The organism is Plantibacter sp. Leaf1, from assembly GCF_001421315.1.
GTDB lineage: Bacteria > Actinomycetota > Actinomycetes > Actinomycetales > Microbacteriaceae > Plantibacter.
Window position 1 is genome coordinate 1,871,779 of record NZ_LMJX01000002.1, and the last position, 48,043, is coordinate 1,919,821.

53 protein-coding genes (1 of these 53 cut by a window edge) are annotated in these 48,043 nt (G+C 70.5%); 24 read left to right on the forward strand and 29 right to left on the reverse strand.

Annotation, left to right across the window (positions count from 1 at the left end; all coding sequences use genetic code 11):
• Both ASE44_RS11050 and ASE44_RS11055 read left to right on the forward strand, forming a co-directional pair.
• Positions 1–199: the final stretch of a hypothetical protein gene (locus tag ASE44_RS11050; RefSeq protein WP_056779731.1), read on the forward strand. 1,100 nt of this gene lie to the left of the window's left edge; only the last 199 of its 1,299 coding nucleotides appear in the window; its start codon lies off the left edge, out of view; it ends in the stop codon at positions 197–199.
• Positions 196–930: a hypothetical protein gene (locus ASE44_RS11055; RefSeq protein ID WP_056779733.1), complete on the forward strand. Its 735-nt coding sequence runs from the start codon at positions 196–198 to the stop codon at positions 928–930. The genes ASE44_RS11050 and ASE44_RS11055 overlap by 4 nt, the downstream gene beginning before the upstream one ends.
• A gap of 43 nt (positions 931–973) precedes the next feature.
• Here the strand turns inward: ASE44_RS11055 and ASE44_RS11060 are convergent, their stop codons facing one another.
• Positions 974–1,585: a hypothetical protein gene (locus tag ASE44_RS11060; RefSeq protein WP_056779737.1), complete on the reverse strand. Its 612-nt coding sequence runs from the start codon at positions 1,583–1,585 to the stop codon at positions 974–976.
• Positions 1,586–1,631: 46 nt separating this feature from the next.
• Between ASE44_RS11060 and ASE44_RS11065 the strand changes: the two genes are divergently transcribed.
• On the forward strand, positions 1,632–1,928 hold the full coding sequence (locus tag ASE44_RS11065; protein WP_056009472.1) for a hypothetical protein: 297 nt from the start codon (positions 1,632–1,634) through the stop codon (positions 1,926–1,928).
• 10 nt (positions 1,929–1,938) lie between these two features.
• The gene (locus ASE44_RS11070; RefSeq protein ID WP_056779741.1) at positions 1,939–2,454 is read left to right on the forward strand and encodes a hypothetical protein; all 516 of its coding nucleotides are present in this window, start codon (positions 1,939–1,941) and stop codon (positions 2,452–2,454) included.
• Between the two features lie 19 nt (positions 2,455–2,473).
• On the opposite strand, the gene ASE44_RS11075 is transcribed toward ASE44_RS11070, so the two are convergent.
• From ASE44_RS11075 to ASE44_RS11085, 3 genes are all read right to left on the reverse strand, one after another.
• Entirely contained in the window at positions 2,474–3,082 is a 609-nt protein-coding gene (locus ASE44_RS11075) for a TetR/AcrR family transcriptional regulator (RefSeq protein ID WP_056009476.1), read from the reverse strand.
• Positions 3,083–3,147: 65 nt separating this feature from the next.
• Entirely contained in the window at positions 3,148–3,378 is a 231-nt protein-coding gene (locus ASE44_RS11080) for a YbdD/YjiX family protein (protein WP_056009478.1), read from the reverse strand.
• Positions 3,378–5,699 carry a carbon starvation CstA family protein gene (locus ASE44_RS11085; RefSeq protein WP_082455968.1) on the reverse strand — a complete coding sequence of 774 codons (2,322 nt, stop codon included), beginning with the start codon at positions 5,697–5,699 and terminating at the stop codon, positions 3,378–3,380. Before ASE44_RS11085 ends, ASE44_RS11080 begins: the two co-directional genes overlap by 1 nt.
• A gap of 238 nt (positions 5,700–5,937) precedes the next feature.
• On the opposite strand from ASE44_RS11085, the gene ASE44_RS11090 reads away from it, so the two are divergent.
• Entirely contained in the window at positions 5,938–6,474 is a 537-nt protein-coding gene (locus ASE44_RS11090) for a hypothetical protein (RefSeq protein ID WP_056779743.1), read from the forward strand.
• Between the two features lie 34 nt (positions 6,475–6,508).
• Here the strand turns inward: ASE44_RS11090 and ASE44_RS11095 are convergent, their stop codons facing one another.
• Genes ASE44_RS11095 through ASE44_RS18545 form a run of 3 tightly spaced genes read right to left on the reverse strand, consistent with a single transcriptional unit; the run spans position 6,509 to position 9,086 of the window.
• Entirely contained in the window at positions 6,509–7,735 is a 1,227-nt protein-coding gene (locus ASE44_RS11095; protein ID WP_157579897.1) for a glycosyltransferase family 1 protein, read from the reverse strand.
• On the reverse strand, positions 7,732–8,937 hold the full coding sequence (gene rffA / locus ASE44_RS11100) for a dTDP-4-amino-4,6-dideoxygalactose transaminase (RefSeq protein ID WP_157579899.1): 1,206 nt from the start codon (positions 8,935–8,937) through the stop codon (positions 7,732–7,734). The genes ASE44_RS11095 and rffA overlap by 4 nt, the downstream gene beginning before the upstream one ends.
• A complete protein-coding gene (locus ASE44_RS18545; RefSeq protein WP_157579901.1) occupies positions 8,937–9,086 on the reverse strand; it encodes a hypothetical protein in 150 nt (49 codons plus the stop codon). Before ASE44_RS18545 ends, rffA begins: the two co-directional genes overlap by 1 nt.
• Positions 9,087–9,310: 224 nt before the next feature.
• Between ASE44_RS18545 and ASE44_RS11105 the strand changes: the two genes are divergently transcribed.
• A complete protein-coding gene (locus tag ASE44_RS11105) occupies positions 9,311–9,967 on the forward strand; it encodes a response regulator transcription factor (RefSeq protein ID WP_056779749.1) in 657 nt (218 codons plus the stop codon).
• On the forward strand, positions 9,964–11,046 hold the full coding sequence (locus tag ASE44_RS11110) for a sensor histidine kinase (RefSeq protein ID WP_056009488.1): 1,083 nt from the start codon (positions 9,964–9,966) through the stop codon (positions 11,044–11,046). Before ASE44_RS11105 ends, ASE44_RS11110 begins: the two co-directional genes overlap by 4 nt.
• Here the strand turns inward: ASE44_RS11110 and ASE44_RS11115 are convergent.
• Entirely contained in the window at positions 11,043–11,618 is a 576-nt protein-coding gene (locus tag ASE44_RS11115; protein WP_056009490.1) for a GNAT family N-acetyltransferase, read from the reverse strand. The genes ASE44_RS11110 and ASE44_RS11115 overlap by 4 nt on opposite strands.
• Complete coding sequence (locus ASE44_RS11120; protein ID WP_056009492.1) at positions 11,615–11,947, reverse strand: NIPSNAP family protein; 333 nt, start codon at positions 11,945–11,947, stop codon at positions 11,615–11,617. The genes ASE44_RS11115 and ASE44_RS11120 overlap by 4 nt, the downstream gene beginning before the upstream one ends.
• Positions 11,948–12,054: 107 nt before the next feature.
• Here ASE44_RS11120 and ASE44_RS11125 point away from each other — a divergent pair, with 107 nt between their 5' ends.
• Positions 12,055–12,714 carry a HEAT repeat domain-containing protein gene (locus tag ASE44_RS11125; RefSeq protein ID WP_056011671.1) on the forward strand — a complete coding sequence of 220 codons (660 nt, stop codon included), beginning with the start codon at positions 12,055–12,057 and terminating at the stop codon, positions 12,712–12,714.
• Positions 12,715–12,738: 24 nt separating this feature from the next.
• On the opposite strand, the gene hisD is transcribed toward ASE44_RS11125, so the two are convergent.
• The 3 genes from hisD to ASE44_RS11140 all read right to left on the reverse strand — a co-directional run bounded on the left by hisD (position 12,739) and on the right by ASE44_RS11140 (position 15,996).
• On the reverse strand, positions 12,739–14,055 hold the full coding sequence (hisD, locus tag ASE44_RS11130) for a histidinol dehydrogenase (RefSeq protein WP_056009494.1): 1,317 nt from the start codon (positions 14,053–14,055) through the stop codon (positions 12,739–12,741).
• Between the two features lie 114 nt (positions 14,056–14,169).
• A complete protein-coding gene (locus ASE44_RS11135) occupies positions 14,170–15,102 on the reverse strand; it encodes a LysR family transcriptional regulator (protein WP_056009496.1) in 933 nt (310 codons plus the stop codon).
• Positions 15,103–15,111: 9 nt separating this feature from the next.
• The gene (locus tag ASE44_RS11140) at positions 15,112–15,996 is read right to left on the reverse strand and encodes a nitrilase-related carbon-nitrogen hydrolase (RefSeq protein ID WP_056779752.1); all 885 of its coding nucleotides are present in this window, start codon (positions 15,994–15,996) and stop codon (positions 15,112–15,114) included.
• Between the two features lie 185 nt (positions 15,997–16,181).
• Here ASE44_RS11140 and ASE44_RS11145 point away from each other — a divergent pair, with 185 nt between their 5' ends.
• The 3 genes from ASE44_RS11145 to ASE44_RS11155 are packed head-to-tail and all read left to right on the forward strand — an operon-like array spanning position 16,182 to position 21,540.
• Positions 16,182–17,675, forward strand: coding sequence for a cytosine permease (locus tag ASE44_RS11145; RefSeq protein ID WP_082455969.1), 1,494 nt, complete (start codon positions 16,182–16,184; stop codon positions 17,673–17,675).
• A 51-nt stretch (positions 17,676–17,726) separates the two neighbouring features.
• Complete coding sequence (locus tag ASE44_RS11150) at positions 17,727–20,618, forward strand: hypothetical protein (RefSeq protein WP_056779754.1); 2,892 nt, start codon at positions 17,727–17,729, stop codon at positions 20,616–20,618.
• A 37-nt stretch (positions 20,619–20,655) separates the two neighbouring features.
• Entirely contained in the window at positions 20,656–21,540 is an 885-nt protein-coding gene (locus ASE44_RS11155; RefSeq protein WP_056779757.1) for a PhzF family phenazine biosynthesis protein, read from the forward strand.
• Here the strand turns inward: ASE44_RS11155 and ASE44_RS11160 are convergent.
• From ASE44_RS11160 to ASE44_RS11175, 4 genes are all read right to left on the reverse strand, one after another.
• Positions 21,506–22,291, reverse strand: coding sequence for an ABC transporter ATP-binding protein (locus ASE44_RS11160; RefSeq protein ID WP_056779760.1), 786 nt, complete (start codon positions 22,289–22,291; stop codon positions 21,506–21,508). The two genes, ASE44_RS11155 and ASE44_RS11160, sit on opposite strands and share 35 nt — an antisense overlap.
• Entirely contained in the window at positions 22,288–23,364 is a 1,077-nt protein-coding gene (locus tag ASE44_RS11165; RefSeq protein WP_056779762.1) for an iron ABC transporter permease, read from the reverse strand. Before ASE44_RS11165 ends, ASE44_RS11160 begins: the two co-directional genes overlap by 4 nt.
• Before the next feature lie 11 nt (positions 23,365–23,375).
• A complete protein-coding gene (locus tag ASE44_RS11170) occupies positions 23,376–24,419 on the reverse strand; it encodes an ABC transporter substrate-binding protein (protein ID WP_056779765.1) in 1,044 nt (347 codons plus the stop codon).
• Between the two features lie 71 nt (positions 24,420–24,490).
• Complete coding sequence (locus ASE44_RS11175; RefSeq protein WP_056779767.1) at positions 24,491–25,366, reverse strand: helix-turn-helix transcriptional regulator; 876 nt, start codon at positions 25,364–25,366, stop codon at positions 24,491–24,493.
• An 86-nt stretch (positions 25,367–25,452) separates the two neighbouring features.
• On the opposite strand from ASE44_RS11175, the gene ASE44_RS11180 reads away from it, so the two are divergent.
• Positions 25,453–26,328 carry an aldo/keto reductase gene (locus ASE44_RS11180; RefSeq protein WP_056779770.1) on the forward strand — a complete coding sequence of 292 codons (876 nt, stop codon included), beginning with the start codon at positions 25,453–25,455 and terminating at the stop codon, positions 26,326–26,328.
• Between the two features lie 12 nt (positions 26,329–26,340).
• Here ASE44_RS11180 and ASE44_RS11185 read toward each other — a convergent pair whose 3' ends face one another.
• The 5 genes from ASE44_RS11185 to ASE44_RS11205 all read right to left on the reverse strand — a co-directional run bounded on the left by ASE44_RS11185 (position 26,341) and on the right by ASE44_RS11205 (position 31,154).
• Positions 26,341–27,003, reverse strand: coding sequence for a response regulator transcription factor (locus ASE44_RS11185; RefSeq protein ID WP_056779773.1), 663 nt, complete (start codon positions 27,001–27,003; stop codon positions 26,341–26,343).
• Positions 27,000–28,271, reverse strand: coding sequence for a sensor histidine kinase (locus tag ASE44_RS11190; RefSeq protein ID WP_056779777.1), 1,272 nt, complete (start codon positions 28,269–28,271; stop codon positions 27,000–27,002). Before ASE44_RS11190 ends, ASE44_RS11185 begins: the two co-directional genes overlap by 4 nt.
• A gap of 68 nt (positions 28,272–28,339) precedes the next feature.
• A complete protein-coding gene (locus tag ASE44_RS11195; RefSeq protein WP_056779779.1) occupies positions 28,340–29,566 on the reverse strand; it encodes a serine hydrolase in 1,227 nt (408 codons plus the stop codon).
• A 14-nt stretch (positions 29,567–29,580) separates the two neighbouring features.
• A complete protein-coding gene (locus ASE44_RS11200; protein ID WP_056779782.1) occupies positions 29,581–30,405 on the reverse strand; it encodes a hypothetical protein in 825 nt (274 codons plus the stop codon).
• The gene (locus tag ASE44_RS11205) at positions 30,405–31,154 is read right to left on the reverse strand and encodes an ABC transporter ATP-binding protein (RefSeq protein ID WP_056781115.1); all 750 of its coding nucleotides are present in this window, start codon (positions 31,152–31,154) and stop codon (positions 30,405–30,407) included. Before ASE44_RS11205 ends, ASE44_RS11200 begins: the two co-directional genes overlap by 1 nt.
• A 99-nt stretch (positions 31,155–31,253) precedes the next feature.
• Here ASE44_RS11205 and ASE44_RS11210 point away from each other — a divergent pair, with 99 nt between their 5' ends.
• Together ASE44_RS11210 and ASE44_RS11215 are read left to right on the forward strand one after the other, a co-directional pair.
• Positions 31,254–31,778: a hypothetical protein gene (locus ASE44_RS11210; RefSeq protein WP_056779784.1), complete on the forward strand. Its 525-nt coding sequence runs from the start codon at positions 31,254–31,256 to the stop codon at positions 31,776–31,778.
• A gap of 101 nt (positions 31,779–31,879) precedes the next feature.
• Positions 31,880–32,611: an HAD family hydrolase gene (locus ASE44_RS11215; RefSeq protein ID WP_082455971.1), complete on the forward strand. Its 732-nt coding sequence runs from the start codon at positions 31,880–31,882 to the stop codon at positions 32,609–32,611.
• A gap of 24 nt (positions 32,612–32,635) precedes the next feature.
• On the opposite strand, the gene ASE44_RS11220 is transcribed toward ASE44_RS11215, so the two are convergent.
• Entirely contained in the window at positions 32,636–33,076 is a 441-nt protein-coding gene (locus ASE44_RS11220) for a BLUF domain-containing protein (RefSeq protein WP_235522587.1), read from the reverse strand.
• A gap of 108 nt (positions 33,077–33,184) precedes the next feature.
• Positions 33,185–34,456, reverse strand: a complete 1,272-nt coding sequence (locus ASE44_RS11225; RefSeq protein WP_056779786.1) for an HNH endonuclease signature motif containing protein — start codon at positions 34,454–34,456, stop codon at positions 33,185–33,187.
• Between the two features lie 191 nt (positions 34,457–34,647).
• Here ASE44_RS11225 and ASE44_RS11230 point away from each other — a divergent pair, with 191 nt between their 5' ends.
• Positions 34,648–34,833, forward strand: a complete 186-nt coding sequence (locus ASE44_RS11230) for a hypothetical protein (protein ID WP_056779788.1) — start codon at positions 34,648–34,650, stop codon at positions 34,831–34,833.
• A gap of 181 nt (positions 34,834–35,014) precedes the next feature.
• On the opposite strand, the gene ASE44_RS11235 is transcribed toward ASE44_RS11230, so the two are convergent.
• On the reverse strand, positions 35,015–36,325 hold the full coding sequence (locus ASE44_RS11235) for an ABC transporter permease (protein ID WP_056779791.1): 1,311 nt from the start codon (positions 36,323–36,325) through the stop codon (positions 35,015–35,017).
• Positions 36,322–37,029 carry an ABC transporter ATP-binding protein gene (locus tag ASE44_RS11240; RefSeq protein ID WP_056779793.1) on the reverse strand — a complete coding sequence of 236 codons (708 nt, stop codon included), beginning with the start codon at positions 37,027–37,029 and terminating at the stop codon, positions 36,322–36,324. The genes ASE44_RS11235 and ASE44_RS11240 overlap by 4 nt, the downstream gene beginning before the upstream one ends.
• A gap of 166 nt (positions 37,030–37,195) precedes the next feature.
• On the opposite strand from ASE44_RS11240, the gene ASE44_RS11245 reads away from it, so the two are divergent.
• The 3 genes from ASE44_RS11245 (at position 37,196) to ASE44_RS11255 (ending at position 40,641) form a co-directional block, all read left to right on the forward strand.
• Positions 37,196–38,431, forward strand: a complete 1,236-nt coding sequence (locus ASE44_RS11245; protein WP_056779796.1) for a sensor histidine kinase — start codon at positions 37,196–37,198, stop codon at positions 38,429–38,431.
• Positions 38,428–39,105 (forward strand): response regulator transcription factor, encoded by a 678-nt coding sequence (locus tag ASE44_RS11250; RefSeq protein WP_056779798.1) that lies wholly within the window; start codon positions 38,428–38,430, stop codon positions 39,103–39,105. Before ASE44_RS11245 ends, ASE44_RS11250 begins: the two co-directional genes overlap by 4 nt.
• A gap of 96 nt (positions 39,106–39,201) precedes the next feature.
• Positions 39,202–40,641 (forward strand): sugar porter family MFS transporter, encoded by a 1,440-nt coding sequence (locus tag ASE44_RS11255; RefSeq protein ID WP_056779801.1) that lies wholly within the window; start codon positions 39,202–39,204, stop codon positions 40,639–40,641.
• Here the strand turns inward: ASE44_RS11255 and ASE44_RS11260 are convergent.
• Complete coding sequence (locus tag ASE44_RS11260; RefSeq protein ID WP_056779808.1) at positions 40,628–41,194, reverse strand: manganese efflux pump MntP family protein; 567 nt, start codon at positions 41,192–41,194, stop codon at positions 40,628–40,630. The genes ASE44_RS11255 and ASE44_RS11260 overlap by 14 nt on opposite strands.
• A 215-nt stretch (positions 41,195–41,409) precedes the next feature.
• On the opposite strand from ASE44_RS11260, the gene ASE44_RS11265 reads away from it, so the two are divergent.
• From ASE44_RS11265 to ASE44_RS11280, 4 genes are read left to right on the forward strand one after another with little or no spacing between them, the layout of a single operon-like run.
• On the forward strand, positions 41,410–41,745 hold the full coding sequence (locus tag ASE44_RS11265) for a helix-turn-helix transcriptional regulator (RefSeq protein WP_056009546.1): 336 nt from the start codon (positions 41,410–41,412) through the stop codon (positions 41,743–41,745).
• Positions 41,742–42,434 carry a cation transporter gene (locus ASE44_RS11270; protein WP_056781119.1) on the forward strand — a complete coding sequence of 231 codons (693 nt, stop codon included), beginning with the start codon at positions 41,742–41,744 and terminating at the stop codon, positions 42,432–42,434. Before ASE44_RS11265 ends, ASE44_RS11270 begins: the two co-directional genes overlap by 4 nt.
• 40 nt (positions 42,435–42,474) lie before the next feature.
• Entirely contained in the window at positions 42,475–43,227 is a 753-nt protein-coding gene (locus tag ASE44_RS11275) for an enhanced serine sensitivity protein SseB C-terminal domain-containing protein (protein WP_056779811.1), read from the forward strand.
• Positions 43,228–43,265: 38 nt separating this feature from the next.
• Entirely contained in the window at positions 43,266–44,240 is a 975-nt protein-coding gene (locus tag ASE44_RS11280; RefSeq protein WP_157579905.1) for a hypothetical protein, read from the forward strand.
• 26 nt (positions 44,241–44,266) lie between these two features.
• On the opposite strand, the gene ASE44_RS11285 is transcribed toward ASE44_RS11280, so the two are convergent.
• Both ASE44_RS11285 and ASE44_RS11290 read right to left on the reverse strand, forming a co-directional pair.
• Positions 44,267–44,596, reverse strand: coding sequence for a hypothetical protein (locus ASE44_RS11285; RefSeq protein WP_056009552.1), 330 nt, complete (start codon positions 44,594–44,596; stop codon positions 44,267–44,269).
• Positions 44,597–44,701: 105 nt separating this feature from the next.
• Entirely contained in the window at positions 44,702–45,124 is a 423-nt protein-coding gene (locus ASE44_RS11290) for an Hsp20/alpha crystallin family protein (protein ID WP_056009554.1), read from the reverse strand.
• A gap of 159 nt (positions 45,125–45,283) precedes the next feature.
• Between ASE44_RS11290 and ASE44_RS11295 the strand changes: the two genes are divergently transcribed.
• Entirely contained in the window at positions 45,284–45,568 is a 285-nt protein-coding gene (locus tag ASE44_RS11295; RefSeq protein WP_056009556.1) for a MerR family transcriptional regulator, read from the forward strand.
• A 46-nt stretch (positions 45,569–45,614) separates the two neighbouring features.
• Positions 45,615–47,126, forward strand: a complete 1,512-nt coding sequence (locus ASE44_RS11300) for a serine hydrolase (protein ID WP_056779820.1) — start codon at positions 45,615–45,617, stop codon at positions 47,124–47,126.
• Between the two features lie 425 nt (positions 47,127–47,551).
• Here ASE44_RS11300 and ASE44_RS11305 read toward each other — a convergent pair.
• A partial coding sequence (locus tag ASE44_RS11305) for an HNH endonuclease signature motif containing protein (RefSeq protein WP_162235749.1) occupies positions 47,552–48,043 on the reverse strand: 492 nt, incomplete at its 5' end.

Consider the following 48,043-nt stretch of genomic DNA (forward strand, 5'->3'; position numbering starts at 1 on the left):
CACCGACGATGCGGACGCCTACCTCTTCGAGGGTGCCGGTGGCCGCTTGTACCGACGCGGCGCAGGCAGCGACGACGAGGAGATCGCGTCCAGCCTGACGGACTGGCTGTGGGACCGCGTCGCCGCGTTCGGTGGAGCCGATGCCCGCCCGGGACGCTCCGCGGTCGTGACGGGCCGACCGCCGACGGACGAGTCGTGAAGCGGGAGGAGTTGACGGCGCTCGGCGTCGCGGCTGCCGACCGGGGGAACGCGCTGTTCCTCGACGAGGGCGACACGATCGCGCCGCAGTCGGTGGTCTTCGCCCCGATGGACGGTGGGTGGACGGTCTACACGACCGACCATACGTCGAGCCCCGTCGAGACCACCCGGCGATGGTTCACGACCGAGGAGGCGGCGTTCGACGACATGTACGAGCAGCTCCGCGAGCAGTCGACGCAGCGGATCCAGCCGAGCATCGTCGAGAGCTTTCGACGCATCGGGGTGCTCGGCACGGTGACCGCCGTCATGTGGCTCGTCACGGGAGCAGGGTGGCTGTGGATGTCGCCGTTCACCTTCTCCCGGGCGGAGACACGAGGCACCGGCAACTCGGGCGACCTGGGCGAATTCATCTTCCCCGCTGAGACGGGCCTCCCGGTCGTCGCGGCCTGCTACAGCCTCGCGTTCATCAACGTCCTCCTCCAGTGGGGCATCGGGCGTCGCGACCACGGCGCCGTCCGCACCCGCGCCGTGCAGATCGCCGGTGGAACCGCCTTCTTCGCGGCGGTCGCCCTCGTGTGCATGGCGATCCGCGCCGCCGAAGTCGATGATCTGTCGTTCTGGTTCCCGCCGATCCTCGCTGTGGTGGCCGGCATCGTGGTGTCGCTCGCACTCTTCGCCGCTCGCACCGCCGACGCCGAACGAGATGCGGCACCGAACGAGATGCGGCACTGAACGGCTCGACTCGACCGGACCAGCCGCGCGGAGCCGCCGCCGGTCAGGGCACCTGAGCCAGGTCGGCCGCCGGCCACGACCAGACGACGTCCACCGCCGACTGCTCCTTCACCGCGGTCCGGCGACGGGACGCCTCGCGCTTGGTCGCGGGCTCGGACGGCCCATTCCAGATCCAGTCCTTCGGCACCAGGTGGAAGGCGAGCGTCGCCTGGCCGCGGGCCTCGTCGACCACGAGGACGAGCGCCGCGCCGCGATCGCGGACACGCCACACCACGACGCCCCGGGGTGTGGTCGTGAGCGCGCCCACCTCGGCGAGGCGTCGTCCATACGGATCCTCCTCGGGGTCGAGCGTGGTCTCCCCGTGGATGAAGTCGCCGCCGTGGACGTGGATGCAGTCGCGTTGGAGGGCGGCGCAGACCTCGCGCAGCCGCTCGAGCGCTGATCGGTCCGTCGCGCTGATCGTGGCGACGGCCAGGGGAAAGATCACGAGCGCACCCCGGTCGATCGCCGGCACACCGAGCAGCGGCCAGAGCGAGGGGTGCGTCGCCGCCTGCCGAGGCGGGAGAGCCGAGATCGTGTCGAGGATCCGGAGACCGTCAGCGAGCAGTTCGAGCCCCGGCGCTTCGGCGATCGGTTCGTTGATCGATTCGGTCATCCGCCCAGGCTACCGAGCCGTCGGCGGTGTTCCGTAGGCTTGAGGGGTGAAGCTCATCGCCACCCTCCGCGACCGCGCGACCATCACCACCGAAGCCGCCGCACCCGATGTCGCGGGTCTGCGCGCGGCCGTCCTCGCCGCCACCCCGCCCGGCCACACGCTCGCCGCGTTGCACGGTGGCGGACGGGTGAACGGCGACCTCGTCGGCACCGCCGTCTACCGGCCTGTCGCCACACGGACGATCGAGGCCGAGGGTCGCGACTACCCGACCGCGCGGAAGGCGCTCGAAGCGCTCGTCCCGGAGGAGCAGGTCGTGCTCTCGGTCCACGCCGTGGACCAGTGAGGGCACCTGCATGAGCGGACACGCGTTCGCCATCGGGTCGATGGTGCGCTTCCAGGAGATCGTCTCGCCGCTCCCGCCGGCCGACACCCAGGCGGCCATGCTGTCGGCACTGCAGGCGGACGGCTTCGCCGTGGCACCCGAGTCGTTCGCGGCCGACGCCTGGAGCATCCGGTACGCCGTCATCGGCGACGACCGCGCATCGAGCCTGAGCTCCTACGCCTTGGAGCTCGTCCCGCTCCTGTCGCTCGTCGGTGTGCGTCGGCCCTATGCCCGCTGCGCGGCGCCCGTCGCGGTCCGGGCGACGGAGCACGGTTCCGTCCTCCACACGACGACGGTCTGGGGGTTCCGCGGCGACGGCGGGACGGTCGGCCTCGTCGCGCAACGGGTCGCCGCCGCCGCCGAGCGGGCTGCGCAGCTGGTGGGCGGGACGCGCAACGCCTCCGTCTCGATGATCGACCGGACCGTCCCGATCGACGGCAAGCGGTTCGAACGGCTCACCGGTTGGAAAAGCCGGGGGCGCTCCTAGGCCGCCGGATCACACCGGATCAAGCTGGATCAGGCAGGATCACACGGACCTGCGCGGCGATCTCCTCCACGATCTCGTCGACCGTCCGGGCCGCGTTCACCGTCGCCGCCATGCTCACGAACATGATCGCGGAGACGACGTGGGCGAGGGTGCCCGCGACCTCGGTGGCGATACCGCCGCGGTCGACGAGGACGTCGGCGATGAGCGCCTCGGTCTGCTGGGTGAGGTCGAGCGCCACGCGGTGGTGCGGTTCCTCGGGGTCGCCGAACACGATCTCCCGGAGGTAGGTGCGGCCGTTGTCGATCTGCTTGCGGTTGCACTCGACGACCGGGCGGATGACGGCGAGGACCCCGTCCGTCATCGTCCCGGCGGCCGCGGCAGCCTCGCGTCCCTCGGCGAGCGCGTCGGCGTACGTCGAGTTCTGCACGAGCAGCAGCAGCTCGCCCTTCGTCTTCGCGTAGAGGAACAGCGTCCCGGTGCCGATGTCCGCGCGGTCGGCGATCTCCTGCGTCGTCACGTCGTCGACGCCGCGCTCGGCGAACAGCTCGCCCGCCGCCGCCGTGATGCGAGCGAGCTTGTCGAGCTTGTTGCGTTCGCGTCGGCCGAGCGTGCGGTCGTCGATGCTCATGGGGGGTTCCTTCGGCATGGGGCGTGGTGGAGGTCCGGCCCCATTCTCCCAGGCGGTGCTGGAGCTCAGCAGCACCGTGAACCGGGCGTTCGGTCCTGCTCCGCGAAGCGCTCCCGCCAGAAGGTGCGCTCGTCGGGGACCGGGGTGTCCGGGTGCACGCGTCGGTGGTGCTCGACATAGGTCGCGTAGGCGGTGTCGCCCATGAGCGAGGTGACGAACCACCGCACCGACGCCCAGCCCCGCCGGACCGCGAGCCCCACGGCTCCCGGTCCGGTCGCCGACCCGGTGCCGGACATCAGTGCCCCGACCGTGCTGGACGCTTGTCGGCGTCCACCGTCGACCACTCGCGCTCGAGAGCCTTCTCCGCTTTCGTCGCGACGATCCCCGCCGGCGCGAAGCGACGCGACGGGAGCGCCGGGTCCTCCGAGCTCGGCCCTCCGCCCGTGCGGAACGACCGCACGGTGTGGAGGATCGCGAAGAAGATGACGATGATCGCGAGGGTCACGAACAGGATCGACAGCACGCCCTGCACGGTGGTGTTCCGCACGACCGCCTCCATCGCCGCCCGCGTCGGCGCGTTCCCGAAGCTGTCCTCGCCGGCGGCGAGCGCCTCGCGGAACGCCGCGTTCTGCGCCCAGTAGCCGACGGCGGGGACGGGCGAGAAGATCTTGAACATCGACGCGGTGATCGTCACGACCGCGGTGAAGGCCAACGGCACGGCGACGATCCACAGCCACCGGAAGTTCCCGCGTTTCGCGACGATCGCCATGCAGACCGCGAGCGCGATCGCGGCGAGCAGCTGGTTCGCGATGCCGAACAACGGGAACAGGGTGTTGATGCCGCCGAGCGGGTCGGTGACGCCCATGATGAGGATCGCTCCCCACGCCGCGACCATCACGGCCGTGCAGATCCAGGCGCCGAGTCGCCAGTCGGGGTCGCGGAACTTCGGGATGATGTTGCCGAAGGTGTCCTGGAGCATGAAGCGGGCCACACGCGTGCCGGCGTCGACGGCGGTGAGGATGAAGAGGGCCTCGAACATGATCGCGAAGTGGTACCAGAACGACATGAGTGCGGTGCCGCCGATGAGCTGCTGCATGATGTGCGCGAGGCCGAGGGCGAGCGTCGGTGCACCGCCGGTGCGGGACACGATCGACTCCTCCCCCACGTTCGCTGCGGTCTGCGTGAGCACGTCGGGGGTGAGGTTCACCCCGGCGAGCCCGAGCGAGTTCACGAAGGCGACCGCGCCCTCGACGGTGCCACCGGTCGCCGCCGCGGAGGAGTTCATCGCGAAGTAGATGCCGCGGTCGATGGACAGGGCGGCGACGAGGGCCATGATCGCGACGAACGACTCCATGAGCATGCCGCCGTAGCCGATGAACCGGGTCTGGCGTTCCTTCTCGACGAGCTTCGGCGTGGTGCCGGACGCGATGAGCGCGTGGAAGCCGGAGAGGGCGCCGCACGCGATCGTGACGAAGAGGAACGGGAAGAGCGAGCCGCTGACCACCGGGCCGGCGTCACCACCGGCGAACTCGCTGAACGCGGGCACCGTGATCTCCGGCCGCACGAGGACGATCGCCCCGGCGAGCATCACGATCGTGCCGATCTTCATGAACGTGGAGAGGTAGTCGCGCGGTGCGAGCAGCAGCCACACCGGCAGGATCGCGGCGACGAAGCCGTAGACGATGATGCCGACGGCGATGACCGTGCGGTCGAGGGTGAACGCCGCGGCGCCCCACTCGGTCTCCGCGACCCAGCCGCCCGCGACGATCGCGAACATGAGGAGGACGAAGCCGATGATGGAGATCTCGGTGATCTTGCCCGGCCGGATGAACCGCAGGTACACACCCATGAACAGCGCGATCGGGATCGTCATCGACACGCTGAAGACGCCCCAGGGGCTCTCGCCGAGGGCGTTGACGACGACGAGGGCGAGGATCGCGACGATGATGACCATGATCGCGAGCGTCGCGATGATCGCGGCCGTCCCACCGATCACGCCGAGCTCGTCGCGCGCCATCTGGCCGAGGGAGCGGCCGCCGCGGCGCATCGAGAAGAAGAGGACGAGGTAGTCCTGCACGGCTCCGGCGAGGATCACGCCGATGATGATCCAGATGGTGCCGGGCAGGTAACCCATCTGCGCGGCGAGCACGGGGCCGACGAGGGGGCCGGCACCGGCGATCGCGGCGAAGTGGTGCCCGTAGAGGACGCGGCGGTCGGTGGGGACGAAGTCCTTGCCGTTGGCGAGGTACTCGGCCGGCGTCGCCCGCCGGTCGTCGGGGCGGAGCAGTTTCCGTTCGATGAGCTTCGAGTAGAAGCGGTAGGCGATGAGGTAGGTGCAGACCGCCGCGAAGACGAACCAGATCGCGTTGACCGTCTCGCCGCGGACGAGTGCCAGCATCGTCCACGCGAACCCGCCGAGGAGGGCGATGGCGACCCAGAGGACCACCTTGGCGGGGGTCCAGCGCGGGGCGTGCTCGGCCTCGTCGACCGCGGTGGGTGGGAGCTCCGGATCCTGGACGAGGACGGGTTCCGCCTCACCCCCACCGGCGGGCTGCTGTGCTCCGCGCCGGTTCGATCCTGCGCGTGCTCGGTCCTGTCGTCCGGCGTCGTTGCCCATGACGATTCCTCCCTCAACGGTGGTGTTCGTGCGTCGAGGGTAACAGCGACCCGCCGGTGGGCGCTCGACCGGATCCGGCCTCACCGGGCTGGAACGGGACTCGCGCGATCAAGCACTTGCAGGGTTGGTTCCGGGGTGGTTTCCAGCCGCCGGACGCCTTGCGCCCAGGGTTCGGCGCAAGACTGATCCGGTCTTTGCTGTTCCGATCGACCACCCGCCCCTTGACCACCGGATCCCCATGACCCTGACGTTCCCCGTTCCGTCGTCCGACGACAGCGTGCAACGACGTGGGTTGCGCGAGGCGCTCTCCGATGCCGTGGTGCAGGACTTCATCGACGACCTCCCGGTCCCGACCCGGCCGTCCGACCTCGCGACCCGGCTGCTGTACCCGCGCTGGCAGGTGTACTCGGACATCCACGAGGGCAAGCTCATCGCCGAGCGGGTGCGGCGCAACACCCGCCTGTTGAAGGTCGACGTGGAGCGCAACCGTGCATGGATCGCGCACGGACTCGCCACCCGACGGGCGCGGGCCGGCTCCGGCGTCGACACACCCGAGCAGGAGACGCCCGTCTCCGTCGTCATCGTGGATCCAGAGGCCTTGGCGCAGCTGCACGCGATCACGGCGAGTGGTCTGAGCATCCGCGAGGCGGTCGAGCACGCGCTGCGGTCGATGAGCACCCCACCGGAGGCCGAGGACGGGCGGCGGGTCACCCCGCCGGTTGCGGAGATGCTCCCCGACCTCGACGCCCGCCGTCGGCAGGCACGGGTGGGCTGACGCCGCGCCGAGCCTCAGCCGAGCGCGCCGCGCGTCAGATGGACGAGCGCATCGCCCGCTCGAACTGCTCGACGAACTGCGCGCCGGGGTCGGACCAGTCGGCGGCCGTGATCGACGCCGAGATCCGCTTGGCGTGCTCGATCGCGTCGGGCCGCTCGACGATGTCGACGAGTCGCCTGGCGATCGCAGCGGGCGACAGCGGCACGTATTCGATGTGCTGACTGTCGAGGACGCCGGTCGTGTTCGGGCTGTCGTTGACGACGGGCACCACCCCGGAGGACATGATCTCCAGCGGGAGCAGCGACATGTCGGTGAGCGACAGCACGAGGCCTGCGGCGCAGCGGTTGTACACGGCGTTCAGCTCGGAGATGTCCATGGCCGAGCGGTTCACGAACGGGAACCCCGTCTCGTAGCCCGACATGTCCCAGCCGACGAGGTTGATCGTGATGTCCGGGCGCAGCCGGTGGAACTCGGTCAGCGCGAGCTCGCCGATCTCCCAGCCGCGCCGAGGCGTCGGCGGACGGGCGTAGAAGAGGATCTCGGTGCGGGGTGCGTCGTTCACGTGCGAGTAGTGCTGCTTGTCGACCGAGTAGTCGAAGTGGTCGCAGCTCATGCCGTACTCGTCGGCGACCTTCCTGGCCAACCACGGTCCGGCCGAGAACCCGTGGAACCCGAAGCGGTAGGTGTTCTCAGCGAGGACGTACTCACTGCTGGCCGGGTAGAACCACGGTTCGAAGTCCTGCACGAAGGAGAACCGCTTCGCCGGCCCCTGGTAGCGGAACGCGGGGTACGCCGTCTGCCAGTCGGAGGACACGACGACGTCGGCCCCCGGCGCGATGCCGGTGACGGGGTCGTACCGGACGATGTCGGCCTGCAGCTCCGGGTAGGCGCTGCTCGCCGCCATCATCGCGCGGATCCCGGCGATGTCGACGGCGGGCTGCGCGGACGCCTGGTACAGGTAGATCGTGAGGCGGTGACCGGCGCGTTCGAGGAACTCCATGAAGCGGAACGCGTTCTGATGCCCGCCGGAGGTGCGGCTCGGCGGTGAGATCAACCACGCCACGTCGTAGGGGCGCCGGGGGAACTCGGCGACGTTGAAGTGCCGCGGCACCGTCCAGTCGGCGGCGATCGCGTCGCTCGGGTAGAGGTCGGTCGGCTTCCGACGCATCGGGTTGAATCGTCCGTCGGCGAAGTGCGCGGCACGCCAGAGCGTCGACCGGACACCCTCGCCACGGATGGCGCGGAGCCCCTGCTCGATCATGCCCATATGGAATCCTGTCCCGTCGATGCCGTCGTCGCCGCCGTGAGGTCGGGTGTCGCCCCGAACGCGCGGACCGCGGCGACGACCCGGTCCACCTCGGCATCGGTCATCGCCGGCCACAGCGGCAGCCGGACGAGGCGTTCGGCGAACCGGACCGCGTGCTGCGGTTCCGACACCACCCGACCGTATCGCCGACCGGCCGCACTCGAATGGAGCGGCACGTAGTGGAAGGCGGCACCGATGCCGTGCGCCTGCAGGTGGCGGAGGAACTCCTGTTGCACCTCGGCGTCCGGGAGCAGCAGGAAGAAGAGGTGTGCGGCGTGCACGCCGCCGGGCGGGTCCATGAGCGTCGCGCCACGATCGTGCGCCCACTCGGCGAGCTCGGCCGCGTACCGGTCCCAGATCCGGTGCCGGTGCGCCTGGATGACGTCGAAGTCGCGGAGTTGGGTGTCGAGCACCGCGGCGTTCAGTTCGCTCGGCAGGTAGCTGGAGCCGAGGTCCGCCCAGCTGTACTTGTCGACCTGACCTCGGAGGAACTGGGCGCGGTCGGTTCCCTTCTCGCGCATGATCTCGGCGCGGAGCAGCACGGACTCGTCGTTGATGAGCAACGCACCGCCCTCGCCGCAGTGCACGTTCTTCGTGTCGTGGAAGCTCTGCGCGGCCATCGTCCCGACCGTGCCGAGCCGGACACCAGCGCCGCTGACGCCGAGGCCGTGCGCGTTGTCCTCGAGCAGGTGCAGTCCGTGTTCGGCGGCGAGACCGAGGAAGGCCGGTACATCCACGGGGACGCCGCCGTAGTGCATGACCGAGATCGCCCGCGTGCGGGGTCCGATGGCGTCGGCGACGTGCTGCGGGTCGAGGTTGCCCGTCGTCGGGTCACTGTCGACGAAGACCGGCGTCGCCCCGGCGAGGACGACCGCGTTCGCCGCCGAGGGGAACGTGAAGCTCGGGAGGATCACCTCGTCACCCGGCCCGACGCCGATCAGCCGGGTCATCATCTCGAGCGCGTGGGTCCCCGAGGTGGTGAGGAGGACGTGCTGGGCGCCCGTGAGGTGCCGGAGTCGGTCGGAGGCCGATGCCGTGAACCGGCCGTCGCCGTGGACGTGGTCCGAGGCGAGCACCTGCTCGAGCTGTTCGAGTTCACCGGCGGCACGGTAGGGCTTCGACAGCGGGATGCGCGGCGAGATCCCGACCTCCGCCATCATCGGCCACCCAGCAGCAGCGCGACGATGAAGACCGCTGCGACGATCACGACCGCGACGATGACGATGGTGGCGATGATCCCGATGCCGACCGTCGGTGAGTCCTCGACGGTCGCGCGACGCTCACCGTCCCGTCGTCTTGCGCTCACGTGTCGTTCCTCATGCTGATCCCCCCGGATGTCGATCGGGCGGTTCGCACCGACCCACCGGGCACGTTGGAGCCCGCCCGGGTGCTCCAGTATCGGTCGCGCGTCGATCGGCCCACATCCTGCTGCGGGCTACTCCACCCCCGCCACCTGGCGGGTTCCGAAGCCGGACCGTCACCGCTCCATCCCGTGGGCTCGTAGGGTGAGAGTCGAGCTGAGGAGACCCCGTGATCAGAGTGGCCGTCGTCGACGACGAGGCGTTGGTGCGATCCGGGTTCGAACTCATCCTCGGCGCGGTCGAGGACATCGAGGTCGTCGCCTCGGTCGACGGGGTCGCGGCCGTCGACGCCATCCGCGCGAGTGGTCCCGACGTCGTCCTCCTCGACGTCCGGATGCCCGGCCGGAACGGGCTCGACATCCTCGACGAACTGCAGACCTGGGACGACCCGCCCGTCGTCGCGATCCTGACCACCTTCGACTCCGATGACTACATCGCGCGCGCCCTCCGCAGTGGCGCCGCGGGGTTCCTCGTGAAGGACACCGACCCGGAGCAGCTCCCCATGCTGCTCCGCTCGCTGTCGGCAGGCGGCATCGTGCTCTCGCCGCAGGTGTCCCGGACCCTCGTCGGCGGCTTCGCCAGGGGCGCCGACCGCGAGGCGGCCAGGCGACTGTCCGGCTTGACCGGCCGCGAGCAGGACGTGCTGGCGGCGCTGCGGACGGGCGCGTCGAATACGGAGATCGGCGAGGCGCTGCATCTCAGCCGGGCGACGGTGAAGGACCACGTGAGTGCGATCCTCGGCAAGCTCGACGTCACCACCCGGCTCGAGGCGGCGATCATCGCGGAGCGCGCCGGTGTCCGCGTCGACGAGACGGATCACGCATGACCCGCCGATCCCGGCTCTGGTCGGTCCTCATCGAACTCGCCATCATCGCGGCGGCCGTCGTCGAGAGCCTCGCGACGCTCGAATGGGCGTCGCCCTGGGAGTCGGGGCTGGCGATCGCAGCGGCGGTCGGACTGATCTTCCGGCGACGGTGGCCGTGGATCGCGCTCCTCTTCGCCGTGCCGGCGTTCACCCTCAACCTCGCGACCCTCGCCGGCCTCGCCTCGCTGTTCTCCGTCGCGGTCCGGGAGCGCCGACGCTGGCGGCTCGTCGCGACGGGCATCGTCGTCTTCGTCCTCGCGGCCGTGCCGTGGTGGGGGTGGAACTCCGCCAACTACACGATCCTGTCCATCGTCTACGCCGGCCTGTACGCGGCGGCGCCGATCGCTTTGGGCCTGCTCGTGCGCACCAGACGGGAGCTGTTCGACCGGATCCGCGATCTCGAGCAGGTCCGCCGGACCGAGCGCGCGCGCATCGCCTCCGACGTCCTCGTCGAGGAGCGCACGCGCATCGCGAGGGAGATGCACGACGTGGTCTCCCACCAGGTCAGCCTCATCGCCGTCCAGGCTGGGGCGATCCAGGTGCAGACCGAGGAGCCGGGGACGAAGCGGATGGCGGTCACGATCCGTTCGCTCGCCTCGCGCACCCTCGACGAGCTCCGCGACATGGTCACCCTGCTCCGCGCGGAGACGGGGCATGCACCGTTGGCGCCGCAACCGACGGTCGAGGACCTCAGCCGGCTGATCGCCGACAGTGGGATCGACGTCACCACGGGGATCGAGCTGCCGGACGGGCTTCCGGCGCCGCTGCAGCGGGCGATCTACCGGACGGTGCAGGAGGGCCTCACGAACGCCCGCAAGCATGCCCCGGGAGCGCCCGTCGAGCTCCGGGCCAGTGCCTCACCCGACGAGGTCACCGTCGTCATCCGGAACGCTCGTCCGGCGCGGTCGGCGGGGACCACGTGGTCGTCGGCGGGCCACGGGCTCGTCGGCCTCACCGAGCGGGCGGAACTCCTCAACGGGACGCTCCTCACCGAGGACGCGCCCACCTCCTTCACGCTGACGTTCCGCGCTCCGTACTAGCGGGTGCTCGAGCGGTCGTCGGTGGAGAGCACCGACATCAGGATCGAGTCGACCCATTCGCCGTCCCAGCGGAGGGTGTGGCGCTGACGCCCCTCGACGACGAACCCAGCCTTGACGTAGGACCGCTCCGCGCGCGGATTGAACGAGTACACGTCGAGGACCACCCGGTGCAGCCCGAGGACGTCGAACGCGTGGTCGAGCACCGCCGTCGTCGCCTCCGTCCCGAAGCCCTGCCCGGTCCGGCCGGGAGCCAGCGCGATCCGGAAGTTCATCGAGGCGTTGTCCTCGTCGAGCTCGTTGAGCACCACTTCACCGAGGTACTCGCCCGAATCGATCGCTGTGATAGCCCAGTCGGCCCGGTCGTCCCGCGCGCCGACGGTCGCAAGGTGCCGCTCGATCGCCTCGCGCGGGATGGGTTCAGGCGTCCCGGTGAGACGCAGGGTCTCCGGGTCGGCCAGGCCGCGAAGGGTCGGCTCGAGGTGGACCGGGGCGAGCGGGACCAACCGGAGCCTCGGGGTCGTGAGGGTGTCGAGCTTCGCGAGCTTCGAGGTGTCCACCGTCGGAACGGTCATGCCTGCGACTCCTCGTCGCGCTCGTCGCCGAACAGCGGCCGCTGGAACCGGCGCTCGAACCGCAGGATGCAGCCGGTGCCCCGCACGAGCTCGTAGGCCTCGATGCACTCGGGGTCCGTCTCGGCCGCGATGCGGTACTGCTCGTACGCGGCGAGCGACGGGAAGGTGAACAGCGCGAACGCCTCGTCGTTGTCGCCCTCCGCGGGGAGGAAGTAGCCGTGGTGATCACCACCGAGCCGGTTGACGAGACGGATCCAACGCCGCCCATACTCGGTGAAGGTGTCGAGCTGCTCAGGGTCGATCCGGTAGCGCAGGTGGATGGTGATCATGGATCCCAGTCTGGCGGTTCCCCGACGACCGTCGTCATACGGGGCTTCCTGGACCGCCCGACACCTACGCTGGAACGGTCCCCAGCACGCCACGGAAGGTGATCGAGATGAGTTCCGAGTACGACGACGCGGCCGCGAACGGGCTCGCCCGCGCCCTGCGTGTGCCGGCCTCCTCGGACCGGCTCCAAGCCGCGCTCGCAGCCGGCACCACGCCGAAGCCTGCCTACATCGAGGTGCTCGTCGACCGGTGCGCCGTCGAACCCGACTTCTTCGTGCGCGACATGCTCACCTGGGCCCTCGTGCGGCACGACCCCGAGGTGACCGTGCCCCGCCTCGTCGAAGAACTCGGCTCGGTGTTCCCACAGGCCCGCAGCCAGGCGCTCCACACCCTGTCGAAGACCGGCGACCCGCGCACCTGGTCGGCGATCACCCTCGCACTCCTGGAGGACGACGAGGATCAGGTCGCCCGAGCCGCATGGCGCACCGCCGCAGGTGTCGTCCCCGAGCGCGAGGCGCCGGCGCTCGCCGAGTTGCTTGCGCGGCAGTTCGGACGCGGCGACCGTGACGTGCGACTCAGCCTGACCCGTGCGTTCCTCTCCATCGGCGAGCTCGCGGTGGACGCCGTCGAACAGGTGACGGATGCCGAGCAGTCCGAGCGCGAGGCACGGGTGCACGCCCGCGCGACCGCCCGGATGCTGCGCGACCCGGAACTCGACTTCGACGAGGCGATCCAGGAAGCCCAGCACGCCCTCCGCCAAGGACGCTGACGGCGCGGATCCGCCGCGCCGACCTCAGCGCAGCCGGGCGGTGCGCAGGGTCGCCGTCGCACTGTGCGCGGCCATGCCCTCCGAGTCGGAGATGACCTGCACCGCATCGGCCAGCTCGGGCGTCGCCGACTCCGCGATCCGCTGGTAGGTGAGCGGCTTCAGGAACCGCGACACCGACAGCCCGGCACTGTGCTTGGCACCGCCGGCCGTCGGGAGGACGTGGTTGGTCCCCGCCATGCCCTTGTCCGAGTACGCGACGGTGCTCCACGCGCCGAGGAAGATCGAGCCGTAGTTGAGCAACCGCTCGTGGTACCAGGCGTCGTCGGCCGTGATGACCTCGAGGTGCTCGGGGGCGAGGTCGTCCATGAGCGCTGCTGCGGTCTCCCGGTCCGCAGCCACCGTCACGGAACCGTAGTCGCGCCAAGCCGGCCCGCAGATCGACTCGGTCGAGAGCGTCGGCAGCTGCCGTTCGACCTCGGCGACGACCGCCCGGCCCAGCTCCTCCGATGTCGTCACGAGCGCGGCCGGCGAATTCGGCCCGTGCTCGGCCTGCCCGAGGAGGTCGGCGGCCACGAGGATCGGGTCGGCGGTCTCGTCCGCGAGGACGGCGACCTCGGACGGACCGGCGAGGAGATCGATCGCGACCGTGCCGAACAGCTGCCGCTTCGCCTCGGCCACGAAGGCATTGCCCGCGCCGACGAGCATGTCGATCGGCAGCTCGCCGAGCAGCCCGTAGGCCATCGCGGCGAGCGCCTGCACCCCGCCGAGGACGAAGACGCGGTCGACACCGGAGACGTGCGCGGCGTAGACGACGGCGTCGTTCGCGCCGCCGTCCGGCTGCGGTGGCGTGCAGGCGATGACCGTCGGCACCCCGGCCTGCTTGGCGACGCCGACCGTCATGAACGCGCTGGCGGTGAGGGGGAAGCGGCCGGCCGGGAGGTAGGCGCCGACGCGGGAGACGGGCACGTACTTCACGCCCGTGACGAGTCCGGGGACGAGCTCGGTCTCGAAGTCCTGCAGGTGCGCCCGCTGCTCCTGGGCGAAGGCGCGGGTGCGCTCGCCGCCGAGGTCGATGGCGGCTCGGAGGTCGGCGGGGAGGCGGTCGCCGCTGGTCGCGATCTGCTCGCGCGTCAGCTCGACGTCGCCGCCCTCGTACCGGTCGAGACGCTTGGCAGCGTCGAGCACGGCGTCCATGCCGCGACGCTCGATGTCGAGCAGCATGGCCGAGACGGTCTCGATGACGGCCGGGTCGCGCTGCGCCGGTGGAGCGTCGACGAGCGGTGTCTTGAGGTGGTGGAAGGAGCCGGCGAGGGACTGGAGCACGGGAGGACTGAAACGCATGCTGCGAGCGTACGAACGCGGTGCGCGGGCGACAACGGGGGACGTGCCTGCGCGAGCCATCGGGTCATCCGATACGCCGACGCGGGCTGGTGATCAGCGGCCAGCGGTCTGCGATCAGCGCCTCGGTGTCGTCGCGATCACCTGGTCGGGCTCCGCCGCCGCGAGCAGGGTGTGCTCTGCGAGTTCGGCGATCCGTGCGGTGGCCGGCGACAGGTAGGCGCCCTCGCGCTGCACGAGCGCGATCGTGTCGTAGAGCGGTTCGGCGAAGGGCGTGAGGGTCAACTCCTCCGGGAACCCGCCGGTGCGGGCGACCGTGCCGGACACGATGGTGTCCGCAGCGCCGGTCGCCGCGAGGCTCAGGGCGGTCTCCACGTGCTCGACCTCGACGGCGGGCTCGATCGACCGGCCTTGGAGACGAGCGCGCTCCAGCAGTTGGAGGCGCGTGGGGTCCCGCCACCCGGCGTAGGCGTCGTAGAGCACGAGCTTGGCGTCCGCGAACTCGTCGATCCCGACCGGTCCCGCGACAGGATCCCTGGTGGTGGAGGCGTAGAAGACCTCGTCGCGGAAGAGCGGCCGGATGGCGAGGCCCGTCACAGGCACCGGGAGGACCACGAGCCCGGCCTCGATCTCGCCGCTCGAGACGGAGTCCGCGACGAGCGCGGAGTTCAGTCCCACGAGTCGCACGCGCACGTTGGGGTACCGCTGGTGGAAGCGCTGAACGAGGTCGGAGAGCTCGTAGTAGGCGGCGTTGCGGAGGACACCGAAGGTGCATACGCCGCCGTCGAGCGAGGTGATCGCGGACAGCGCGTCGAGTCCGCCGTCGATGGCGGCGACCGCTCGCCTGGCGTGCTCGCGGAGCTCCTCGGCGGCGGCCGTCGGGACGAGCCGACGCGCACCGCGGGCGAACAGCTGGAGGCCGATCTCGCGCTCGAGGCGGCTCACGAGTTCGGACACGGAGGCCTGGCTGCTGTCGAGTTCGGCGGCCGCGGCGGTGAACGACCCGCTCTCGTAGGCGGCGAGGAAGGCGCGGAGTTGCGCGAGGGTCATGCGGTCAGCCTAGCGATGGCGGTCGGAGGAGCCCTGGGCGGTGACCGCCCCGTACAGCTCCGGCCGCCGGTCCGCGAGCACGTCGTTGCGCGGACCGATCCGGGTCGCGTCCCGGTCGATCCGGACGGTCGCGTCCACTCGTCCCTGCGCGTCCTTGGCGCCGACGGGCCAGCCGTCGGCCGGGATGATCGTGGTGCCCTCGGTCCACGGCTTGCCGGCCTCGGTACCGGAGCGGTCGCAGCAGACGATCGGGATCGCGGATGCGCGCGCCGCCGCCATCGCCTGCACGACTTCGGGCGCGCGTTCGCCGTCTGGCCGATCGACCAGGGGCCAGTTCGTCGGGACGACGAGGAGGTCCGCTCCCCGGAGGGCCAGACCGCGCGGCACCTCGGGGAACTCGAGGTCGTAGCAGACGAGGACGCCGAGCCGGCCGATCGGCGTCTCGACCACCGGCTGCGCCTCGCGGCCGGCCACGAAGACGATCTGCTCCTCGTCCCACAGGTGCACCTTCCGGTAGACCCCGAGGGTGCCCGAGGCGCCGAGGACCAGGGCACTGTTGTGGATCGTCTCGCCGTCCCGTTCGCAGAAGCCGACGACCACCACGGTGTCCTCGGGGAGCAGCGACGCCCAGTCGCCGAACACGGGCGCGTCGACCGGGAGTGCGACCGCCCGGGCCGCTTCGGGGCCGTCGAGGTAGTACCCGCTCGTCGCGAGTTCGGGCAGCACGAGGAGCTGCACCCCGTCCGCGACGGCGTCCCGGATGGCCGCCTCGATGGTGCGGAGGTTGCCGGCGAGGTCGCCGAGTACGGGGGCGAGCTCCTGGGCGCGGACCCGGACACTCCGCGCGTCGGGGTCGGTGTGGTCGATGGCGCCCGTCGGGTCGGTGCTGGTCATCCAGCGATCATACGAAGCCGCCGCCGACGGGACCATCGTGTTCCCCGATGGCTGGGATCGGGGCATGGCCGATTGTGCCCGTCCGTGGGCGGCGGATACCGTCGTCGGCACGAGCGAGTCACCGACCCGAGGCAGACCCCGCTGCCCGTCGCACTCCTCGACCGCCCGAGCCCCGGAGGCCAGCCATGGCGACACCCGCCGCATCCTCGTCCACGCCCGGCCCAGCCGCCGGAGCAGGTGACGCCCAGCCGTCCCTCGTCGAGTCCCGCTCCATCGACTGGGTCCCGCTCGACGAGCGCCATGGTCGCCCGCGTTCCTTGTTCTCGCTCTGGTTCATGTCGAACGCGCAGGTCACGACCTTGGCGACCGGCATGCTCGGTGCGGCGCTCGGAGCGAACCTCGCGACATCCCTCCTCGCGATCGTGCTCGGCGTGGCCGTCGGGACGGTGTTCACGGCCTTCCACTCGGCGCAGGGCCCACAACTCGGCCTCCCGCAGATGATCCAGTCGCGCGCCCAGTTCGGCTACCGCGGCGTCGTCCTCATCTGCGCGATCGTCGTCTTCAGCCTCGTCGGCTTCAACATGTTCAACCAGATGCTCGGCGCGGACGTCCTCACCATGACGACCGGTGTCGACGCCGGCGCGGGCTGGTACGTGCTCATCAGTGGCGTCGCGGTCCTCCTCGCGATCTTCGGCTACTCCTGGATCCACCGCACGCAGTCCTGGCTCACCGCGCTCTTCCTCGTCACCTTCGGACTGTTCACCGTCGTCGTCCCCTTCGTCGTGCCACTCCCGGCCGACGCACTGTCCTTCGCGGAATTCAACTGGGTCGCGTTCCTCGTGCAGTTCGGCGGTGCAGCGGCCTACGCACTCGGCTGGGCCCCGTACGTCTCCGACTACTCGCGCTACCTCCCGCCGCAGACCAACCCCGGCCGCGCCCTCGCGTACACCTACGGCGGCGTCTTCGTCGGTGCCGTCTGGCTGATGGGCCTCGGCGCGTTCGTCGCCAGCGCGTTCCAGGGCGCCGATCCGCTCGAAGGGGTGCGCGATGCGGCCGACGCGATCCTGCCCGGCTCCGGGACCTGGTTGCTCGTCGCCGCACTGCCCGGGCTGATCAGCGTCATCACCGTCAACATCTACGCCGCCTCGATCGAGACGATCACGATCATCGACTCCATCCGGCCGGTGCGGCCGACGCGCGCCCTGCGGGTCGTCACCTGTCTCGCCATCGCCGCGCTCGCGGTGATCGGCTCCCTGCTCAGCACCGGCGAGTTCCTCGCGAACTTCAGCAGCTTCCTCGTCGTCCTGCTCTACGTCCTCGTGCCGTGGACCTCGATCAACCTCGTCGACTACTACCTCGTGCGCAAGGGCCACTACGTGGTCCGCGACATCTTCACCCCGAACGGTGTCTACGGCGCCTGGGGCTGGCGGGGTCTCGTCGCCTACGCGATCGGGATCGTCGCGATGATCCCGTTCGTCGTGACGGTGTGGTTCACCGGTCCGATCGCGCAGGCGCTCGGCGGGGCCGACCTCGCCCTGTTCATCGGCCTCGCCGCGTCCGCGGTCTCGTATGTGCTCCTCTCCCGGTCGCTCGACCTCCGCGGCGAGCGTGCGGCCGCCGAGCGCGACGTCACCGAGACGGGCCACCAGGCCGTCGCGTTCAGCACCCGGCGCCGCTGACCCGCAGGCGGGTACGCGCCCGCTCCGCGGCACCCGATTACACTCGACGACGTGATCGGATCGGACGGAACGGGCGAGCCCGGCACACCTGAGAGCACCGACGCACCTGACGGCACCGACACCCGCATCGCGGACCCGGCCCCGAAGCACACGCCACTGTGGACCGTCCTGTCCGCCTGGCTGCTGCGCGTCGAACGCTGGCTGCAGTCCCGCGGCGGCTCCCGACTGCGGGGCGTGCTGTGGCAGCTCTGGGGGCTCGTCGCGATCGGCGGGATCCTGCTCCTCGTCGGCCCGGTCATCAACCCGCCGCTGACCCTCGACGACCTCACCGATGAGGCGTCCGACGTCACGGACAGCTGGATCGCCCGCTCCTTCTCCGCCGACTACCACGTCACCACCGACGAGGACGGTCGGCTCGTCACCGTCGTCGAGGAACGCATCGACGCCTTCTTCCCGAAGGATCTCGAGGACTCCACCATCGAACGGGTGCTCGCCACCGAGTACGAGGGGCACGCCCTCGACCCGTCCGGCATCACGGTGACGCTCGACGGCGTGGAGCAGGACGTGACCCGGGAGCGGGCGGCGGTCTTCCTGCGACTGGTCGTGAAACCCGGCGAGCGGCTCACGGGCGACCATGACCTCGTCATCCGGTACCGGCTCTCCGATCTCGCCTACGTCACCCAGGACACCGCCAGCGGGCAGCCCGTCGACCTGCTCCGGTGGGACGTCTTCGGACCCGACCTGCAGCAGGCCGTCGCGAAACTCGACGTGCGGGTGACCATCCCGCAGGAGCTCGACGACCGGCTCGTCCGGCAGCCGCGCGGCTCCTTCGCCTGGACCCTCGTGGGTGCCGGGCAGTGGCTCACCCCCGAGCCCGACGCGGCACCGGGCGAGGTCGCCTACAGCTTCACGGTCGACGACACGGCCCCGCCCCACTCGCAGGCGCGGTTCACGATGCCGTTCGAGGCGGGATCGATCACGATGCCCCCGCAGTCCTGGATCTTCTGGCTGCAGACCTTCGGTCCGGTCCTCCCGATGCTCGTCCTCGCCGCGACGCTCCTCCTGTCGTTCGCCGCCCGGGCCGTCGCCTGGGGCGACGCCCGCGGACGCCCGTGGTACGTCGCCCAGTCGGAACCGCCTGCCGGCATCTCGCCGCGCACCGCCGCACACCTCCTCCGGTCGCCCGCGACGATGGAACTCGCCGAACGCTTGAAAGACGCGGCGATCAGTGGAACCAAGCAGCAGGCCAAGCGACAGGCGCGCCTCATCGCCGCGGCGGGTGCCGCCAAGCGGGCCGGTCGTCTGGGCGACCGCCCCCGCGCCCTGCGCCGGTACCTCACCGGGCCGGAACGCGCCGGCCAGGTGCGCGAGGGCCTGCGGCGGGTGCCGAAGGGCTTCGTCCGCGACTGGTTCATCGCCGCACCGATCGCGCTGACCCTCCTCCAGTGGGGCATCGTCCGGCAGCTGTCGCATCAGACCGTGCTCGCGGTGGTGTGGTGGCCGCTCGCGTTCGTCGCGCTCTCGACCGTCTTCGCCGTCATCGTCCTCGCGATCGCGCTGACGGCCAGGCCGTTGACCCGCAAGGGTGCGCTCGTGAAGCAGCACCTGCTCGGCATCCGGGTGTTCGCGGAGCGGACGCAGCTGCTCGACCGCGCCAGCCTCCGCGACCGGCTCCTGCCCTACGCCGTGCTCGGCGCGCCGCCCCGCGCGACCGGCCGACGGGTGGCCGCGCTCATCGCCCCGGAGATCACGATGCCGGCCGCCGCGGCCGCTCGTGCCTCGCGTGCCGAGGGATCGCGGACCGGCTTCCTCACCGCGCCGCGCATCGCCGTCCGCGTGCTCGCCCTGCTCCTCGTGGCCGGTGCGATCGTCGCGGTGAACATCCTCCCCGCCCCCTCGACGGAGTCCGAGACACCCCGTTCGTACACCGGCGACATCGCCGGATCGACCCTCACGCGGCTCGCCTCGGCCGAGTTCGACGCGGTCCTGGAGCAGACCGATCGCGACGGCGCCTGGCTGCGCACGACCGAACGGCTCGGCGTCGACTTCTCCGATGAGGGCGCCGTGCCCGGACAGGTGGTCCGTGAATGGCCGGCCGTCGTCGACGGCCAGGACCTGGGGCTCTCTGTGGACTCCGTGACGATCGACGGCGAGGATGCACCCTTCACGACGGAACGGGAGGACGGTCGACTGCTGCTCCGCACGACGTTCGGCGAGGTGCTCACCGGTCTGCACGACGTCGTCATCCGGACGACCGCCACGAGGCCCGCGGTCGCTGCGTCCATCGACGGCCGCGACGTCGACCGGATCCACTGGGTCGCCCTCCTCGACGGCTGGTCGAGCAGTACCGGGTTCGACGAGGACGACCCGCCGGAACCGTTCCGGTTCAGCTTCACCGCCGACGACGCGTTCCTCGACGATGCCGTCAGCGCCGGCTGGACGCCGCCCGAGGCCGCGGCCTGGCGACCCGCGGCGGCCGAAGACGGATCCGGGCAGGAGACGGCGACGCTCGACCTCGTGCCTGACGACGGCCGGTGGCCGCTCGACGCCCGCTACGACGACCTCGGCGTGGCCCTCGACCTCCCCGCCGGCACGGTCGCCGGGACCGACGCCGGCGCTGCGGCCTGGGCCCGGACGGCGGCGCTGGCACCCGGGCTCCTCACCCTCCTCTTCGCCGGTGTCTCGATCCTCGGCTGCGTGATCGGCGCGATCGGTACCGTCCGAGGGCGTGGTCGGGTGCGGGAGCCGGGGCTGCTCCGTGACGCGGTGCGGTGGCTGACCCCGGCGGCGCTCGTCGCCGCGATGGTGCTCGGCATCCGTGAGCTGGACGCCATCGACGGTGACGACCCCTTCGGCGGCCTCCTGCTCGGCGCCCTCGTCGCCGACGTCGTGGCGATCCTCGCCTGGTACTTCCTCGCCCTGAGGGGAGGGAAGCGCGCCTGACCGACGAGCGTCGCAGGCCGCGGGATAGCATCGTCGGATGTCGACCACCGCACCTCCCGAGATCCTGCGCCTCACGGCCTTCGCCGCCGAACCGGGTGGTGGGAATCCTGCCGGAATCGTCCTCGACGCCTCTACGCTGTCGGACGCCGAGATGCAGGAGATCGCCACCGAGGTCGCGTACCCCGAGACGGCGTTCGTCGTCGACCCGGCAATCGACGACGACGACCGCCACGTGCGGCTGCGCTACTTCTCCCCCGGTGCAGAAGTGCCGTTCTGCGGCCACGCCACCATCGCGACGGCCGTCGTGCTCGCTGAGCGCCGTGGTGTCGGTCGGTTCACGCTGGAGACGAACGTCGGACCCCTCGTCGTCGAGACGACGAACGACCCCGAGACCCACTCGATCACCGCGTCCTTCACGAGCGTGGAGCCGACCGTGCGTGACCTCGACCCGGAGGTCGCCGACCGGCTGCTGTCGATCCTCGGGCTCGAGCGGTCGGACCTCGACGAGCGGTGGCCGCTCCGCGAGTCGTTCGCTGGGAATCGGCATCCGGTCGTCACGGTCCGCGAGCAGGACGTCTTCGACGACTTCACCTTCGACCCGGCCACGCTGCGCCGGCTGATGGACGAGCAGGGGTGGGCCGGAACCGCGACGGTCGTGCACAGCCACGGCTTCGACGACGCGGGGCACCTGCACGTGGAGGCCCGAAACCTCTTCCCCGTCGGCGACATCACCGAGGACCCGGCGACCGGGTCCGCAGCGGCCTCCCTCGGCGGCTACCTGCGTGCGCTCGGTCTCCTCACCCCTTCGGCTCGGATCCTCGTCCGGCAGGGCCACCATGTCGGCGCACCCAGTCTCCTGACCGTCGACGTCCCCGCCACCGGCGGCATCACCGTGTCCGGGACGGCGAGCCCGATCGAGTGAAGGTGACCACCGGATAGCCGCGCTCCGCGTCCAGCGTCACCTCGGCCGCGACGCCGTAGACGTCGGCGATGAGGTCCGCCGTGAGCACCTCGCTCGGTGCGCCGGCGGCGACCACCCGACCGGCCCGCAGCACGACCACGGTGTCGCAATACATCGCGGCCAGGTTGAGGTCGTGGATGGCGATCACGGTGGTCAGCGGGAGCGCGCAGACGAGGTCGAGGAGCTCCAGCTGGTGTCGGATGTCGAGGTGGTTCGTCGGTTCGTCGAGGAGCAGCTCGCGTGGTTCCTGGGCGAGGGCCCGGGCGATCTGCGCGCGTTGACGCTCGCCGCCGGAGAGGGTGTGCCAGAGGCGCCCGGCCTGATCGAGCAGGCCGACATGCGCGAGCGCACGCTCCACGGCGGCGTCGTCGGCCGCGGTGTCGCCGCCGAGTCCCGAGCGGTGCGGGATCCGTCCGAGCCGGGCGATGTCGCGCACCGTGATGTCGACGTCGGTCTCGGCGTGCTGGGTCACCGAGGCCACCGAACGCGCGATGCGCCGCCGCCCGACCGAGGCGAGGTCGACGCCGTCGAGCGTCACGAATCCGGCCGTCGGTTTCACGAGGCCGTGGAGCACCCGCAGGAGGGACGACTTGCCCGAGCCGTTCGGCCCGAGGAGGCCGACGGTCTGTCCCGGCTCGGGGTGCAGGGTGACGCCGTCGACGACGAGCGCACCGCCGCGGTTCCAGGTCACGTTCTCCGCGTGCAGCGTCATCCGCGCTTCCTCCTCCGCGCCAGCAGCGCGATGAACACGGGCACCCCGACGAGTGCCGTCCCCACGCCCACCGGCAGCGGTGTCGGCGAGAACGCGACCCGCGAGCCGGCGTCCACCCACACCATGAAGATGGCGCCGATGATCGCCGTCGCCGGGATGAGCCGACCGTGCCGCGGCCCGACGAGCAGGCGGGCGGCGTGCGGGAGCACGAGGCCGACGAAGCCGATCGCCCCGGCGACGCTCACGAGGGTCGCCGTGATGAGTGCCGTCGCGACGAGGAGGACCGCCCGCGTCCGCCCCACGTGGATTCCGAGGGACGCCGCGACGTCCTCGCCGAACGCGAAGGCGTCGAGCGCGTGGGCGTACCGCAGGCACAGCAGGGAGCCGGCGACGACGACGATCGCGCACAGGATCACGTCGTCCCAGCGCACGCCCTCGAGCGAGCCGAGCAGCCAGAACATCACGCCGCGGGTCTCGTCGGAGTCGGCGAACGCGAAGATGACGAGGGACGTCAGTGCCGAGAACAGCTGGGTGCTGGCCACTCCGGCGAGCACGACCCGATCGGTGCCGCCGCCCGACAGCCGGGCCAGCAGGAGCACGAGTCCGAAGGCGACGAGCGCGCCGATGAACGCGCCGCCGGACAGGCCGATCGATGCCCCGCCGAGTCCGAGGATCCCGATCGCGACCGCACCGGTCGACGCACCGGAGGAGATGCCGAGGATGAACGGGTCGGCGAGAGGGTTCCGGAGCAGCGACTGCATGATGACGCCGCAGAGCCCGAGTCCGGCTCCGCATGCGGCGGCGACGAACGCCCTGGGCAGGCGTTCCTCCCAGACGATCGCGTCCTTCGACAGCTTCACCGGGATGTCGGTGATCCCCAGGTGGTTGGTGACGATGTCGCGCACGTTGACGAGCAGGATGTCGGCCGGGCCGAGGGTGATGGCCGTTCCCACCGAGATGAGGAGCAGCAGCACGCCGGCGAGGACGAGGAGTCCGGCGATCACCGCCCGGCGGGCTCGGGGCGCGGGACGCCGGGCGGTGTCGACGCGCGTCGCTGTATCCGGTTTCGTCACCGTGTGGGGGTTCAGAGCTCGTCCTCGTGCTCGACCCACCACGCCTTGATCTTCTCGAGGCCGTCGACGAAGCGGATGGACGGGTTCAGCTCGGCACCGTGGAGGGCGATGTACCGCTGGTTGCGGACCGCGTCCATCGTCTTCGTGAGCGGGTCGGACTCGAGGAACGCGATCTTGTCGTCGAGGCGGTCGCCGGGGAACCGGTCGCGTTGTAGGTCGCCGAGGACGAGCACCTTGGGGTCGCGGTCGACGAGGTCCTCCCAGGTGGTCGCCGGCCAGTCGTCGGTGGCTTCGGTGAAGACGTTCTCGAGGCCCGTGGTCGAGGCGAGGAGCGCGGCTGAGCCGAGTCCGCCACCGACGTAGGGCGTCTTCGTGTCGGCGAACCAGAACGCGACGGTCGTGCCATCGAAGTCGACACCCTCGGTCGCCTTCGCGGCCCTGGCCTGCAGATCGGCGACGAGTGTTGCTGCGCGGTCGGAGACGTCGAAGACCTCGCCCAGCTCGGTGATCTCCTGGTACAGCGCGTCGATGGTGAGCGGCGTCGTGCGCGTGCCGCCGCCGTTGATGCTCGTCCCGTTGTCGCAGTCGGTGGGTGAGAGGTAGCTGGCGACACCGGTCTCGGCGAAGCGGTCGCGTGGGGCGACGCCGCCCTCGTTGAAGTGGCGGCCGAAGGAGGCGGTGACGAAGTCCGGGTCGGCGCCGAGGACGACCTCGTAGGTGGGGGCGTTGTCGGCCAGGCGCGGGACCTCGGCGTTGGCGGCGGCGAGCGAGTCGAGGACGGGGTCCGTCCAGGAGGCGGTGCCGACGATGCGGTCCTCGAGGCCGAGGGAGAGCAGGATCTCGGTCGAGTTCTGGTCGAGGGAGACGACCCGCTGTGGTGCGGCGTCGATCGTGACCTCGGTGCCGCAGTTGTCGAGCGTGAGCGGGTACTCGGTCGCGCCCTGCCCTGCGGCGGCGGTGGACGCCGGTTCGACGGCTTCGGAGGCGCCGCAGGCGGAGAGTCCGAGGGCGAGGACGGCTGCGAGGGCGAGACTGCTGGCGGCGCGCTGGTGCACGTCGACTCCTTCATTCAGGGCGGGGACCTAGGAAGGATAGCCTTACCTGACTGGTGGGGGCGAATCGAGCGCTACGCAGGGGAAGGGGCAGTTCCTCGGGTTTGCTCGAGCGTCGCTGCCCAGTTTGCGAGGAATGCCATCGCTTGTTCCGACGCGGAATCCGGTTCGGTGCCGTAGGCGACGAGGGTGAGTCCGTCATCGGCGGTGAGGTCCATGGCTTCGAAGGTGAGCTCGATCTCGCCGACGACGGGGTGGTGGACGCGTTTCTTGCCGGTGCGGTGGGCGTGGACATCGTGCGCGGCCCAGCGGACCCGGAAATCCTCACTCCGGGTGGAGAGTTCGCCGATCAGATCGGTGAGTCGCTTGTCGTAGGGTCGTCGGCCGGCTTCGCCGCGGAGTGCAGCCACGAGGTCGGACGCGAGACGGTCCCAATCGGGGTAGAAGTCTTTCGAGCGCGGGTCGAGGAAGGTGAACCGTGCGGAGTTCGGTGTCCCGGCTGGGTCGATGAACATCGGCGCATACAGCGCCCGACCGAGCGTGTTGGTGGCGAGCATGTCGGATCGCCCGTTCCTGATGACGGCAGGGGCTCCGATGCTGTCGAGGAGTCGTTGGATCGTCGGACGGACCCGGTTCGCAGGTGTTCTTCGGCGTGCGACCGGGGAGGCGTTCGCGACGTGAGCAAGATCGAGCAGGTGGGCGTGCTCGGCTTCGTCGAGTTGGAGGGCGCGCGACAGCGCTTCAAGGACGCTCTCGGAGACGCCGGCGAGATTGCCGCGTTCGAGGCGGACGTAGTAGTCGACGCTGACGCCGGAGAGCATCGCGACCTCCTCACGGCGCAGCCCGGTGACGCGACGCTGGCCGCCCATGTCTGGCAGCCCAGCGTCGCGCGGGGTGAGTTTCGCGCGCCTGGTCGTCAGGAACTCCTGCACCTGCGCTTTCGTATCCACCCTGCAACGGTACGTCGCCTCGGTCGGTCCTGGGAGGTACCGCCAGGAACTCCCACCCCGCTGAGGCGGGCTCGTAGCGTCGAGGTATGGACACGTTCACCCTCAACAACGGCATCGACATCCCCGCCCTCGGCCTCGGCGTCTTCCAGACCCCGCCGGATGAGACCAACGCCGCAGTCGTCTCAGCCTTGCAAGCTGGCTACCGGCACATCGACACCGCAGCGGCCTATGCGAACGAACGCGGCGTCGGTGATGCGATTGCGGCGTCTGGCCTCGACCGTTCCGAGGTCTTCATCGAGACGAAGATCTGGATCAGCGACTACGGCTACGACCAGACCCTGCACTCCTTCACCAAGAGCGCTGGCAAGCTCGGCGTCGACCAGATCGACCTCCTCATCCTGCACCAGGCGCTGCCGACCGCATTCGAGCAGACCATCGGCGCCTACCGCGCCCTCGAACAGCTGCTCGCGGACGGCAAGGTCCGCGCGATCGGCGTCAGCAACTTCATGGTCGAGCACCTGACCCGCCTTCTCGACGAGACGGGTGTCGTGCCGTCGGTGAACCAGATCGAGGTCCACCCGTACTTCCAGCAGCGCGAGGTCCAAGCGTACGGCGCCGAGCATGGCATCCTCACCCAGGCATGGTCACCGATCGGCGGCATCACCTCCTACCGCGACTCGGAGCGCCGCAGCTTCGACGAGCCCGTCATCCTCGAGATCGGTGAGCAGTACGGGAAGTCGGCCGCTCAGGTGATGTTGCGCTGGCACATTCAGGAAGGCCGCCAGGTCATCCCGAAGTCCACCAAGCCTGAGCGCATCGCCGAGAACATCGACGTGTTCGACTTCAAGCTCACCGACGACGAGCTTGCGCAGATCGACGCCCTCGAGACCGGTGTCCGCGGCGGGCCCGAGCCGGAGGCCGTCACCCTCGCAGCGTTCGGCCGCGACATCCCCGACGCCTGACCACAGGCCCCCTCACCGCGGGTCGACGAGCCCCGCGCGGATGCCCCAGAGCACGGCCTGGAGGCGGTCGCGCGCGCCGGTCTTCTGCAGCAGCCCGGCGAGGTGGTACTTCACCGTGGTGGGTTCGACGAAGAGCCGGTCCGCGATCTCCGCGTTGGACAGGCCCTCGGCCAGCAGGTGGAGGACGTCGAACTCGCGGTCGGTGAGCGGTGACTCGGCCGGAGCCGTGGTGGCCGGCACGGTCGTGCTGCGGCGCTCCGAGAACTCGCGGAGGATGCGTCGGGTCAAGCGCTGATCGAGCGTGCCCTCCCCCGCTGCGACGGACCGGATCGCCGCGAGCAAGGTCGCCTCGTCCGCACCCTTCAGCAGGAAGCCCGCCGCCCCGGCTTCGAGCGCGGCGAACACGTCCGCATCGACGTCGAAGGTCGTGAGGATGAGGACGTCGGCGTCGAGCTCCGGGTCGGTAGTGATCGTACGGGTCGCCGCGATCCCGTCCGTGCCCGGCATGCGGATGTCCATGCAGATCAGGTCCGGACGCAGCTCCTTCGCCAACCGCACCGCGTCGGCGCCGTCGATGGCCTCGCCCACCACCTCGATGTCCGGCTCGGCACCGAGGATCACCGAAAGGCCAGCACGGACGACGGCCTGGTCGTCGGCGATGAGGAGGCGGATCATGCATCACTCCGGTGCTGGTCGGGACCTTGCTGGTCGGGTCGCTGTTCGTCGGGGATGGTCAGGCGGTTGCGCCACCCGCCGTCGTCCGTCGGCGCCGAGGTCAATCGCGCCCCGATGAGCTCGGCCCGCTCGCGCATGCCCCACAGGCCGTACCCGTCACGGGACGGCGACGCAGGCCGCTGCGACGACGGGGCGTTCGTCACGGTGAGCTCGATCGCATCCGCCTCGAACCGCACCACGACGTGACAGGTGGCTCCGGGCGCATGCCGGGCGGCGTTCGCCAGCGACTCCTGAACGGTCCGGTACGCGGCCGTCTCCGCGAGCGGCCCCAGCACACGAGGCTCGCCGGTCACGGTGTACGCGACGTGCTGCCCCCGTGACCGCGCCGCCTCGACGAGTTCCGGGATCGCCGCGATCGTCGGGATGGTCGCCGGCCCGAGGGTCGATCCGTCGCCGCCGCCCTCGGAGTCCGCGTCGTCACTGCGCAGCAGGCCGACCGTCCGCCGCAGGTCGACGAGGGTGGTGCGGGCGTCGGACTGCACCGTCTGGAGCATCGCTCGAGCACGTTCCGGGTCGCGCTCCATCAGCGCGGTGGCCGCTTGGGCACTCACGATGATCCCCGACAGGTGGTGCCCGGCGATGTCGTGCAGTTCTCGGGCGAGGGCGGTGCGTTCCGAGCGGAGATCGTTCAGGGCGCTGATCCGGCGCTCGTTCTCCGCCATGCGCGCCTGGTCCTCGATCGCCGACAGCAACCGCTCGCGACCCCTGGTGTACTCGGCGACGCCGGCCGGGAGCACGTACTGCAACACGATGCGCGCGACGGCTGCGAAGACGAGGAGGAGCGGCTGCTCGGACGACCCGAAGGCCATGGCGATGCCGCCGACGACCGTCGTGGCCACCGCGCCTGTCACCAGCGCGGTCGTCACCGTCCGACGCTCCTCGTGACGGGCGAGCGCATAGGTGGCGAGGATCACGCCGAACGAGCCGATCCCGAGTTCGCCACCACTGGACCCGAGGATCACGAGGTCGAGCAGGACCGCCGCACCGAAGACCGCGACGGGGTGCTGACGCCGGAAGAGCAGGGCGACGGCCTGGAGCACGACCAGCGCCGCGTGCGCCCACGGCGACACCTGTCCGGGCACGGCGTGCAGCTCGTCGACCCACGGGACGACCCCGAGGTACCCCACCGCACCGGCGAGGACCAGGACCGGCGGGAGCACCGAGCGCAGACGGGCCACGACAGGTGCGGGCCGTGCGGACGAGGTCATGGGTCGAGTCAACCACGCCGAGCGCCGACCCCGGAGGGGGTCGACGCTCGGCTGCCGGTGGGAAACGGTCATCGCTCGCAGAGGCTCGCGTCGAGGGCGTCGACGACGATCCGGTACTGCTCCATCAGTCGCTCGGTGTCGTCGGGCGAGACGACCGCCCACGGCAGCGAGGTGACGGCGATGGTGACGGCCGTGCCGTCGGGGCCGACCGCGTTGCGCGTCTGGGTTCCGGGGATGTCGCCGCCGTGACCCCAGGCCACGCCGCCGCAGCTCAGCGGGTAGCTCTGGAGGCCGAGCCCGTAGCCCGCTCCCGGCCACAGCTCGTCGCCCGCCGGAACCGTGGTCTGCATCTCGGCGAGGGTCTCCTCGTTCAGGAGTTCCCCGTCGAGCAGCGCCTTCATGAAGACGTTGAGCTCGTGCGGCGTCGAGACGAGCGCACCCGCGGACCAGGCGAACGAGGTGTCGAGGGCGGTGAAGTCCACGAGCTCGCCGGCGGTCTTCGCGTGATACCCCTTGGGGTGCTCCCCGCGCAGCTCACGCTCGCCCGGCGCCGGGAAGTAGGTGTGCTCGAGGTCGAGCGGCTTGACGATGCGTTCGTCGATCTGCTGGCCGAGCGCCCGATCGGTGACGTGCTCGATCATGAGCCCCAGCACGAGGTAGTTGGTGTTGCTGTACGCCCACCGCTCCCCCGGCGCGAACACGGCCGGCTTCGCGAGGGCGATGTCGAGCATGTCGCGGGGCGAGGTGTAGCGCTCCTGCGCAGCGAACGCGTCGGCCGCGATCTGGTCGGCGTACTCGGGGAGCCCCGCCGTGTGCTGGAGCAGCTGCCGGACGGTGATGCGGGTGCCGTCGATCCCGTCGCCGGTGATGAGCCCCGGGAGGTAGGTGTCGATCGGGGCGTCGAGCGAGACCTTCCCCTCCTCGACCAGCTGGAGGACGACGGTCGAGACGAACATCTTCGTGTTGCTCGCGATCCGCACCTCGCCGTCGACCTGGGCGGGCTCGTCGGTCGCGAGGTCGCCGATGCCTGCCGCGACGTCGATCGCGTCGCCGTCCGGTCCGATCACCGAGGCGAGCGCCGCGGGGTAGCCGGCGTCGACGAGCGACTGCATCCGGTCCTGCAGCGGGCCCGACTCGGAGCCCGCACCGGCGGTTTGCTCCGTGGCACTGGTGCAGGCGCTGAGGGAGACGGTCCCGGCGAGGAGCGCGGCTGCGGCCGAAACCGCGATGAGGGTGCGGTGACGGGTCTGGTGCTGTGTCTTGGCCTCGGTCTGGTTCTGGTTCTGGTCGTTCATGTGGGTGGGTCCTTTCAGATGTCGCGGCGCGAGAGCGCAGCGGATGCGGCCGCGGTCAGGGCGGCGGTGAGGGTGACGAGGGCGATGATGACGACGGACGGTCCGAGCCCGGCCGCGCCGCCGTGGATGACGCCCTGCGCCAGGGCGACGGGCAGGAACTGCGTCCAGACCGGCAGCACCCCGCCGGTGATGAGCTGGATCATGGAGACGACGACCGGTTCGAGGATGAGGATCGCGATCATCGTCAGGACGCCGGCGAGCTGCGTGCGGACGATGAGTCCGATCGCGAGGCCGATGACGGCCAGGGCGGTGACCGCGAGGATGCCGAGCCCGAACCGGGCTGCGAGGTCCGCGAACCCCAGGACGAACGGCGTCCCCGAGGTGGCGAGGGTGATCAGCAACGTCACGAGGCTGATGAGGGCGAGCACGACACCGAGGGCGGCGGCGATCAGGGCGACCGCACCCGCCTTCGCGGCGACGATGCGGAACCGCTTCGGCGAGGCGAGGACGGCACCGACGATGCCGCCGTAGCGGTCGTCGCTCGTGCCGGCGAGGACGCCGAACAGGGTGATCGCGAGGAGCGCGACGCCGATGGAGCCGTTGCCCATCGACGCACCGAGGGGGTTGAGCGCGTCGAGTTGGACGGCGCGGGACGCGAGGTCCAGGACGGGGAAGTCGCTGCCGAGGGCGTCGAGCCCCGGCCCGATGTCGCCGTCGGCGAGGGCGGGCATGAGGGTGACGAAGGCGAGCTGGGTGACGATCAGTCCGACGACGGCCACCAGGGCGGTGACCTTCGTGGCGGTCGTGGTGACGAGCCCGAGGAGTTCGGCGCGGAACATCAGCGCACCTCCCCGTGCTCGACGAGCTGGGCGGTTCCGGTGACCCGGAGGTAGTACGCCTCGAGGTCACCTCCCGCTGCGGCGAGGATCTCGCCCATCGACGACCGGGCCAGGACGCGCCCGTCGGCGATGACGACCACGTCGTCCGCGATGTCCTGCACGTCGGAGAGGAGGTGCGACGAGAGCAGCACCGTTCCACCCGCGTCGGCGAACGCGCGCAACCGGAGTCGCAACCACTGCATACCTGCCGGATCCAGGCCGTTCGAGGGCTCGTCGAGGATGAGCACGGCCGGCTCGCCGAGGAGTGCTGCGGCGATCGCGATGCGCTGGCGCATGCCGAGCGAGTACCCGCCGGCGGGGCGGTCGGCGTCGCGGCTCATCCCCACCTCGGTGAGGACCGCGTCGATCCGGGCGGCGTCGGCTCCGATGCGCGCTGCGGCGATGCGGAGGTGCTGCCGCCCGGTGCGGGCCGGGTGGAGCCCACCGGCGTCGAGCACGGCTCCGACGGCGCGTGCCGGCTGGTCCAGCTCGCGGTACGGTCGGCCGAGGATGCGGGCCTCTCCGGCATCGGCGCGGGCGAGGCCGAGCAACAGGCGGATGGTGGTGGTCTTCCCGGCACCGTTCGGGCCGAGGAGTCCGACGACCCGGCCAGGGTCGACGGTGAAGGAGACGTCGTCGACGCGGGGGCTGCCGTGGAAGGTCTTCCGGAGCCCGTGCGCCTCGATCGAATGGGGGTGTGTCGTGGTCATGTCTTCAGCCTCCGCGTTGGCGGCTTCCGGCACCCCCGCCCGACGTCCAGTCCACGCCTGGCCGAATGGACAGTCGTCGACGACCTCTAGGCTGCTGGCATGGATGCTCCCACTCGTCGCTTCGCCCTGCGTGGGGCAGTCCTCGCAGTCGCGCTGAGCTGTCTGCTGTCCGGATGCACGCCGTCGCCGTCGCCGGACCGCACGACCGCGCCATCCGCATCGGCGTCGGATGCAGCCACCCGCTCGGGCACCGGGGAGATCCGGCACGACCTCGCCCCACTCATCGAGCGGTTCCCGCAGCTCGAAGGGGCGACGGACGCGACCTGGATGTCCGGGACCCTCGGCGACGACCGGGTACCCGGGCCCAGCACGTACTGGATCGATGCCTTCGTGACCCTCGACGAGGCGAGCTACGCCGCGGTGCGCGCGGAGGCGGGGTCGACGGAACTCGACGAGGACGCCCAGCTCCCCGAGCTCGACCCCGGCCTCGACGACGCGCTGCCGAGTGGGCCGTTCGTGCGCTCGCAGGCCATCGACGACGCGTTCTCGGTGGACGGGCGCTCGACGGTCGTGGTCCTCGACGACGCGACCCGGACCGTGATCCTGACGAGCCGGTTCCAGTAGCGGCGAGGCCGGAGCAGGTCGGACCGGGCCCGCACGAGAGCACGTTCTCCGGCGGACCGCCACCGCTTCCCAGCACGGATGGAGCGGGGTTGACTGGACGCATGTCCGATACTGCTGACACCACTGAGACCACCGACACCAACGTCCCCGACAACACCGACGACCGCATCGCGGTGCTCTTCGACATCGACGGCACGCTCGTCGATTCGAACTACCTGCACGTCGACGCATGGGATCGTGCGTTCGCCGATGCCGGCAGACCCGTCGACGCGTGGCGGATCCACCGGTCGATCGGGAAGGACGGCGGTGAGCTCCTCGAGTCCCTGCTGGACGGTTCCGAGGAGGTCGAGCAGTACGGCGAGCGGGCGAAGGAGCTGCACAGCGAGTATTACCTGCAGAACACGTCCCGGTTGCGGGTGATCCGTGGGGCGCGCGAGCTGCTCAGCGAGCTGGCTGAGCGCGGGATCGCGGTCGTCCTGGCGACCTCGGCGCCGGAGAACGAGCTGGAGATCCTGCGGGAGCTGCTCGACATCGACGAGGCGGTCTTCGCCGCGACGTCCTCTGGTGACGTCGAGACGGCGAAGCCGGAGCCCGACATCGTCGAGGTCGCTCTCGACCGCGCAGGGGTGCCGGCGTCGCGGGCCGTCATGGTCGGCGACGCCGTCTGGGACATCGAGGCGGCCGCGCGGGCCGGTGTGGAGTGCATCGGGGTGCGGAGCGGCGGGTTCGGCGAGCAGGAGTTGCGTGACGCAGGTGCGGTCGCGGTCTACGGTGACGTCGCCGAGTTGCTCGCGAACCTCGAGGACAGCCCGATCGGCAAGCTCAGGGCGTAGCGGGCGCCGTCGCGACCGTCTCGTTCAGCGGCTGGCGCGGCTGCGGAACCAGCGGGCGAGTTCGCGAAGGGCGCGCATGGTGGCGGTCGGGTCGTCACGGTCGAGGTCGTCGAAGGTGTCGCGGTAGCCGTCGAGGTCGGCGGCGGATCCGCTGTCGGCGCGTTCGAAGCCCATCGTCCAGTCGGCGAACTGGCGTTCGCGGATGGGTTCTTCAAACATCACCCGGATGCCGGTGTGGCGGGGGTCGGCGCTGAGGGTGTCCATGAGCCCGCGGACGGCGGCCTCCGGTCCTTCGAGGACCTGCAGGAACCGGCCGTCGCGGTGGACGAGCATGCCGGTGAGCCCGCTGCGGGCGTTGTTCTCGCGGCTGGTGGCGAGCAGGGCGGTGAGGTCCTCGTCGCTGAACGGCTGTGTCGCCGTGCTCGCGTACACGAGTGACAGCATCTGGTCTTGGTCGGTGCCCACCGTTGGAGCCTACCCGGCGGGGTGCGGAGGCGGTCCCGGAAGCAGCTCCCCACCCACGGAGCGTGCGCATCCCGACCACCCTTCGACAGGCTCAGGGACCGGGGGTGGTCAGAAGGGTGCCGGATCGGGTGCGGTCCGGTGGCGTTTGCCGTCGGGTGTCGTCCAGTCCAGGACGCCACCGGGCCCGTGGTCGAGGTTCCATCCCGGCAAGTGCTTCATCCGGTGATGATGTCGGCACAAGCAGGCGAGATTCCCGACATCCGTCGTGCCGCCGTCTTCCCACGCGACCGAATGGTCGAGGTCACACGCTCTGGCGCGCCTCCCGCAGCCAGGTGCGCGACAGGTGCCGTCTCGGAGACGGACCGCGCGTTGCAGGTCGGTCGGGACCCGGTACTGGTCGCGGCTTACAGAGAGGACGGCACCGGTCTCGGGCTGGACGAGGATCCGCGTCAGGCTGGGCGCGTTCACCGCGATGCGGGCCGCGGTCTCGGGATCGATCGGACCGTACCCGTCGAGCGTGGCCGGTGCGTCGGAGGCACCGACCATGCTCAGCGCCGGCACCGTGATCTGCACAGTCGGCGTGATGTGCTCCTGGACTTCGATCGGGTGCGGGAGCACCGGGCTCGACATGACGTCGTCAGGGGTCACTCCAGTGAGGGCGAGTGCCGCGAGGGCGTCTGCCTGCAGCTGCGCGCACGTGCGGGTGTCGCCGGCCCTGCGCGACTCCGCGGCTGCTGCTTCGGCGCGCTCGATGATGCCCTGCGCGATCGGTGCGGTGGTGAACAGGTGCACCCACGCCATGCCATCGGTCGCGGGCTCGAACTCGACGCGACGGTCTGTCTCCGAGCGGACCGCACGTGCGGTGATGGACTCCGGGTGGAGGCGCTCCCGCAGAACGCGGGCACGCTTCCGCAGGTTCGCGTTGGTCGTTTCCTCCGCGACCGGCAACACTGCCGCCAGGAATGCCGCCCGCCCGGCGGTTGGCACGTCGCTGAGTTGATCGATGATGGTCTGCGCGTGCTTGGCGGAGATGCGACCGGCCTCGAGCGATTCGAGCACGGACGGGGCTTCGTTCACGAGGCGTTCCGCGTCGTTCGTCGCGCGCTGGACGGTCTGCTCAGGCGTGCGGGTCGCCATCGCGAGCGCTGCACAGGTCGAGCGGCGGGAGAGGGCCTGGCGCTCCGCGGGCGGATACACGGCGGGGACGACCGAGTCGGCGAGGGCGTCGGCGTAGGCCGCCGAGCGGGCGAGGAGGCGCGCTTTGCGTGCGTCCAGAACGGCCTGTTGCCGACAGATCTCCGCATACTCGTCCGAGAACTCCGCGAGCTGCGCGGCGTACGCATCGCCAGCTCGAACTGCGGAAGTGGTGCTCTCGGTCATGGAACAAGTCCACCATGGACCACTGACATTCCAGATGCTGAGCTGTCTCGGTTATGGACGTCCACTCGTGGACCCTTTGACAGGCTCAGGGACCGGGGAGGGTTCCTCTCGCCGGCCACCTCGCCGCAGGAGACGCGCCGTCCGCGGTACTCGCGGCGGTCCAACGCCGCCGCGAGCGACCGGTCAGGATCATGCAGCGCATCCAGCGGGCCGGGCATCGGGTCATCTCCCGCACCACCACCGGCGAGCGCATCGCACCGCGGTGGGCGATCCGAATCCTGCGACTCGCGACCCCCCTCGTCCGACCGCTTGCGGCGAGGTTCATCGGGATCGGGCTCCGGCCCGAGCACGTCACCGAGCCAGCGCGCGAAGGATAGGGCAGCGGTCGAAGGTCCTCAAGGTTGGACGATCGTCGACCGGCGGTCGTAGCGTGGACGTCGCAGACGAGACCTGAACGTCTGTGCCGGCGCTGCTCCTCAACCTGGCGCCGGCGCGGCTGTGGGGCGTGGCTTCCGCCACGCCCCACAGCCGTCACCCGGCACGCCGGTCATCCGCACATCACTCGTAGCGGAGCGACTCCACGGGGTCCGCCTTGGCGGCACGGGCGGCGGGCAGGGTTCCGGCGAGGAACGCGATCACCATGACGACCAGGACGATGATCGCGAGCGACGCCGGATCGAACGCGATGAGGTCGAGGCCCGGCAGGTCGGCGAGGAGCGATCCGGAGAGCGCGGCGCTGATGCCGGTGCCGGCGAGCACCGCGATGCCGACGCCGATCGCGCTGCCGAGGAAGCCGATGAACGCGGCTTCGAGGCTGAACAACCCGAAGACCTTGCCACTGCCCATCCCCATGGCCTTCATCAGCCCGATCTCGCGGGTGCGTTCCTGCACGGACATGAGCAGGGTGTTCACGATCCCGAAGCTCGCGGCGAGGAGGGCGATGATCGCGAAGGCGTTGAGGACGAGCACGATGCCGTCGATCACCGTCTTGATGGTGCCGAGCTGGTCCGCGACCGTCGTGCCGGTGTAGCCCGCGTCGGCCAGTCGGTCCTTCAACGCCGTGACCTGCTCGTCGGTGGCCTCCGCGCTGAACCGGATGGACGCCTGCGCGTACCGCTCGACCTGGTCGGATGGGACACCGATGTTCTGCGTCTCGTAGAGGAGGTCGGTGAGCGCGGCGTTCGGCACGATCGAGGCACCGGTGGGCGAAGCGAGGCTCTCCTCGGCGACCCCGACGACGGTCGCGTCCACGGTGTGCTGCGTGCGCTGCGCATCGGTGATCGCGACGGTGACCGTCTTCCCGACCGCGTCGGCGTCGCTTCCGAAGCCGAGCGGTTCCACATACGACGTGGGGAGCACGAGCTGGAGCGTGTCGGTGTCGTCGTCGGGCTGTGCACCGTCCAGCAGGGTGACGCTCTGCCCGGAGATGAGTCCGCCGACACCGACGACGTACTTCGTGCCGCCGCCCGCTTCGATGTAGTCGGTCGAGATCGACTTCACCGCCTGCACGTCGAGGACGCCGTCGATCCCGCCGAGCTCGTCCAGGTCGGCCGGCGTGAGGGCGACGACGGTCGATCCTGGCGCTCCGGCACCCGTGGCGGCGACCGCGTCCGGGTCGTACTCCTTCGGCCCGCTCGTCGCCGCGCCGAGGCCTCCACCGGTGTCGGCCGTCTTCGTGACGGTCATCGTGTCGGACGCGCCGACGCTCGACACCGTGCCGTCGATGTAGGCGTTGATGCCGGTACCGAGCCCGTTCGTCAGCGTGAGCGTGAACGCTCCGACGAAGATCGCCAGGATCGTCAGGATGGTGCGGGTCTTCGATCGGAAGGTGTTCGCGACGGCGGTCCCGATGAGGTCGACGGTTCTCATGCGGCCACCGCCTCGTCCTCGACGAGCAGTCCATCTCGGATGAGGATGCGCCGATCGCACCGCGCCGCCAGCTCCTCGTCGTGCGTCACGACGATGAGTGTGATGCCGCTCTCCCGGTTGAGGGAGAAGAGGATGTCTTCGACGACGGCGCCGGTCGCCGTGTCGAGGTTGCCGGTCGGTTCGTCGGCGAAGATGATCCGCGGGTTGTTCACGAGCGCACGGGCGATCACCGTCCGCTGCTTCTGCCCGCCGGAGAGGTTCACCGCGCGGTTCCGCGCCTTGTCTTCGAGCTGGAGCTGCGCGAGTGCGGCGAGCGCCCGGCGACGTCGGTCACCACGGCGGACGCCGGCGATCTTCATGGGGAGCAGGACGTTCTCGAGCACCGTCGCGTTGGCGGTGAGGAAGAACTGTTGGAACACGAACCCGAAGGTCTTGTTCCTGGTCGTGTTGAGGCGGCGTCCGCGGAGGGTGCTCGTGTCGACCCCTTCGAGTTCGACGGTGCCGGAGCTCGGTGCGTCGAGGAGCGCGAGCACGTGCATGAGCGTGGACTTGCCGGAGCCGCTCTTCCCGACGATCGCGACGCTCTCGCCCGCGTGGATGTCGAAGCTCACCCCCTTCAGCGCGTCGAACCGGTTCTGGCCGCGACCGTAGGAACGCCGGACGTCCCGGACCGAGATGATCGGCGGCGCTGTGGTGTTCTGCATGGTGTCTCCTCGTCTGGGGCCGGGTGCTCCGGCACCAGTCCAGACTCGCCGCGACGCCCGTCTGACGCGTCCCCCACCGGCGGACACCCGTGTACCGCGTCCGTGGTACCGCGGAATGCCACGTGCGGAGGAGTCGCCTGGCGCGGGTTCCCGGCAGACTGGGGCCATGACCACCGCGACGCAGGATCGCCGGGTGCGCGATCCGCGTCCTCGACCTCCGGTGTGGGTGGGCGACGTGGTCGCCGCGGTCCTCATCATCGCCTCGGCCTTCATCCCGTTCCCGAACGCGGAGTTCCGGCCGGGCAGCCCACTCGTCGTCGCCCTGGTCGTCGCGCCGGCGCTCCTGCTCCCCCTCCGGCGACACTGGCCCATCCCGGTGCTCGCGGCCGTCATCGCCTGTTACGGGGCGGCGGCGATCACGGGGACCCTCGCTCCCGGGGTCGTGATCGCGGCCGCCATCGCGATGTTCGGGGTGGCCGTGCGCTCCGCGCGGCGGACGACCCTGATCACGGCCGTCGCGACGATGGTCGCCGTCGCCCTCCTCAGTCTGCTCGCGTCGATCGGCAGCTTCGATCCGCGGACGGTCCAGTTCGCGGTGATGATCGCGTTCGCCGCTGCGGCCGGGGACGGGACGCGCTCGCGCCGCGCGTACATCGTGGCGATCACCGAGCGCGCGGAGCGGGCCGAGCAGACCCGCGAGGCAGAGGCGCGGCGTCGGGTGACCGAGGAGCGACTCCGGATCGCCCGCGACCTCCACGACACCGTCGCCCACCAGATCTCGGTGATCAGCCTGAACGCCGGGGTGGCGTCGAGCTCCCTGGAGTCGCGGCCGGAGAAGGCGAAGGAGGCGCTCGTCTCGATCCGACGGGCGTCGCGGACGGTGCTCGGCGAGATCGGCGATCTGCTCGAGGTCCTGCGGAGCGACGGCGGGGACGCTGGCGCAGGCTTCCGTGGAACGCTGCCGCAGCCGGGACTCGACCGACTCGACGCGTTGATCGCCGAGTTCACCACCGCAGGCCTCGACATCACGACACGGATCGCCCCCGACGCACCGAAGCTGTCGACCGCCACAGACACAGTCGCGTACCGCGTCGTCCAGGAGGGGCTGACGAACGCCCTGAAGCACGGTCCCGAGCGTCGTGCGCACGTGCTCGTCGAGAGCGGCGACGGCAGGATCGTCGTCAGCGTGAGCAACCCGACCGCTCCCGGCGTCCCGAGCGGGCAGCTCGACGGAACGCCGACCACCGGGCACGGGCTCCTCGGCATCCGCGAGCGTGTCGCCGCCGTCCGCGGGACCGTCGACGTCGGCCCGACCCCTGGCGGCTGGCGACTGTCCGCGACGCTCCCGACCACCGATCCGACGCACCCCGATCCGACGCACCCCGAGGAGTCCTCCGCATGACCACCGTGCTCGTCGTCGACGACCAGTCGCTCATCCGACAGGCCGTCTCCGACATCCTCGCGTCGGAGTCCGACCTCGACGTCGTCGGCGAAGCCGTGGACGGCGCTCAGGCGGTGGCGCTCGCCCGGGAGTTGCGACCGGACGTCGTGCTCATGGACATCCGCATGCCCGTGCTGGACGGCATCGGCGCGACCGCCGCGATCTGCGCGGACCCCGGGCTCGCGGACACGCGCGTCCTCATCCTCACCACCTTCGAGGAGGACGAGAACCTCATCGCGACGCTGCGGGCCGGCGCGAGCGGGTTCATCGGCAAGGGCTCGGAGCCCGAGGAGATCGTCCGAGCCGTGCGGGCGGTGCACGCCGGGGACGCACTGCTGTCCCCCGCGGCGACCCGGAGTCTCATCACCAGGTACGTCGTCGCCGCGGACGGCCCGTCGAGTCCGCGCACGGTCCCAGCCGAGCTGACGCTCCTCACCGAGCGGGAACTCGAGGTGCTGCTCCTCGTCGCCCGCGGACGCTCCAACCAACAGATCGCCGACGAGCTCGTCATCTCACCGCACACCTCGAAGACCCACGTGAACCGCATCATGACGAAGGTCGCCGCCCACGATCGCGCTCAGCTCGTCATCCTGGCGTATGAGAGCGGTCTGCTCCGGCCGGGCGCCGACGACTGAGCACCCTGCTCCGGCCAGGCACCGACGGCTGAACCGGTACTGTCGTCCTGTCCACGACGCCCTTCGGCGTGCGGGCCCAGCAGACGAGGAAGTGCGATGGCCGGATCCCCCACAGCTCGACGGACGGCGGGCACGCTGCCGCCCCTCACCCCCGGCCCGCACCGGCGACACCTCGGCCTCATCTCCATCGTCGCCTGCTTCGGTGGGCTGCTCTTCGGCTACGACACCGGCGTGATCAACGGGGCGCTTCGTCCGATGACGGCGGAGCTCGGGCTGACCCCGCTCACCGAGGGTGTCGTCACCAGCTCGCTCGTCTTCGCCGCCGCCGTCGGCGCGTTGCTCGGCGGTCGGGTGTCCGACGCGTGGGGCCGCCGCCCGAGCATCGTCGCGCTGGCCGTCCTCTTCTTCGTCGGCACGCTCGCGGTCGTCTGCTCGCCGAACGTGGAACTGCTCGTCGCCGGGCGCATCCTCCTCGGCCTCGCCGTGGGCGGCGCGTCGGCCGTGGTCCCGGTCTACCTGGCCGAGCTCGCCCCGTATGAGATCCGCGGGTCCATCACCGGGCGGAACGAGGTCGCGATCGTCATCGGCCAGTTGTCGGCCTTCGTGGTCAACGCGGTGATCGGGAACGTCTTCAGCGAGCACCCGAGCGTGTGGCGGATCATGTTCGCCGTCTGCGCCCTCCCCGCGGTCGCGCTCTTCGTCGGCATGTTGCGCATGCCCGAATCGCCGCGGTGGCTCGTCGACCACGGACGCCGCGAGGAAGCGCTGGAGGTCCTGCGGACCGTCCGCTCCGACGATCGGGCGGTGGCAGAGCTCGAGGATGTCGAAGCGGCCTCGACCGAGCACCGCCAGCAACAGCGGATCGGGCTGCGGGCCGTCCTCCGCAACCCGTGGCTCGTCCGCATCCTGCTCGTCGGCGTCGGCGTGGGCATCGCCCAACAGCTCACCGGTATCAACTCGATCATGTACTACGGCCAGACCGTGCTCGTGGAGTCCGGCTTCGATGAGAGCAGCGCGCTCATCGCCAACATCGCACCCGGCATCATCGCCGTGATCGGCGGATTCATCGCCCTCACCTACATGGACCGACTCGACCGACGGAAGACCTTCATCATCGGGTTCTCCCTCACCACCGCCTGCCACCTGCTCATCGGTTGCGCGTCGATGCTGCTCGCGCCGGGCGACCCGGCCCGCCCCTGGGTCATCCTGTTCCTCGTGGTCGTGTTCGTCGGCTCCATGCAGACGTTCCTCAACGTCGCCGTGTGGGTCTACCTGGCCGAGGTGTTCCCGCTCGGGATGCGCGGCCTGGGCATGGGCGTCTCGATCTTCATGCTTTGGGTCGGCAACGGATTCCTGTCGCTGTACTTCCCGTCGCTCGTCGACGGGCTCGGCATCACGGGCACCTTCTTCCTGTTCGCCGGCGTCGGGGTACTCGCGCTCCTGTTCGTCGCCACCCAGGTGCCCGAGACCCGTGGGCGCAGCCTCGAGGCGCTCGGTGCGGACGTCACGACGGGGGCGATCTTCACCCGGCGGTGAGGTGGTCGATCAGGATCTTCGTGCCGATGAGGATCAGGATGACACCGCCCGCGATCTCGGCCGGCTTCCCGAAGCGCTCCCCCACCCGGCGGCCGATGAAGACGCCGAGGAAGGCGAGCACGAAGGTCGTGAGTCCGATGAGGACGACGGCCTCGATGATCGAGCCCGGGAGGAAGGCGAGTGTGATGCCGATGGCGAGGGCGTCGATGCTCGTCGCCAGTGCCAGGACGAGCAGTCGGCGGACGTCGATGCGGTCGGAGTCGACCTCGGTGTCCTCGTGGCTCGAGAACGCCTCCCAGAGCATCTTCCCGCCGACGAGGGCGAGCAGGCCGAAGGCGACCCAGTGGTCGACCTCCGTGATGTACCGCGCGAACTGCGTGCCGAGCACCCAGCCGATGAGCGGCATGACCGCTTGGAAGAGTCCGAAGGTGCCGGCGATCACGAGCGCGTGACGCACGTTGAATCGTCGCATGTGCAGGCCCTTGGTGAGGGCGACGGCGAAGGCGTCGGCTGAGACGCCGAGCGCGATGAGGAGGAGCGGCCAGAACGTCATGTCGCGGGGGTCTTTCTCTGCGGGGCGTCCTGCACGCGGAACCGTGGTCGGGCGGGGCGCCTCGAGGACCCGTCAACGTTGCCAGGGCGACAGGTGAGCGGCAAGCCGAGGTGCGTGATTGTCAGCGTTTCGGGTCGCCTAACGCGGCAGTTCGGGCCACCGTGAGCTGTTGTCAATACAGCCAAGCGTGTACTGTTTTCTCCGTGACCGACACCATGACACCGACCGCGACCCTGACGCACACCGCTGCGCTCGCGAGACTCGGGCACGCCCTGTCGGACGAGACACGGGCCCGCATCCTGCTCACGCTCCGAGAGGCCCCGGCGTTCCCGTCCGATCTCGCCGACGCACTCGGTGTCTCGCGGCAGGTCATGTCGAACCAGCTCGCCTGCCTCCGCGGTTGCGGGCTCGTCGAAGGCGTCCGTGAGGGACGGAACACCTGGTACCGCCTGGCGGACCCGCATCTCGCGCCGGCGCTCGACGACCTCCTGCGCCTCGTGTTGGTCGTCGACCCCGACTGCTGCTCCGGCGAGCAGTGCACCTGCGCATGAGTGCCGTCGGCCTGCCGAGCCCCCGCCTCCGCGCCCAGCTGACCCCCGCCAGACGTGCGACCCTGCAGCGGCGCATCCGGTGGATCGTGGCCGCGACGATCGCCTACAACGTCGTCGAGGCGGTCGTCGCCCTGTCCGCCGGGGCCGGTGCGTCGTCGGCTGCCCTCATCGGATTCGGTCTCGACTCGATCGTCGAGGTGCTGTCCGCCGCAGCGGTCGCCTGGCAGTTCTCGAGCCCGGAGCCGCATCGTCGCGAACGGGTCGCCCTCCGGGTGATCGCCGTGTCGTTCTTCGGCCTCGCGGCCTTCGTCACGGTCGACGCGGTCCGATCACTGGCCGGCCTCTCCACCGTCGAGCACTCGACCGTCGGTATCGTCCTCGCGGCGATCAGCGTCGTGATCATGCCCGCGTTCTCACTGTTCGAGCGCCGGACCGGGAACGAGCTCGGCTCCGCGTCCGCCGTCGCCGACTCGAAGCAGACGCTCATCTGCTCCTACCTGTCGGCCGCGGTCCTCATCGGACTGGTCCTCAACAGCACCCTCGGCTGGGCCTGGGCGGACGCCGTCGCCGCCCTCGTGATCGCCGGCTTCGCCGTCAAAGAGGGGCTCGAGGCATGGCGAGGCGACGCGTGCAAGCGACCGGTCTCCTCGCTCACCTCGGAAGGCTCGGACGCCTGCGACTGCTGCTGAACACGTGCAGGACCTCACCGGGGCGGGATAGCCTGCAATCATGCCAGCAGCCGACGCCGCAGACGCTCCCGACATCGAAGCCCTCCTCGCCGCAGCCGCGACCGACCGCTCCCAGGCGCCGGCCTTCGTGACGGCGCTGCTCGAGAGCACGGTGATCGTCGCGGGGACCGTGACCGACGACAGCATGGCGACCCTGGCTGACCTCCTCGACGCTGACGGCAGCTCGGTGCAGCCGTTCTACACCTCGAAGGAGCGCTTCCAGGAGACGCTCCAGGTCGTTCCGACCTTCGAACGCAACATCCTCGCGCTGCCCTGCCGGGTCCTCTGGCAGATGACCCGAGGCCGCAGGCTCGTCCTCAACCCGCACTCCGCGCACGGCAAGGAGTTCCTCCCGGGCGAGATCGCCCAGCTGCTCGACGGCGAGGCGGTGCTCACCCCACGCGTGGTCGAGCGCGAGACCGAGGTCATGGTGGGACAGCCGGCCCGCGTCCCACCGGGGATGACCGAGGCACTGACGGCGGCCCTCGCCGAGTACCGCGAGGTCGACGAAGCGGTCCTGGGCTGGAAGGTCACCCCGCAGGAGGGCGGTTCCTTCGACGAGAGCTACCTCCTCGTCATCGTCGGCGCTCCGAACGCACGCGAGGTCGTCAGCGGCGCCCTCGCCCGGGCGCTCGCGACGTACTCGGCGAGCGTGCCGATCGACGTGATGTACGCCGCGCCGGGCACCAAGCACCTGCTGCAGGGCGTCCCGCCGTTCCACCGCCGCAAGCGCGGACTGTTCCGGCGAGGATGAGCGGCGAGCGGACCAGGAGGCTCGTGGCGGCCGGGCGCGTGGGACGTCTCGGACGGGTGGCCCTGGTCGCTGGCGTCACCCTCGCGGTCCTCACGGCGTGCGTCGGGCCGTCGCCAGACACGGCATCCGGGGGCCCGACGGCAGGCTCGACTCCCTCGGAGTCCTCGTCGACCGACCTCCCGGACCTGCCGGCCTCCGACTTCCCCGGGCTCGCCTGCGAGCAACTCGCCGGGCCTGACGCCGTCGCCGCGCTCCTCGGCGACCGCGCCGCCACGGTGGCGGCGTCCATCGCGGAGGCGCCTGTCCTCCAGGACGGCGGCACCGTGTGCGCATGGGTGGACGAGGCGACCGGCGCGGCCCTGACGATCCGCCTCGTCGGCGAGGGTGTCGACCACTGGGCGGCATTCAACCACTGGTACGAACACACCGACTGGACCGACACCGTCGGCGAGATCACCGGGACCAGGTGCTCGGACGACGGTTGCTCGGTCCATGCGCTCGACGGGGAGCGGTTCATCGAGGTGGACACCGTCGGCCTCGACGACCCGGACGGGCAGCGCACGGAGGAGATCGCCCGGGCCGCGCTCGCGGCGGCGCCGGCACCGACCCCGCGTCCGGTGGCGTCCGGCTCGGGCGCCGGCACCGGCTCGCGTTCGTGCGCAGCCGCGCTGCCGGAGGCATCGGTGCAGGCGATCCTCGGCGCGAGTGCCGGGGGCGCGAGCTATGTCAGCACCGCAACTCCGAGCTACCACCTCGCCCAGGACGCCCTCACGCGCGTCGGCGGCCTCGACTGCCGCCTGCTCTCCGCGGACTCGGGCGAGCTGCTCCGGTTCACCGTGCTGCCCGGAGGTGCGTGGCTGTTCCGCGACGACGCTCCGATCGCCGGCGATGGGCCGGTGGGCGACGAGGATTCGTCCGAGACAGCGCAGCGCGGCGAGGACTGGGTCAGCCTGCGGGCACCCGGAGCCGGCGAGGAGACCACGCGGGCCCTGCTGGACGAACTCCTCGGCTGAGGGCGACGCGAGAGACCCGACGCGCGCTAGCCCGTGGGGCGGTCCGCGAAGGACACGACGACAGCGCCGACCACGGCGGCGATGGTGACCGCGACGGCGATGAACCACTGGATCCGAGGTGCCGCCCGCCGGATCACGACGACCAGATGTGCCAGCAGCGCCAGGACCGCCACCGCGCCGATGACCGTACCGACCACGCCCGGCTCGAACGCGACGACGCGCTCGGTGGCGAAGCTGTCGTCATCCGCCGGGGGCAGGTAGTACGTCGTGGTCATCTGCATCGCCGCGGCGAGCAGACCGAGCGCGGCGATCACGAGGAGGACTGAGGCTGCGACGATGCGCTTGGCACGGGACATGCCACCAGTATGGCGAGCGTCGGGTCCCGGACAGACGAACGCCCCACCCATGGAGCTGTGGGTGGGGCGTTCTGGCCGTTCGTTCAGAGGAATGCCGGTTGCCGCTCAGGCGTTGATCGCCTCCGGGTGGTCGACCGAGTCGACGGTGATCTTCCGGGGCTTCGCCCGCTCGCTCACCGGGATGATCACGGAGAGCACGCCGCTGTCGTACGACGCCGTGATGCCGTCGAGGTCGAGGCCGTCGCCGAGCGTGAACTGCCGGAGGAAGTGTCCGCCGCCTCGCTCACGGGCGAGCCAGCGCACGCCCTCGCGACTGTCGGCCGTGCGCTGGGCGCGGATGGTGAGCTGGCCGCCGTCGACGTCGACGTCGATCGAACCGGGGTCGATGCCGGGGAGGTCGGCCAGCATCACGTAGCGGTCGCCGTCGCGGTAGAGGTCCACCGGCATTGGCCGGGGAGCGCGGACGGAGTCCAGCACGGAGGCTGCGAAGCGGTCCAGCTGACTGATCGGATCGAGGGTCATTGCCATGAGTGTTCTCCTTCCCTGTCGCCCGATGACGGTCGGGCTCATCGGTTGTCGCTGTCCAGGAGGTGGAGATCCGGGGCTTTGGATCTGCACTTCGTGGTGTAGATTTTTTATACATCGAACGCAGATTCCGTTGCAACTCGTTTTCAGGAGATCTCAAGCATGGCTGAGCGTGACTCGACGACACCCGTGTACGGCATCGCCGTCGCGGCCCAACTCGCGGGCGTTCCCGAGGCGACCCTGCGGCTGTTCGAGAGCAAGGGACTGCTCACGCCGTCGCGGACGGAGGGCGGCACGCGGCGGTACAGCGAGGACGATCTCGAGCGACTCAAACGCGTGACCGACCTGCGTGACGACGGGGTCAACATCGCGGGGATCGCCCGGGTGCTCGACCTCGAGGACGCCAACCGGGGACTGCAGGATCGGCTCGACGCCGTCGAGGACTGAGCGCGGAAGCTGCGCGACAGGTGGCGGCAAGTGGCAGCATGGAGGGATGAGCCTGCAGCGAAGCACTCCGTCAGCCCAGCACATCGACGCCTCCGGGATCGAAGCCTTCATCGACGCCCTCGAGCACCTGCCGAACGTCGAACCGCACAGCCTCACGCTGCTGCGGTCCGGGCAGGTCGTCGCGGAGGGATGGTGGGCGCCGTACTCCGCGGAGCGCGTGCACCTGCTGTATTCGTTGAGTAAGAGCTTCACCTCCACCGCCGTCGGCTTCGCCGTCGAGGAGGGACTCCTCAGCCTCGACGACACCGTCATCAGCCACTTCCCGGAACTCGACGCCGAGGTGACCGACCCCCGGAGCCGCGCCATGCTCGTGCGGCATGTGCTCGCGATGGCGAGTGGTCACCGGGAGGAGACGATCATGCGGGCGGCGGCGATCGACCCGACGAACCTCGTCCGCGGGTTCCTGCTCCTGCCGCCCGACGAGGACCCCGGCACCGTCTTCGCGTACAACCAGCCGTGCACCTACACGGCCGCGGCGATCATCCAGCGCATCACCAGCGGGACGCTCACCGACTACCTGCGCCCCCGCCTGCTCGACCCACTCGGCATCGGTGACTTCGACTGGCAGCGGGACGACCAGGGGTTCGAGCTCGGCTACAGCGGCCTGCATGCGCGCACGGAGGCGATCGCGTCGCTCGGGCAGCTCTACCTGCAGCGCGGCGTCTGGGAGGGGCGGCAGCTGTTGCCCGAGTCCTGGGTGGCCGAGGCGACGAGGTCGCACATCTCGAACGGTGACGACCCGGAGTCGGATTGGGCGCAGGGGTACGGGTTCCAGTTCTGGATCGCGCGCCACGGGTTCCGAGGCGATGGTGCGTACGGCCAGTACTGCGTCGTCCTGCCGGAGCACGACGTCGTCCTGGCGGTGACCGGTCAGAGCCTCGACATGCAGGCCGTCTTGAACGCCGCGTGGGAGCACCTCTTGCCGGCGTTCGGGCGTGGTGATGAGACGTCGTCGGTGGAGGGCGTGAGCACGGACGCGGGCGCGAACACGGACGCGGATCAGGCGCTGCTCGAGCGACTCGCCGGCCTGGCGCTGCCGCCGGTCGGGGTGACGACGGTGTCGGGAGATCAGGACGGTTCCGACGAGGAGCCCGGGGCATCGGAGGAATCGTTCCGCGAGCTCGTCGGGCGGACGTTCGCGGCCGATCCCGGTTCCGCCCTGCCGCAGCTGACGGCCCTCGAGGTGGCGTCGGGTGATGGGGATCAGGTGCTGCTGGTCGTGCACGAGGGTGATGATCGGGTGGAGGTCGCCCCCGGTTTCGGCGAGTGGCGGACGCACGGGCCGGTCGTGGCGAGTGCCGGGTGGGGTGCCGACGGTGGCGTGCTGCGGGTCGAGGTGATCTTCGTCGAGACTCCGCATCGGATGCATCTCGTCGTCGATCCGGCGGCGGGCACCTTCGACGCCTGGTGGGAGACGACGCCGCTGCGGACGTCGCGGCTCGCCGAGGTGCGGCGTCCGAGTGAGGTCGTCGACGGTAGCGGTTCGTCCGTCTGGTGATCTGACGCCGGCGGCAGGCTGGGGAGTCGAGGGGCAGGCCTGCCGCCCTTCGACGAGCTCAGGGACCGAGCTGATCCGGCCACACCTCCGCCGAGCACTGAGCACACCTCGCCCCGGTCACTGAGCCTGTCGAAGTGCGCACGAGGAACCCTTCGACAAGCTCAGGGAGCGGGACGTTCGGCGCACACGTCCGCCGGTCACGAGCACGTCGAAGTGCGTTCGGGGCGCCCTTCGGCGGGCTCGGAACGGGACGTTCCGGGGCCGCTCCCGCCGGTCACTGAGCCTGTCGAAGTGTTGAGGGACACAGGCAGCGTCCTGCCTGTGCGCGCGCTCGACTCCGGTCACTGAGCCTGTCGAAGTGCGCACGAGGAACCCTTCGACACTTCGACAGGCTCAGTGCGGCGCAGCCCAGGGACCGGTAACGGTCAGAACGGTGCGGGGTCCGGCGTCGTTCGGTGGTGTTTGCCGTCGGGTGTCGTCCAGTCGAGGACACCGCCCGGCCGGTGGTCGAGGTTCCACCCGGGGAGGTGCTTCATCCGGTGGTGATGTCGGCACAGGCAGGCGAGATTGCCGACATCCGTTGTACCGCCCTCCTGCCAGGCGATGGAATGGTCGAGGTCGCAGGCCCTGGCGCGGCGGCCGCAGCCGGGTGCCCGACAGGTGCCGTCTCGGAGGCGCACCGCCCGTTGGAGATCGGCTGGCACCCGGTACTGATTCCGCCCAACGGAGAGGACGGCTCCGGTTTCGGGCTGGACGAGGATCCGGGTGAAGGAGGGTGCGTTCACCGCGATCCGCGCTGCGGTCTCCGGGTCGATCGGCCCGTATCCGTCGAGGGTTGCGGGTGCGTCGGAGACGCCGGCCATGCTGAGCGCCGGGACGGTGATCTGCACGGTGGGCTTGATGTGTTCCTGCACTTC

Bases quoted from the DNA above. Each gene is read 5' to 3' on its own strand.
- ASE44_RS11060 (WP_056779737.1), bottom strand. From the start codon at position 1,585: ATGACCGAATCGATCAACGAACCGATCGCCGAAGCGCCGGGGCTCGAA.
- ASE44_RS11070 (WP_056779741.1), top strand. From the start codon at position 1,939: ATGAGCGGACACGCGTTCGCCATCGGGTCGATGGTGCGCTTCCAGGAG.
- ASE44_RS11075 (WP_056009476.1), bottom strand. From the start codon at position 3,082: ATGAGCATCGACGACCGCACGCTCGGCCGACGCGAACGCAACAAGCTC.
- ASE44_RS11080 (WP_056009478.1), bottom strand. From the start codon at position 3,378: ATGTCCGGCACCGGGTCGGCGACCGGACCGGGAGCCGTGGGGCTCGCG.
- ASE44_RS11085 (WP_082455968.1), bottom strand. From the start codon at position 5,699: ATGGGCAACGACGCCGGACGACAGGACCGAGCACGCGCAGGATCGAAC.
- ASE44_RS11090 (WP_056779743.1), top strand. From the start codon at position 5,938: ATGACCCTGACGTTCCCCGTTCCGTCGTCCGACGACAGCGTGCAACGA.
- ASE44_RS11095 (WP_157579897.1), bottom strand. From the start codon at position 7,735: ATGATCGAGCAGGGGCTCCGCGCCATCCGTGGCGAGGGTGTCCGGTCG.
- rffA (WP_157579899.1), bottom strand. From the start codon at position 8,937: ATGGCGGAGGTCGGGATCTCGCCGCGCATCCCGCTGTCGAAGCCCTAC.
- ASE44_RS11110 (WP_056009488.1), top strand. From the start codon at position 9,964: ATGACCCGCCGATCCCGGCTCTGGTCGGTCCTCATCGAACTCGCCATC.
- ASE44_RS11115 (WP_056009490.1), bottom strand. From the start codon at position 11,618: ATGACCGTTCCGACGGTGGACACCTCGAAGCTCGCGAAGCTCGACACC.
- ASE44_RS11120 (WP_056009492.1), bottom strand. From the start codon at position 11,947: ATGATCACCATCCACCTGCGCTACCGGATCGACCCTGAGCAGCTCGAC.
- ASE44_RS11125 (WP_056011671.1), top strand. From the start codon at position 12,055: ATGAGTTCCGAGTACGACGACGCGGCCGCGAACGGGCTCGCCCGCGCC.
- hisD (WP_056009494.1), bottom strand. From the start codon at position 14,055: ATGCGTTTCAGTCCTCCCGTGCTCCAGTCCCTCGCCGGCTCCTTCCAC.
- ASE44_RS11135 (WP_056009496.1), bottom strand. From the start codon at position 15,102: ATGACCCTCGCGCAACTCCGCGCCTTCCTCGCCGCCTACGAGAGCGGG.
- ASE44_RS11140 (WP_056779752.1), bottom strand. From the start codon at position 15,996: ATGACCAGCACCGACCCGACGGGCGCCATCGACCACACCGACCCCGAC.
- ASE44_RS11145 (WP_082455969.1), top strand. From the start codon at position 16,182: ATGGCGACACCCGCCGCATCCTCGTCCACGCCCGGCCCAGCCGCCGGA.
- ASE44_RS11155 (WP_056779757.1), top strand. From the start codon at position 20,656: ATGTCGACCACCGCACCTCCCGAGATCCTGCGCCTCACGGCCTTCGCC.
- ASE44_RS11160 (WP_056779760.1), bottom strand. From the start codon at position 22,291: ATGACGCTGCACGCGGAGAACGTGACCTGGAACCGCGGCGGTGCGCTC.
- ASE44_RS11180 (WP_056779770.1), top strand. From the start codon at position 25,453: ATGGACACGTTCACCCTCAACAACGGCATCGACATCCCCGCCCTCGGC.
- ASE44_RS11185 (WP_056779773.1), bottom strand. From the start codon at position 27,003: ATGATCCGCCTCCTCATCGCCGACGACCAGGCCGTCGTCCGTGCTGGC.
- ASE44_RS11190 (WP_056779777.1), bottom strand. From the start codon at position 28,271: ATGACCTCGTCCGCACGGCCCGCACCTGTCGTGGCCCGTCTGCGCTCG.
- ASE44_RS11195 (WP_056779779.1), bottom strand. From the start codon at position 29,566: ATGAACGACCAGAACCAGAACCAGACCGAGGCCAAGACACAGCACCAG.
- ASE44_RS11200 (WP_056779782.1), bottom strand. From the start codon at position 30,405: ATGTTCCGCGCCGAACTCCTCGGGCTCGTCACCACGACCGCCACGAAG.
- ASE44_RS11205 (WP_056781115.1), bottom strand. From the start codon at position 31,154: ATGACCACGACACACCCCCATTCGATCGAGGCGCACGGGCTCCGGAAG.
- ASE44_RS11210 (WP_056779784.1), top strand. From the start codon at position 31,254: ATGGATGCTCCCACTCGTCGCTTCGCCCTGCGTGGGGCAGTCCTCGCA.
- ASE44_RS11215 (WP_082455971.1), top strand. From the start codon at position 31,880: ATGTCCGATACTGCTGACACCACTGAGACCACCGACACCAACGTCCCC.
- ASE44_RS11225 (WP_056779786.1), bottom strand. From the start codon at position 34,456: ATGACCGAGAGCACCACTTCCGCAGTTCGAGCTGGCGATGCGTACGCC.
- ASE44_RS11230 (WP_056779788.1), top strand. From the start codon at position 34,648: ATGCAGCGCATCCAGCGGGCCGGGCATCGGGTCATCTCCCGCACCACC.
- ASE44_RS11235 (WP_056779791.1), bottom strand. From the start codon at position 36,325: ATGAGAACCGTCGACCTCATCGGGACCGCCGTCGCGAACACCTTCCGA.
- ASE44_RS11240 (WP_056779793.1), bottom strand. From the start codon at position 37,029: ATGCAGAACACCACAGCGCCGCCGATCATCTCGGTCCGGGACGTCCGG.
- ASE44_RS11245 (WP_056779796.1), top strand. From the start codon at position 37,196: ATGACCACCGCGACGCAGGATCGCCGGGTGCGCGATCCGCGTCCTCGA.
- ASE44_RS11250 (WP_056779798.1), top strand. From the start codon at position 38,428: ATGACCACCGTGCTCGTCGTCGACGACCAGTCGCTCATCCGACAGGCC.
- ASE44_RS11255 (WP_056779801.1), top strand. From the start codon at position 39,202: ATGGCCGGATCCCCCACAGCTCGACGGACGGCGGGCACGCTGCCGCCC.
- ASE44_RS11260 (WP_056779808.1), bottom strand. From the start codon at position 41,194: ATGACGTTCTGGCCGCTCCTCCTCATCGCGCTCGGCGTCTCAGCCGAC.
- ASE44_RS11265 (WP_056009546.1), top strand. From the start codon at position 41,410: ATGACACCGACCGCGACCCTGACGCACACCGCTGCGCTCGCGAGACTC.
- ASE44_RS11270 (WP_056781119.1), top strand. From the start codon at position 41,742: ATGAGTGCCGTCGGCCTGCCGAGCCCCCGCCTCCGCGCCCAGCTGACC.
- ASE44_RS11275 (WP_056779811.1), top strand. From the start codon at position 42,475: ATGCCAGCAGCCGACGCCGCAGACGCTCCCGACATCGAAGCCCTCCTC.
- ASE44_RS11285 (WP_056009552.1), bottom strand. From the start codon at position 44,596: ATGTCCCGTGCCAAGCGCATCGTCGCAGCCTCAGTCCTCCTCGTGATC.
- ASE44_RS11290 (WP_056009554.1), bottom strand. From the start codon at position 45,124: ATGGCAATGACCCTCGATCCGATCAGTCAGCTGGACCGCTTCGCAGCC.
- ASE44_RS11295 (WP_056009556.1), top strand. From the start codon at position 45,284: ATGGCTGAGCGTGACTCGACGACACCCGTGTACGGCATCGCCGTCGCG.
- ASE44_RS11300 (WP_056779820.1), top strand. From the start codon at position 45,615: ATGAGCCTGCAGCGAAGCACTCCGTCAGCCCAGCACATCGACGCCTCC.